Origin of the sequence: Pseudoxanthomonas mexicana (genome assembly GCF_046736355.1) — a bacterium.
Taxonomy (GTDB): domain Bacteria; phylum Pseudomonadota; class Gammaproteobacteria; order Xanthomonadales; family Xanthomonadaceae; genus Pseudoxanthomonas_A; species Pseudoxanthomonas_A mexicana_B.
This window is the reverse complement of the sequence record NZ_CP157201.1, coordinates 57,672-114,548: the sequence shown is the minus strand read 5'-3', so window position 1 is coordinate 114,548 and position 56,877 is coordinate 57,672. Positions and strand designations below refer to the sequence as shown.

At 70.6% G+C, this 56,877-nt stretch carries 48 protein-coding genes and 1 tRNA gene (2 of these 49 running past the window's edge); 25 read left to right on the top strand and 24 right to left on the bottom strand.

The window, feature by feature from the left end; genetic code table 11:
- Window positions 1-1,545: the 5' portion of an ExeM/NucH family extracellular endonuclease gene (locus tag AAG688_RS00495; RefSeq protein ID WP_411833414.1), read on the bottom strand. It extends 228 nt beyond the left edge of the window; the window shows 1,545 of its 1,773 coding nt (coding positions 1-1,545); its start codon is at window positions 1,543-1,545; the stop codon falls past the left edge of the window.
- 289 nt (window positions 1,546-1,834) lie between these two features.
- Here AAG688_RS00495 and AAG688_RS00490 point away from each other — a divergent pair, with 289 nt between their 5' ends.
- A complete protein-coding gene (locus tag AAG688_RS00490) occupies window positions 1,835-2,233 on the top strand; it encodes a hypothetical protein (protein ID WP_411833413.1) in 399 nt (132 codons plus the stop codon).
- A 40-nt stretch (window positions 2,234-2,273) separates the two neighbouring features.
- Window positions 2,274-2,717, top strand: a complete 444-nt coding sequence (locus tag AAG688_RS00485; RefSeq protein ID WP_411833412.1) for a hypothetical protein — start codon at window positions 2,274-2,276, stop codon at window positions 2,715-2,717.
- A gap of 140 nt (window positions 2,718-2,857) precedes the next feature.
- Here AAG688_RS00485 and AAG688_RS00480 read toward each other — a convergent pair whose 3' ends face one another.
- The 7 genes from AAG688_RS00480 to zwf form a co-directional block, all read right to left on the bottom strand.
- Window positions 2,858-3,376: a c-type cytochrome gene (locus AAG688_RS00480; RefSeq protein ID WP_411833411.1), complete on the bottom strand. Its 519-nt coding sequence runs from the start codon at window positions 3,374-3,376 to the stop codon at window positions 2,858-2,860.
- Between the two features lie 145 nt (window positions 3,377-3,521).
- Entirely contained in the window at window positions 3,522-5,225 is a 1,704-nt protein-coding gene (locus AAG688_RS00475; protein WP_411833410.1) for a phosphate ABC transporter substrate-binding/OmpA family protein, read from the bottom strand.
- On the bottom strand, window positions 5,222-6,082 hold the full coding sequence (locus AAG688_RS00470; RefSeq protein WP_411833409.1) for a hypothetical protein: 861 nt from the start codon (window positions 6,080-6,082) through the stop codon (window positions 5,222-5,224). The genes AAG688_RS00475 and AAG688_RS00470 overlap by 4 nt, the downstream gene beginning before the upstream one ends.
- A complete protein-coding gene (locus tag AAG688_RS00465) occupies window positions 6,079-7,734 on the bottom strand; it encodes an AAA family ATPase (protein WP_411833408.1) in 1,656 nt (551 codons plus the stop codon). The genes AAG688_RS00470 and AAG688_RS00465 overlap by 4 nt, the downstream gene beginning before the upstream one ends.
- A gap of 54 nt (window positions 7,735-7,788) precedes the next feature.
- Window positions 7,789-8,553, bottom strand: coding sequence for a PspA/IM30 family protein (locus tag AAG688_RS00460; RefSeq protein ID WP_411833407.1), 765 nt, complete (start codon window positions 8,551-8,553; stop codon window positions 7,789-7,791).
- A 427-nt stretch (window positions 8,554-8,980) separates the two neighbouring features.
- Complete coding sequence (gene pgl / locus AAG688_RS00455) at window positions 8,981-9,694, bottom strand: 6-phosphogluconolactonase (RefSeq protein ID WP_411833406.1); 714 nt, start codon at window positions 9,692-9,694, stop codon at window positions 8,981-8,983.
- Window positions 9,691-11,169: a glucose-6-phosphate dehydrogenase gene (gene zwf, locus AAG688_RS00450; protein ID WP_411833405.1), complete on the bottom strand. Its 1,479-nt coding sequence runs from the start codon at window positions 11,167-11,169 to the stop codon at window positions 9,691-9,693. Before zwf ends, pgl begins: the two co-directional genes overlap by 4 nt.
- A gap of 139 nt (window positions 11,170-11,308) precedes the next feature.
- On the opposite strand from zwf, the gene AAG688_RS00445 reads away from it, so the two are divergent.
- Window positions 11,309-12,058 (top strand): GntR family transcriptional regulator, encoded by a 750-nt coding sequence (locus AAG688_RS00445; RefSeq protein ID WP_411833404.1) that lies wholly within the window; start codon window positions 11,309-11,311, stop codon window positions 12,056-12,058.
- Between the two features lie 61 nt (window positions 12,059-12,119).
- On the opposite strand, the gene AAG688_RS00440 is transcribed toward AAG688_RS00445, so the two are convergent.
- The 7 genes from AAG688_RS00440 to AAG688_RS00410 all read right to left on the bottom strand — a co-directional run bounded on the left by AAG688_RS00440 (window position 12,120) and on the right by AAG688_RS00410 (window position 19,790).
- Window positions 12,120-12,776, bottom strand: a complete 657-nt coding sequence (locus AAG688_RS00440; protein WP_411833403.1) for a DUF2931 family protein — start codon at window positions 12,774-12,776, stop codon at window positions 12,120-12,122.
- 60 nt (window positions 12,777-12,836) lie between these two features.
- On the bottom strand, window positions 12,837-13,490 hold the full coding sequence (locus AAG688_RS00435) for a DUF2931 family protein (RefSeq protein WP_411833402.1): 654 nt from the start codon (window positions 13,488-13,490) through the stop codon (window positions 12,837-12,839).
- 23 nt (window positions 13,491-13,513) lie between these two features.
- Window positions 13,514-15,364, bottom strand: coding sequence for a PAAR domain-containing protein (locus AAG688_RS00430; protein ID WP_411833401.1), 1,851 nt, complete (start codon window positions 15,362-15,364; stop codon window positions 13,514-13,516).
- Between the two features lie 304 nt (window positions 15,365-15,668).
- A complete protein-coding gene (locus AAG688_RS00425; protein ID WP_411833400.1) occupies window positions 15,669-15,863 on the bottom strand; it encodes a hypothetical protein in 195 nt (64 codons plus the stop codon).
- Window positions 15,864-15,927: 64 nt separating this feature from the next.
- Window positions 15,928-17,157, bottom strand: a complete 1,230-nt coding sequence (locus tag AAG688_RS00420) for an acetate/propionate family kinase (protein ID WP_411833399.1) — start codon at window positions 17,155-17,157, stop codon at window positions 15,928-15,930.
- Complete coding sequence (locus tag AAG688_RS00415) at window positions 17,154-18,578, bottom strand: bifunctional enoyl-CoA hydratase/phosphate acetyltransferase (protein ID WP_411833398.1); 1,425 nt, start codon at window positions 18,576-18,578, stop codon at window positions 17,154-17,156. Before AAG688_RS00415 ends, AAG688_RS00420 begins: the two co-directional genes overlap by 4 nt.
- 195 nt (window positions 18,579-18,773) lie before the next feature.
- Window positions 18,774-19,790, bottom strand: a complete 1,017-nt coding sequence (locus tag AAG688_RS00410; RefSeq protein WP_411833397.1) for a sugar kinase — start codon at window positions 19,788-19,790, stop codon at window positions 18,774-18,776.
- Window positions 19,791-20,061: 271 nt separating this feature from the next.
- Between AAG688_RS00410 and AAG688_RS00405 the strand changes: the two genes are divergently transcribed.
- Together AAG688_RS00405 and AAG688_RS00400 are read left to right on the top strand one after the other, a co-directional pair.
- Entirely contained in the window at window positions 20,062-22,842 is a 2,781-nt protein-coding gene (locus AAG688_RS00405; RefSeq protein WP_411833396.1) for a TonB-dependent receptor, read from the top strand.
- A gap of 180 nt (window positions 22,843-23,022) precedes the next feature.
- Window positions 23,023-25,959 carry a TonB-dependent receptor gene (locus AAG688_RS00400; RefSeq protein ID WP_411833395.1) on the top strand — a complete coding sequence of 979 codons (2,937 nt, stop codon included), beginning with the start codon at window positions 23,023-23,025 and terminating at the stop codon, window positions 25,957-25,959.
- A 163-nt stretch (window positions 25,960-26,122) separates the two neighbouring features.
- On the opposite strand, the gene AAG688_RS00395 is transcribed toward AAG688_RS00400, so the two are convergent.
- Together AAG688_RS00395 and AAG688_RS00390 are read right to left on the bottom strand one after the other, a co-directional pair.
- Complete coding sequence (locus tag AAG688_RS00395) at window positions 26,123-27,751, bottom strand: carboxylesterase/lipase family protein (protein ID WP_411833394.1); 1,629 nt, start codon at window positions 27,749-27,751, stop codon at window positions 26,123-26,125.
- Between the two features lie 164 nt (window positions 27,752-27,915).
- Window positions 27,916-29,292 carry a polysaccharide lyase family 1 protein gene (locus AAG688_RS00390; protein WP_411833393.1) on the bottom strand — a complete coding sequence of 459 codons (1,377 nt, stop codon included), beginning with the start codon at window positions 29,290-29,292 and terminating at the stop codon, window positions 27,916-27,918.
- A 178-nt stretch (window positions 29,293-29,470) separates the two neighbouring features.
- Here AAG688_RS00390 and AAG688_RS00385 point away from each other — a divergent pair, with 178 nt between their 5' ends.
- The 9 genes from AAG688_RS00385 to AAG688_RS00345 all read left to right on the top strand — a co-directional run bounded on the left by AAG688_RS00385 (window position 29,471) and on the right by AAG688_RS00345 (window position 38,802).
- Window positions 29,471-30,310: a 2-keto-4-pentenoate hydratase gene (locus tag AAG688_RS00385; RefSeq protein WP_411835046.1), complete on the top strand. Its 840-nt coding sequence runs from the start codon at window positions 29,471-29,473 to the stop codon at window positions 30,308-30,310.
- Entirely contained in the window at window positions 30,307-31,302 is a 996-nt protein-coding gene (locus tag AAG688_RS00380) for a TRAP transporter substrate-binding protein (protein ID WP_411833392.1), read from the top strand. Before AAG688_RS00385 ends, AAG688_RS00380 begins: the two co-directional genes overlap by 4 nt.
- Window positions 31,303-31,320: 18 nt before the next feature.
- On the top strand, window positions 31,321-31,860 hold the full coding sequence (locus AAG688_RS00375; RefSeq protein ID WP_411833391.1) for a TRAP transporter small permease: 540 nt from the start codon (window positions 31,321-31,323) through the stop codon (window positions 31,858-31,860).
- Complete coding sequence (locus AAG688_RS00370) at window positions 31,860-33,143, top strand: TRAP transporter large permease (RefSeq protein WP_411833390.1); 1,284 nt, start codon at window positions 31,860-31,862, stop codon at window positions 33,141-33,143. The genes AAG688_RS00375 and AAG688_RS00370 overlap by 1 nt, the downstream gene beginning before the upstream one ends.
- Entirely contained in the window at window positions 33,140-34,279 is a 1,140-nt protein-coding gene (gene pelA / locus AAG688_RS00365; protein WP_411833389.1) for a pectate lyase, read from the top strand. The genes AAG688_RS00370 and pelA overlap by 4 nt, the downstream gene beginning before the upstream one ends.
- 88 nt (window positions 34,280-34,367) lie before the next feature.
- Window positions 34,368-35,435 (top strand): LacI family DNA-binding transcriptional regulator, encoded by a 1,068-nt coding sequence (locus AAG688_RS00360; RefSeq protein WP_411835045.1) that lies wholly within the window; start codon window positions 34,368-34,370, stop codon window positions 35,433-35,435.
- Between the two features lie 345 nt (window positions 35,436-35,780).
- Window positions 35,781-36,635, top strand: a complete 855-nt coding sequence (gene kduI, locus AAG688_RS00355; RefSeq protein ID WP_411833388.1) for a 5-dehydro-4-deoxy-D-glucuronate isomerase — start codon at window positions 35,781-35,783, stop codon at window positions 36,633-36,635.
- A gap of 116 nt (window positions 36,636-36,751) precedes the next feature.
- Window positions 36,752-37,510, top strand: a complete 759-nt coding sequence (kduD, locus tag AAG688_RS00350; RefSeq protein ID WP_411833387.1) for a 2-dehydro-3-deoxy-D-gluconate 5-dehydrogenase KduD — start codon at window positions 36,752-36,754, stop codon at window positions 37,508-37,510.
- 164 nt (window positions 37,511-37,674) lie between these two features.
- A complete protein-coding gene (locus AAG688_RS00345) occupies window positions 37,675-38,802 on the top strand; it encodes a GDSL-type esterase/lipase family protein (RefSeq protein ID WP_411833386.1) in 1,128 nt (375 codons plus the stop codon).
- Window positions 38,803-38,817: 15 nt separating this feature from the next.
- Here the strand turns inward: AAG688_RS00345 and AAG688_RS00340 are convergent, their stop codons facing one another.
- Window positions 38,818-40,779 (bottom strand): LTA synthase family protein, encoded by a 1,962-nt coding sequence (locus tag AAG688_RS00340; protein ID WP_411833385.1) that lies wholly within the window; start codon window positions 40,777-40,779, stop codon window positions 38,818-38,820.
- 145 nt (window positions 40,780-40,924) lie between these two features.
- On the opposite strand from AAG688_RS00340, the gene AAG688_RS00335 reads away from it, so the two are divergent.
- Window positions 40,925-41,605 carry a response regulator transcription factor gene (locus AAG688_RS00335; protein ID WP_411833384.1) on the top strand — a complete coding sequence of 227 codons (681 nt, stop codon included), beginning with the start codon at window positions 40,925-40,927 and terminating at the stop codon, window positions 41,603-41,605.
- A 4-nt stretch (window positions 41,606-41,609) separates the two neighbouring features.
- A complete protein-coding gene (locus AAG688_RS00330; protein ID WP_411833383.1) occupies window positions 41,610-42,932 on the top strand; it encodes a sensor histidine kinase in 1,323 nt (440 codons plus the stop codon).
- A 118-nt stretch (window positions 42,933-43,050) separates the two neighbouring features.
- Here the strand turns inward: AAG688_RS00330 and AAG688_RS00325 are convergent, their stop codons facing one another.
- The 6 genes from AAG688_RS00325 to AAG688_RS00300 form a co-directional block, all read right to left on the bottom strand.
- The gene (locus AAG688_RS00325) at window positions 43,051-43,317 is read right to left on the bottom strand and encodes a hypothetical protein (RefSeq protein WP_411835050.1); all 267 of its coding nucleotides are present in this window, start codon (window positions 43,315-43,317) and stop codon (window positions 43,051-43,053) included.
- Window positions 43,263-43,442: a transposase gene (locus tag AAG688_RS00320; protein WP_411833382.1), complete on the bottom strand. Its 180-nt coding sequence runs from the start codon at window positions 43,440-43,442 to the stop codon at window positions 43,263-43,265. The genes AAG688_RS00325 and AAG688_RS00320 overlap by 55 nt, the downstream gene beginning before the upstream one ends.
- 171 nt (window positions 43,443-43,613) lie before the next feature.
- On the bottom strand, window positions 43,614-44,771 hold the full coding sequence (locus tag AAG688_RS00315) for a hypothetical protein (protein WP_411833381.1): 1,158 nt from the start codon (window positions 44,769-44,771) through the stop codon (window positions 43,614-43,616).
- A complete protein-coding gene (locus tag AAG688_RS00310) occupies window positions 44,764-45,750 on the bottom strand; it encodes a DNA-methyltransferase (RefSeq protein WP_411833380.1) in 987 nt (328 codons plus the stop codon). Before AAG688_RS00310 ends, AAG688_RS00315 begins: the two co-directional genes overlap by 8 nt.
- Before the next feature lie 350 nt (window positions 45,751-46,100).
- Window positions 46,101-46,177, bottom strand: a tRNA-Arg gene (locus AAG688_RS00305).
- Between the two features lie 140 nt (window positions 46,178-46,317).
- Window positions 46,318-47,073 carry a helix-turn-helix domain-containing protein gene (locus tag AAG688_RS00300; RefSeq protein ID WP_411835044.1) on the bottom strand — a complete coding sequence of 252 codons (756 nt, stop codon included), beginning with the start codon at window positions 47,071-47,073 and terminating at the stop codon, window positions 46,318-46,320.
- A 178-nt stretch (window positions 47,074-47,251) separates the two neighbouring features.
- On the opposite strand from AAG688_RS00300, the gene AAG688_RS00295 reads away from it, so the two are divergent.
- From AAG688_RS00295 to AAG688_RS00255, 9 genes are all read left to right on the top strand, one after another.
- The gene (locus AAG688_RS00295) at window positions 47,252-48,205 is read left to right on the top strand and encodes a proline racemase family protein (protein WP_411833379.1); all 954 of its coding nucleotides are present in this window, start codon (window positions 47,252-47,254) and stop codon (window positions 48,203-48,205) included.
- Window positions 48,202-49,302, top strand: a complete 1,101-nt coding sequence (locus AAG688_RS00290) for an NAD(P)/FAD-dependent oxidoreductase (protein WP_411833378.1) — start codon at window positions 48,202-48,204, stop codon at window positions 49,300-49,302. Before AAG688_RS00295 ends, AAG688_RS00290 begins: the two co-directional genes overlap by 4 nt.
- Window positions 49,299-49,553: a (2Fe-2S)-binding protein gene (locus AAG688_RS00285; RefSeq protein WP_411833377.1), complete on the top strand. Its 255-nt coding sequence runs from the start codon at window positions 49,299-49,301 to the stop codon at window positions 49,551-49,553. Before AAG688_RS00290 ends, AAG688_RS00285 begins: the two co-directional genes overlap by 4 nt.
- The gene (locus tag AAG688_RS00280) at window positions 49,546-50,856 is read left to right on the top strand and encodes an FAD-dependent oxidoreductase (RefSeq protein ID WP_411833376.1); all 1,311 of its coding nucleotides are present in this window, start codon (window positions 49,546-49,548) and stop codon (window positions 50,854-50,856) included. Before AAG688_RS00285 ends, AAG688_RS00280 begins: the two co-directional genes overlap by 8 nt.
- On the top strand, window positions 50,853-51,752 hold the full coding sequence (locus AAG688_RS00275) for a dihydrodipicolinate synthase family protein (RefSeq protein WP_411833375.1): 900 nt from the start codon (window positions 50,853-50,855) through the stop codon (window positions 51,750-51,752). The genes AAG688_RS00280 and AAG688_RS00275 overlap by 4 nt, the downstream gene beginning before the upstream one ends.
- A gap of 2 nt (window positions 51,753-51,754) precedes the next feature.
- On the top strand, window positions 51,755-53,350 hold the full coding sequence (locus tag AAG688_RS00270) for an aldehyde dehydrogenase family protein (protein WP_411833374.1): 1,596 nt from the start codon (window positions 51,755-51,757) through the stop codon (window positions 53,348-53,350).
- Complete coding sequence (locus AAG688_RS00265) at window positions 53,347-54,549, top strand: M24 family metallopeptidase (protein WP_411833373.1); 1,203 nt, start codon at window positions 53,347-53,349, stop codon at window positions 54,547-54,549. The genes AAG688_RS00270 and AAG688_RS00265 overlap by 4 nt, the downstream gene beginning before the upstream one ends.
- A gap of 62 nt (window positions 54,550-54,611) precedes the next feature.
- Window positions 54,612-56,180, top strand: coding sequence for an APC family permease (locus AAG688_RS00260; RefSeq protein WP_411833372.1), 1,569 nt, complete (start codon window positions 54,612-54,614; stop codon window positions 56,178-56,180).
- Window positions 56,181-56,263: 83 nt separating this feature from the next.
- Window positions 56,264-56,877 carry the 5' end (the start) of a prolyl oligopeptidase family serine peptidase gene (locus tag AAG688_RS00255; RefSeq protein WP_411833371.1) on the top strand. 1,705 nt of this gene lie beyond the right edge of the window, so 614 of the gene's 2,319 nt are visible here — the first part of the coding sequence; its start codon is at window positions 56,264-56,266; its stop codon lies beyond the right edge, outside the window.

Here is a 56,877-nt window from a genome sequence, read left to right as displayed (position 1 = left end):
GGCGTCGATCCAGCCGGCCTCGCGCAGGGCCTGCATCGGATCCTCCATCGCGTAGGCGTTGAAGTCGCCGAGCAGCAGCTGCCGGTCGCTGCCGGTGCCGGTGGGATCGGTGCGCAGCCAGGCATCCAGCCGCTGCGCCGAGTCGGTGCGCAGCGCGTTCCAGCAGGCCTGGCCGTCGCGCTGGTCGGCGTCGGCGCCGGCCGCTTCCGAGCAGCCCTTGGACTTGAAGTGATTGGCGACCACGATCACCGGCTTGCCGGCCTTGCCGCCGGCGCGCGCGAACGCCTGCGCCAGCGGCACCCGGCTGCGCTCGCCGAACGGCCCGCCTTCCAGCATCGCCGGCTGGCCGACCGGGGCGACCCGGCCGGCGCGGTAGATCAGCCCGACGCGGATCGCGTCCACGCCCGGGCCGCGGCCGGCATCGACGAAGCGCCAGTCGCCGCCGCCGGCGTTGAGCGCGTCGACGAACTGGGCCAGGCTCGAATGCGGGCCGTAGCCGTCGTTCTCCAGTTCCATCAGTGCGGCGATGTCCGCATCCAGCGCGCGCACGGCGGCGACCAGCTTGGACACCTGCGCCTGCCATTGCGCCTCCGTTCTGGCGCCGCGCGGGGTGGGGAAGCCGCCGCCGCGGCCGTCGCCGTTGAACAGGTTTTCCAGGTTGAACGCGGCCACCTTCAGCGCGCCGACCACCCGCGGCGGCGGCGGCCGCACCCGCGTGGGCAGCGTCAGTGGCTGGGTCAGTTGCAGCCGCCAGCCGCCGTGGCGCTCGTCGACGATGCCCTCGACGTCGCGCAGCACGGTGCCGGTGCGCGGCGCGGCTTGTCCGTCCAGGTAATCCACCTGCGCCGGATCGCGCTCGCCGCTGCCGTCGTCGAGCAGCAGCCGGCGGTGCGCGTTGTCGGCTTCGACCTGGCGGTAGCCGGCGCTGCCCGGGCGCGCGCGTTCGCTGGGCTGCCACAGGCGGCCGCCGAAGGCGACCGACAACTCGCCATAGCGCGCCAGCGATTCGGTGCCGCTGATGGTCAGCGGCGCGGCGATGCGCACGCGCATGCCTTCGAAACGCTCCCAATCGGCGGGCGCGGTGGCCAGCGTCACCGGCGCTGGCAGTGCGGCGGATGCGGGCAGCGCCTCGATGGACGCCGGCGCCAGCGCGGTCAGCCGGCTGCCCTGGCGGCCGTGCTCCAGTTCGACCACGGTGCCCTCGACCCGGTAGGCGCGGCCGACCTGCGGGGTCTGCGCGCCATCGCCCTGGGCGTCGGCGGCCAGTTGCACGAACAGCGCGTCGGAAGTGGCGTCGTCGCCGTCGCCGCCGTCCTGGAGGAAGAAGCCGCCCAGGCCGGCGCGGAAATCGGCGGTGACCACGCCCTGCACGACGACCGTGCGCCCTTCCAGCGGACTGCGCGCGCCGCTGCCCTGGACCTGGCCGATCGGCAGCGCCTGCGACAAAGAGGCCGCGGAACCGTTACCCGCTTGCCCGAGGGCATCGCAGGCACACAGCAGCATGGCAACGGCCAAAAGGTGAATACAGGAACGGAACAAAGGCATGGCGGGCTTTGGGGGGAAGGCGGATACGCACTTTACGCAATCAGTATCCCTTCGCCAGGCCCAAGGCTTGACGCCGGCGGAGCCGAGACCTTAAATCCGCGGATCGAAACGCAGCCAGAGGGAGCGGGCCATGGGAGCGGGCTGTTACCTGTGCGAAAGCGGTTATGGCCACATCCCCGATGCAGCGCCAGGCGATGCCGTAGGCGCGTGCAAGCTGTGCGGAGTGCTGGCCTGCTTGGCCCATGGGGTACGCAACAAGAGCAGGCCCGCCTATGTCTGCGGTTGCTGCGTGCCCAATCTGCTTGCAGCCGCCGCCGCGCTCGCTTTGCCTGCAGACCAGGCTGGGGGTGCGCCGCCCCCCGCCGGACAACCGGATCAGGGTGAACCTCCCGGTGACCAGCCATCGAACTTCGTCCGCTGGTCGCGCGAAGTAAATCAGGTCGATGACGTCATCGGCGACCTGGCCGAGCCTCGCTGGGAACAGCTACGCGGCCATATGGCGTATTTCTCGCAGCAGCTTGCCGGCGCGGAAGTCCCCGTCGCCCTGCGGGGCTACGCATATCCTGATGCGGAGCAGGCGCGAATCCTGATGGCGGCGGCGATCGCCTTCGCCTCGGAACTTGAACTGCCCGGGCATGAATTGCTGCCGGCGCTGCAAGAGGTGCTGCGGCATGTGCAGCATGCATAGGCCGGAGTCTTTGACGGCGCGGGGCGCTGGCGAGAACAACATGGCTTCCTTGCCGGAGTACGGCAGCGGTTCGGAACTGCCGCATGCCGGCTATCTGCGTATCGTGAGGAAGGATGACAAGCAGTCGGTGCTTCTGGCGGTGGACCCGAATCGCCGTCCAGGCGCCGACGGGGAAATTTATCTGCGCCCGGGTCAACTCGGCCTGGGGCACGATGAAGCGGTTGAGGTGTCGGCCGTCCCAGCCTCCGCCTGGGCATACCGGCGCGCCCAGCTGTTCACACGGAATGGCGGCCTGGTGCTTGGCCTGCTTTGCACGACCCTGTCGTCCGTCTGCATCGACGGCAGCCTGGCGCTGGGGGATCGGGGCGTGGCGCTGTTGACGTTCGAGGCAGCGACCCTGGGCGTGTTCGCCGCCGTGTCGATGGCGTGCAAGTCGTTCTCGGCCGTGCTGGCCTTCCTGCTGGCCCTGTGGTTCAGGGACTGAGGGCGGCATAAGCCTCGTTTCGCCGGGCCTGCGCTTGCGGCAGGTGGCGCCATGCCGACCCTTGCAACGAACACGGCAGTGCAGCAAACGAAGACGCCGCCCGTGGGCGGCGTCGGCGCGTCGGCTTCTTGGAGCCGAGCTTACTTCACGTTGGCGAGCATCCAGTCGACGGTGACCTGCACCTGCTCGTCGGTCAGCGCCGGGTTGCCGCCCTTGGGCGGCATGACGCCGCCGTCGGGGCCGGTGAAGCCCTCGATGGCATGCTTGTACAGCGTCTCGGTGCCCTTGGCCGCGCGCGCGCCCATGCCGGCGGCGGTCAGCGTCGGCGCCAGGCCCACGCCGGTGGTGTGGCAGGCGCCGCACAGGCTGTTGTAGATGACCGCGCCATCGGTGGTGCCGCCATAGGCGGCCTGCGAGGAGGCGGCCGCGGCGGCGGCCTGGGCAGCGGCGGCCTGGGCCGCGGCGCCGGTCTCGCCGGCGTAGACCGCCCCGTACGGGGCGATGCGGTCGGCGGTGCGCTTGGTGGCGGCCGGGTCCACTTCCGGCGGAATCGAGCGGTGCAGGTAGGATGCGCCGACGATCAGCCCCAGCGTCACCAGGGTCAGGAAGCCGATCACCATCGAGAAACGCTTGAGGAATTCGAGGTCGTAGTTACGCACTTTCCACCTTTGGCAGCATGGCGCGGGGCCATGCATGGCTACGAGAACAGGGAACCGGAAACCGGCGCGGGCGCCGCGGACAGGCCGCCCATTATAAGCAGGGCCGGGCGCGTGGGCATATTCCACCCCGCCGCGCCGCCGCGGCTCATTCCAGGGTGAACCACTGCACCTCGACGCGGCGGTTGAGGTCGCTGTCGCTGCCGGCCGGCTCCTCCCAGCCGCGCCCGACCAGCTCGATGCGCTCGGCGTCGAGCTTGGGATGGCGCTCCAGCAGGGCGTCGCGGACCGCCTGCGCGCGCTGGCGCGACAGCTCCATCGCCTTCAGCGACATGCTGCGCACCAGTTCCTGCCCGCCCTGGCGCTCGAACTCGCCGCGGCGGGCGTCGTCCACGTGACCGCGCAGCAGCACCACCGAGCCGGGGCTGACCTGGAGGAAGTTCTTGATGGTGTCCAGGTAGCCGGCGTTGGCCGGCGCCGACTTGTCCAGGATGGCCGAGTTGGACTGGAAGAAGAAGCGGATGTCCTTGCTCAGCAGCGCGTCGCCTTCCAGCGACACCGGCCCGCCGCCGCTGCGGATCGGCGCGATGGCGATGGTCTGGCCGGCGTACAGGCCCTGCTGCTTCAGCGCTTGCAGGGCGGCGGTGTCGACGAAGCGGGCCGGGTCGGCCGGGTTCCTGATCAGGTTGCCGTAGACCAGCACCGAGGACTGGAAGATGCCCTGGAACGAACCGGCCGAGTCGATGGTGCCCTCGAAGAAGGCCAGGTTCTCCGGCAGGTTGGACAGGTGCACCTTGGCCAGTTCGGCGCGGGTGTCGGCCTCGCTCCACTTGAACGCCCTGGCGATGACCGGGATCTGCGCGGCCGGCTCGTCGCGGACCAGGCGGTTGCCTTCCAGCAGGCCGTGCACCAGTCCCTTGGCCCATTCCGGGTGCGCCTGGGCGAAGCCTTTGTTGAGCAGCAGCAGGTCGGCGACGATCAGCAGGTTGCGGTTGCTGACCAGCACCTTGGCGCGGCCGTCGGAAGCGGCGGCGACCTCGTCGGTGCGCGGCGACCAGCCGACGCAGCCGTTCAGCCGCGGCGACCTGCGCGACAGCTCGTGCTCGTAGGCGTCGCAGGCGATGAAGGCGTCCTCGTAGAACACCAGCCCCAGCTCGCCGGCGGCCGGGCGGCCGTCCAGGTCGCGCAGCACCTTGATCGGCACGCCGGCCTCGGAGGCCAGGTAGCGGATGAAGAACTCGCTCTCGTTGAACTGCGAGGCGGCCAGCACCTTGCCCTTGAGCTGGTTGACGTTGGCGATGCCGGCGTCCACGACCACCTGGTCGGCGCCGCGCGAGAAGCCGATCTGCGCCGGCACGGTCACCTCGAACTGCCGGCCCAGCACCGCCAGCGTGTCGGCGGTGGTCACCGAGGCGGCGACGCGGCCGTTGTTGAGCTTGGACCAGCCTTCCTCCTCGCTCAGCGTCAGCCGCACCTGGAAGCCGTAGTTGCGGGCGAAGAACGAATCCGGGTTCGGCTCCAGCCCGCCGTTGGCGGCGATCAGGCCCGCGTAGCCGGCGTATTCGCTGATGTCGACGTCGATCACCTCGCCCTTGGGTTGGTAGGCCGCGGCCGCGTCCAGGGTCGGCAGGCCGGTGAGCGGTTCGATCGGATCCGGTGCGCCGCCACCGGCGCTGCTGCGCGCGGACGTGGAAGCCGCGCCGTCGGCAGCCTTGCGGTCGCCGCCCATGTCGCGCAGCACCAGCCAGCCGCCGAACGCCAGCAACGCGATCACCAGCAGCGCGGTGATCAGCTTGCCGCCGGCGCTGCCGGCCTGGCGCCCGCGCGACGGCGGGAAGGGATTGCGGGTCATGACGATTCTCCTTCGGTCATGGCGGAACGGGAAACGGGGGGGCGCAGCACGCCGGCGGGCAGCCGCGGCTGGGCGTCCAGATCGAAGGCGCCGAGCAGGTCGCGCTGGCCGTCGAGCCAGCGATTGGCCTCCTTGAACGAGGCGTCCAGCGCGTCCAGAGAACTGCCGATGCTGCCTTCGTCGGTGGCCAGCAGCGCCTGTTCGCGCAGCAGCGCGACCTGCAGGCCGATGCGCTGCAGTTCGGCGTCGACGTGCTCGAGCCGGCGCGCCGCGTCGGCGTGCGCGGCCTGGCGCTGGTCGATCACAGCCTTCTGCTGCTCCAGGCTGCGGCGCAGTTCGGCGCCGAGATCGTCCTTGCGCAGCCGCGCGTCGATGGCGTCTTCCTGCGCCTGCAGCGGCTTGCTCTCCTCGCGCGCGGTCTGCACCACGCGGGCGATCGCGCTGCGCGCGACCAGCAGGCGCAGGTGCAGCCAGACCAGTTGCTCCAGGCTGTCGGCGTGCGCGGCCATGATCGGCGAGCGGGTCAGCAGCGCCATGATCTCTCGCGCGCGGGCTTCCAGTTCTTGCTGGCGATGGCGCTGCGCGGCCGGCAGCGGCTCCAGCAGTTCGCGGTAGCGGCGGTCGGCCGGATCGTCGGGCCTGGGCGCGGCCGCATCGACGCTGTTGCGGAAACGCGGGTTGTTGGCCAGCCAGTACAGGTAGATCGCCTCGGCGCCGGCGCCGAGCAGGTAGAAGCCCGGGCTCAGGAACGCGCCGGCCAGCGCGAAGGCGGCCAGGCCCAGCCAGTTGGGCGGGATCGGCATGCCCAGCGGGCGCGCGCTGAACGCGGCGGCGAGGTAGGACCAGGGCCTGCTCACGGCGTGGCGGTCCGGGCGGCGATCGGCCGCAGCGACGGCGGCACGAATTCCAGGTCGGTGGCCTCGCCGATGGCGATGCGCATCTGGAACTCCAGTACCTCCAGCGGCACCGGCGGCTGGTAGTCGGCCAGCGTGTCGGCGATGGCGGCCAGCGGCTCGGCCGGGCCGGTGCGCGCGGCGCGGTAGGCCTTGACCGCGAACGCCTCGGCCGCGCCCGGGGTCAGCAGCAGTGGCGGGTTCAACGCCAGCAGCGCCTCGACGCCCACGGCCATGCCGAAGCGCTTGAGCAGCGCGTCCAGCAGCGCCGCGCTCTCGGCGGCGGTGGTGGTCGGCAGCAGCGGGATCTTCACGTCGATGCGGCCCGGGCGCTTCAGGTCGACCTCGATGAGATCCGGGCGCGAGGAGGCCAGCACCCACATCACCTTGCCGCGGTTGCCGGTGTCGGACATCTCCTGCGCGATCATCGAATACAGCCGCCCGGACAGGCCGCTGTCGCCGCTGCCGGCGTCGCGCTTGCCCAGGGTCTGGTCGGCCTCGTCGATGAACACGATGCAGCGGCCGAGCGCGCGGATCAGCCGGAAGATCTTCTCCAGGTTGCCCTCGCTGGAACCGACCCAGCGATCGCGGAAGTTCTTCAGCTTCAGCACCGGCACGCCGGCCTCGCCGGCCAGGCATTCGACCAGGAAGGTCTTGCCGGTGCCGACCGGGCCGCAGAACAGGTAGCCCATCGGCAGCGCGCGCAGGTCCGAGGCGTGCCACAGCGCGATGTCCTGGCGCAGCCAGGCCTTCAGCGCCGGCGGCGAGTGGTAGTCGTCCAGCGTGCGCCGCGAATCGACGAACTCGACCAGGCCGCCGGCGTCGCCCTCGACCAGTTGCTTCTTGACCTTGAGCCAGTCGGCCGGCCCGAGCGGGCGCCGCTGGTGCGCACGGGTCTTGACGAGGCTGTGCAGCGCGCTGATGCCGACGCCGCCGAGCGCGTGCGCGGCCCGTTCGTCGCCGTCGCCGCCGTCGAACGCGGCCGGGTAATCCAGCCGCAGTTGCGCCAGCGCCTGCCGCAGCAGCGCCTCGTCCGGCAACGGCACGCGGATGCGCGCCACGCGCGGGTTGACGGCGATCTGCGGGTGCAGGTCGTTGAGGCTGTCGGCGATCAGGAAGCTGGCGAACGGCTGCTCGGAGAACGGAGGTTCGCTGGCCCAGTCGCGCACCAGGCTGGCCAGGCTGGCGATCTCGAAATCGCCATGCCGCCCGCCCGGCAGGATCTGGTCGGCGCCGCGCACGATCACCGCCACGTGCTCGCCTTGGCCCTGTCCCAGCGCCTGCAGGTTGGCCAGGTAGCGCAGGTAGTGGGAGACGCGCTCGACCGCCGCGCGCGGTTCGCGCGGCCACGGCTCGTTGTCGCGGCCGGCCAGCCACTGACGCAGCCGCTCGCTGCCGCGCAGCACGCCCAGGCCGTTGCCCGGGTCATACAGGAACACCACGTCGAACCCGGTCAGCAGCTGCGCGTCCAGCCAGCGGGTCAGGCCGACCAGGCGGCCGTCCAGCGGCAGCCGATCGTTGACGTTGCCGTGCAGCACGAACTGGCCGTGCGCGCCGCTTTCGTAGGCCAGCGCCAGCTCGTGCGCCCACGCCGGGGCGTTGCTGTCCAGCGGCATCAGTCGCGCCCTGTCCGCATCAGGCCACGCTCCCCGGTGGATGAAGTCCGTCCGTCAGCCCTGTCCGCCTTCCGACAGCGGCTTGGCTTCCTGCCCGCCCATGCTGCGCGGCGCACCCGGCGCGGCGGCGGGCGCGCCCTGCAGGGCGATGCCCTCGGCGGCGGCGAAATCGGCCAGCGCCTGGTCGGCCAGCGCCTTCTGCTCGGCTTCCTTGATCTCGATCTGGCTCATGTCCAGCGAATCGCGGGCCACGCGGGCGCGGCCGGCGGCCTTGTTGCGCTCTTCCTCGACCATCTCGTGCAGGCGGTCCAGGGTGTCGCCGGATCCGCCGATTTTCGTGATCATGCCGGCGGCCATCTCGTTCATCTCGGCCAGCGCGGCCTTCATGCGCATGTCGTTGATGGCGCCCTTCAGGCTCTCGATCTTGGCGCGCGCGGCGGTCACGGCGACGTCGCGCGCCTTGACCAGATCCTTGTAGGTGTCCTCGGCCTGCGCCATCTGCCGGCGGTTCTCCTCCAGCTCGCGGGTCACCGTCTGCAGGCGCAGCGCGTGCTGGCCGGCGGCGTCCTGGTTGCCGGCGCGCAGGTGCGCGGTGGTGCGCGCGCGCAGTTCGCGCTCCTCGGTCTCCAGCTTGCGCACCTGGCCGATCAGGCGCTCGGCCAGGCCGGCGTGGGTGGCCAGGCTCTGGTTGTAGCTGCCGATCTGCTTGCGCAGGTTCTCCTGCTCCAGCTCCAGCAGCGCCTCGGGGTTGCGCTTCTCCACGCCCTTGACGAACTGCGCGAAGAATCCGCGGAACACGTTGAACAGCCGACCGAGCATGGCGTTTTCCCTGCGAAGTGATCCAGTCGGTGAACTTTACGCGGCGGACGGGTCCATTCCAACCGCGCCGGCCGTGCCGTGGATCCCGCCGGTGCCTGTGGTGGCCCCTGTGTAGAGCCGAGCAAGCTCGGCTCTACAGGGACATGATTCGGGCTTGGCGCGGGAATGCCGCGGCTCACGGTGGGTCACCGCCATCGCCGAACCCGCCCAGGGGCAACGGCAGGTCGCCACCGCCGATTCCATCTGCGTCAGCCGCACGGATCGGCAAGGCAGTGCTTGCGTTGCTCCTTTGTAGAGCCGAGCTTGCTCGGCTGCTTTTCACAGGGAGCAAGAGCAGCCGAGCAAGCTCGGCTCTACGGGGACATCGTTCTGGCTTGGCGCGGGAATGCCGTGGGTCACGGCGGGCCATCGCCTTCGTCGAACCTGCTCAGGGGCAGTAGTAGGTCGCCACCGGTTCCGCCTGCGCCAGCACCGCGCGGATCGGCAGGGCGGCCTCCTGGCCTTCGCCACCCAGCGCGCGCCGCAGCACCGCCCGCTTTTCCTCGCCTTCGATATGCAGGTACAGGTGCGGCACGGCCAGCAGCGCGGCCAGCGTCAGGGTGATGCGCGGTTCGCCCGCGCCCGGCGCGCGCATCGGCAGCACGCGCGCGGGCGTGGCCGGATCCAGCGCGTCGTCGAGCCGGTCGCCGCCGGGGAAGAACGAGGCGGTGTGGCCGTCGGTGCCCATGCCCAGCACGGCGACGTCGATCGTCGCCGGCAGGTCGCGCTCGACCTCGGCCAGCGCCGCTTCCGGCGCGGGCAGCGGCCGGTACAGCGGGATCAGGCGCGCGGCGGCGGCCGGTCCGTGCAGCAGCAACTGGCTCACCAGCCGCGCGTTGGAGCGATCGTGATCGGCCGGCACCCAGCGCTCGTCGACCAGGGTGACGGCGACGCGCGCCCAGTCCAGCGCCTGGGCCGAAAGCCGTTGCAGGAAGCGCCTTGGCGTATTGCCGCCGGACAGCGCCAATGCCGCCTCGCCGCGGGCGGACACGGCCGCGCGCAGCCGCGCGGCCACCTCGCCCGCCAGCGCCTCGGCGAGCGCCTCGGCATCGGGGAAGGTGTGCAGTCGCAGGCGGTCGGAGAGATCGGCCGCCGCGCTCACACCGTGTCCTCGTGCCAGGTGCGCCCGTCGCGCTCGACCAGCGCCACCGCCGCGCTCGGCCCCCACGAACCGGCCGTGTACGGCTTGAGCGGATCGCGCAGGTTCTCCCACGCGGCCAGGATCGGGTCGATCCAGTGCCACGCCGCCTCGACCTCGTCGCGGCGCATGAACAGGGTCTGGTTGCCGCGCACCACGTCCATCAGCAGGCGCTCGTAGGCTTCCGGCTGGTGCACGCCGAAGGCCTCGGCGAAGCTCATGTCCAGCGGCACGTGCTGCAGGCGCAGTCCGCCGGGCCCCGGATCCTTGATCATCAGCCACAGCTTGACGCCCTCGTCCGGTTGCAGGCGCAGCACCAGCTTGTTGCCGTGCACCGGGCCGGAGGACGGTTCGAAGATCGAATGCGGGATGCGCTTGAACGCGATGACGATTTCGGACACGCGCTCGGGCAGGCGCTTGCCGGTGCGCAGGTAGAACGGCACGCCGGCCCAGCGCCAGTTGTCCACCTCGGCCTTCAGCGCGACGAAGGTCTCGGTGCGCGAGTCGGCGCGGCCCAGTTCGTCCAGGTAGCCCGGCACCGCGCCGCCGCCGCTGGCGCCGGCGCGGTACTGGCCGCGCACGGTCAGCTGCGCGGCGTCGGCGGCGGTGATCGGGCGCAGCGAGCGCAGCACCTTGAGCTTCTCGTCGCGCACCGCGTCGGCCTGCAGCGCCGCCGGCGGTTCCATCGCCACCATGCACAGCAGTTGCAGCAGGTGGTTCTGCACCATGTCGCGCAGCGCGCCGGAGGTGTCGTAGTAGGCCGCGCGCTTCTCCAGGCCGACGGTCTCGGCCACGGTGATCTGCACGTGGTCGACGTGGCTGGCGTTCCACAGCGGCTCGAACAGGATGTTGGCGAAGCGCAGCGCCAGCAGGTTCTGCACCGTCTCCTTGCCCAGGTAGTGATCGATGCGGAAGATCTGGCTTTCGGCGAACGCGCTGCCGACCGCGTCGTTGATCGCCGCGGCGCTGGCCAGGTCGTGGCCGATCGGCTTTTCGATCACCACGCGCGAGGGCTCGGCATTGAGCCCGTGCGCGCGCAGGCGGTCGCACAGGGCGACGAACAGGCTCGGGCTTGTGGACAGGTAGAACACGCGGATGCGGTCGCCGCCGGCCCGGATGCGCTCGGCGAATTCCTCCCAGCCGGCGTCGCGGGTGGCGTCGAGCGGGTGGTAGCCGAGCTTGCGCAGGAATCCCGGCAGCCTGGCCGCCAGCGTCTCGTCGTCGCCGATCACGCGCGCCAGCGCCTCGCCGACCTTGCCGCGATAGTCGTCGTCGGACTGGCTGTCGCGGGCCACGCCGATGATGCGGCTGTCCTCGGGGATCTGGCCGTCGGCATAGCGGCGCAGCAGGCCCGGCAGCAGCTTGCGCAGCGCCAGGTCGCCGGTGCCGCCGAAGATGACGAGATCGAAGGGATCCACGGGCAGGGTCTGGGCGGTCACGTCGCGGTCTCTCGGGTGCAGGGAACGGAGGTCGACACCATACCACCGCCCTACCATGAAGTGACAAAACAAAGGCCAATTTTGCGGGTTTGGCCCCTGATGTTGCACCATTGGTACTTCACTGGTACTTTCATCCGCCATGCAAACCCAACTCCTCGACGAATACCAGCGGCTGCAGACGGGCGAGTCCACCCGCGCGGTGGCCTACCTGCGCCTGCGCCGCGCGCTGCAGAACCTGATGGACGCCGGCATCCTGCGCCCCGGCCAGGCGCTGCCCAGCGAGCGCGACCTGGCCGCGCTGCTGTCGCTGTCGCGGGTGACCATCCGCAAGGCGCTGGCCGGACTGATCGACAGCGGCCTGCTGGTGCAGCGGCAGGGCGCCGGCACCTTCGTCGCCGAGCGCATCCTGCGCCAGTTCTCGCGCCTGACCAGCTTCACCGACGACCTGCGCGAGCGCGGGCTCAACCCGCAGGTGAAGTTCCTCGAGCGCAGCGTCGGCGAGGTCACGCCGGAGGAGTCGATGGCGCTGAACCTGTCGCCCGGCAGCGGGGTGGTGCGGATGTACCGGCTGCGCCACGTCGACGGCTCGCCGATCGCGATCGAGCGCACGCTGGTGCCGTATTCGCTGCTGCCGGATCCGGACAGCGTCGCCACCTCGCTGTACGAGGCGCTGGACGCCTACGGCAACCGCCCGCGGCGCGCGCTGCAGCGGCTGCGTGCGGTGGCGCTGGACGAGGAGGCGGCGCGCCATCTGGAACTGCCGGTCGGCAGCCCCGGCCTGCTGGTCGAGCGCCGCGCCTTCCTCGAGGACGGCCGCGTGGTCGAATCGACGCGCTCGTACTACCGCGGCGACGCCTACGACTTCGTCGCGGAGTTGCAGAGCGATTAGCCCGAAGCACGCCCGGATCCGGGGGCATTGGAAACCGTTGCCCGGGTCCGGCGCGATCACTTCAGGGCGTGCCGGGGCACTTCCAGGCGTCGTAGGGAATGGGGTGCGTCTTCAGGTATTGCTGCGTTTCCGGCTCAAGCTTTTCCAATGAGTACGCGTAACGCCCGCCCGTCAATCCTTGCGACGGTCCTTTCGGCTCCACCTCGGCCTGCTGGCACAGTATCTGGACGGGAAGGCCGCCTGGACTTCTCACCACCAATCTGGCAACGCCGCCCGGGGCCAGGCCAATGGCAATGGCATCCTGGTAATCCCATTTGCCCGGCACGGCCCTGGATTCGGCCCGGGTCAGCATCAGTTCGCGTGCGCGCGCTGGAATTTCCAGCGTCACCGTGTAGGTCTGTGGTTCGACCAGCGACTGCCAGCGGACGTGGATGCGCCGGGGCAAATCGGCTCCGGTTACCTTCTTGCCGGCTCCTGTCGTGCGCGGTCCTTGCCAGTCCGCCGGATTGCCGGCATGGGCGATGGACACCGTTCCCGACCCGGCACGGTGGAAGACCCGCCCGCGCACGTCTTCCACGTCGGCCGTTTCCACCCAGGCCTCCATGTAGGGAGGAGCGGAGAATCCCAGGTACCAGGCGTCATAGGGCAGCGCGTCATGGCGCAGCCTGGCCGGGGTGGAGGCGCACCCGACCAGCAGCCACGCCATCAGCAGCCACATCGTCCCGTGCTTCATCGTCGTCCTCACTGGTTCGGCCTGATGCCGCGCCGGCCGCAGGGGTCAGGGTATGCCGGGGCACTTCCAGGCGTCGTAGGGAATGGGGTGCATCTTCAGGTATTGCTGCGTTTCCGGCTCAAGCTTTTCCAATGAGTACGCGTAACGCCCGCCCGTCAATCCTTGCGATGGTCCTTTCGGCTCCACCTTGGCCTGCTGGCACAGCACTTCGACAGGCTGGCCCACGGGTCCGGTAACCCATACCTTGACCATGCCGCCCGGTGCCAGGCCGATGGCTATTGCCTTGCGCCAGTTCCTATACGCTGGATCGACGGACGACGACACCCGGGTCAGCATCAGTTCGCGTGCGTGCGCTGGAATTTCCAGCGTCACCGTGTAGGTCTGTGGTTCGACCAGCGACTGCCAGCGGACGTGGATGCGTCGGGGCAAATCGGCGCCTGTCACGTGCCGACCCAATCCTCCGGGCATGCCGTTCCAGTCTTCCGCGTCGCCGGCGTGGCCCAAAGACGCGGTGCCGGCTCCCGCTCTCTGGAAGACCCGCCCGCGCACGTCTTCCACGTCGGCCGTTTCCACCCAGGCTTCCATGTAGGGAGGGGCGGAGAATCCCAGGTACCAGGCGTCATAGGGCAGCGCGTCATGGCGCAGCCTGGCCGGGGTGGAGGCGCACCCGGCCAGCAGCCACGCCATCAGCAGCAACATCGTCCCGTGCTTCATCGTCGTCCTCACTGGTTCGGCCTGATGCCGCGCCGGCCGCCGGGATCAGGGCGGTTCACGTACACGATGTCCCACGACACCGGACCGCCGCCCAGGCGCTCGCCCAGCGCGAAGTTCCAGTGCGATGACTGGTGGAGGTATTTGCGGCGCAGCAATGCTTCCTCTCCTTCGTCCAGCGACTGTCCGGCCAGCAGCTTGGCGGCGATGGGTTCCAGTTCCGATGGCAGTGCGAAATCAGGTTCATCTGGGATGGATTTGAAAGGCGCCCCAGCCTCCCGCGCCAGCTCGTGCATCACCCGCAACGGCACCAGCTGGTAGCGCCAGTCCAGTGGCCGCTCCAGCACTGCCGCCGCATACACCCGCAGCACGGTATCCGGCAACGCGCTGTCGCTGCCGGCACGGCGCCGGTGCTGCCAGCGGTGCCAGACTTCCACCTTCACCGCCTCCGGCCCCAGTCCCAGGAACTCGCGCCAGCGGTCACAGGCGGCCTGTGCCTCCCCATGCGCCCGGCTGCGTTGCAGCCAGGCCGGATCCGGCTGCTGGCCGGGCGCGAGTCCGGCGTGTGGTTCGATGAAGCCCGCCGGCTTTTCCAGCAGCAGTGGTCCTTCGCGATCGCGGTGGTAGCCGCCGCCCACGTCCGAGTGCGCTCCCGGCAGAACCATCTCCCGGTGCGGCGGCGCCACCGTCGTCAGCAGGAAGTTCGCCCGGCGTTCGTCGCGCGCGGCCAACTGCACGACCTGCCGGGCGCAACCGGTCGGCAGCGCCACGTCCACCCCGCCGTCGCGGCCGTCCCGCACATCCAGGCCGTCGGCCAGGCTGCCGATGGCCACCACCGTGTCGAACAGGCCGACGAAGCCCACCCGGACGTCGTCGGCGAACCCGAAGCCAGGGGCGTAGCGTACCCCGCTGTGCAGCAGCGCCTTTCCCAGCGGGCCGATGCCCTTGAGGTTGACCTGGCGAACGAAGTGCCGCGCCGCCGCCGCGCCGCGCGAAAAGCCGAACACGTCGAATTCGACGCCCGAGACTTGCGTGTCGGCAGCATTGACTACGAAGGCTTCGAGCTGGCGGGGAATCAGTTGTTGGAACACTTGTTCCAGCTTGGCGAGCACGCCCATCCTGCCACCACCCAACCCTTGCGACAGCAGGTTGTCCGGTGCGCCTGCCGTGGTACCGATGCCCTCCACATAGACCCGGAGCGTGAAATCCTCGGCATCCTGTTCTGGAGAAATTTCCAGGTTGTCACGATAAAGCCCGTACAACCGCGCCACATTGGACACGCCGTTGTCGTAGCTGCCGCCTGCGCGCAGCATGTAGGGCCGGCAGTGCTCGACGATGGCTGCCCGCTCTTCGGCGTCCTGTCCCTGCGCCTGTGCCGTGGAAGCCCGGCACTGGCCGCCCAGCGCCACGTTGGCCGCGTTGTTGTTGGTGCCGTCGAAGAACACGCCGATGCGCAAGGTCACCGTCGTCGGTGGTTGCCCGCTGGAAGGAAGCGCTTCCGCCGCCTGCAGGGCCGGCGTGCCGGCATTGGCCGGCGGCGTTGCCGGCACGGGCCGCGCATGCGTTGCCGGCGCCGGATTCCGGGCCAGATCCTCGGCTTCGGTGAAGACACTCCGTTGCCGCACCGACATCAGCGCGCAGCCGCATGCCAGCAGATCGCCCTCCCGCGCCACCGGCTGGCCATCGATGATGAGGGTGGCATCGCCCGTGATGATGGGGAAGGTGCCACGGTGGCGCGGACAGGTGGCCTGATCGCCGACGCGCGCGATCGGTTGGCCGTCGATGTGGGTGAACGGAGTCCCGCCGATGACCTGCCCGCCGCCGCTGGTGGCGTCGCCCACGACGATCAAATTCCTTTCCATGCCCATCCTCCTTGATGGCATCCCGCTACGGATTCGGGCCAGTCTAGTCCGCTGGTCGGGAAGGCTGCAATTTGGCCGGTTGGGGTGAGGCCACCGGCGGCGGAATCAGCACATGCAGCTGGCCTGCCAGTGGGACAGGGCCATCACCAGGCGTCGCTGCAACTGCATGACACCCTTCGGGAATCTCCGGCAAGTCCACTCATGCTCGTCATTTCGCGCAGGCCGGACACGGTGTCTTTGCCTGCGCCGGCCTGGAGTCGCTGGATCCCGCCTGCATGGGATGACGACCCGTCCAAGGGGTTCCCTAGAACCGCACCTTGTCGAAGATCAGCAGCCAGCCGACGACGGTGGCGGCGACGACGAACAGCACGCCGCCCCAGCCCACGCCGATGCCGCCGCGCTTGCGGAAGATCAGGTTCAGCACGGCGATGATGACCGTCGGCGCGACGATCAGCAGCACCAGCAGCCACCAGATTTCGATTTCCAGTCCCAGCAGCATGTTCCGTCCCCTTGTCGTCGGGTGAAGTGGAGCGGAGGCGGTTCGCCGCCGTCCGCACGTATTTTCAGTCCTCGCCCGGCACCAGCGACAGCGCCTGCCGCGCGGCGATCCATTCCTCGTTGGTCGGTTCGACCGCGACGGCGATCGCGCTGTCGGGTGCGGAGATGATCGCCGCGTTGCGCGCGTTGGCGTCGGCGTCCAGCCGCAATCCCAACCATTCCAGGTCGCGGCAGACGCGCTCGCGGATGGCGGCGCTGTGCTCGCCGATGCCGGCGGTGAACACCAGCGCGTCCAGGCCGCCGAGCACCGCCGCCATCGCGCCGATCTCGCGGACGATGCGGCGCACGTACAGCGCCAGCGCGGCGCGCACGCGCTCGCCGGTCTCGTCGTCGCGATCCTCCAGCGCCAGCAGCACCGGCGGATCGGCCGATACGCCGGACACGCCGAGCAGGCCGGACTGGTGGTAGAGCACGCGGCCGACCTGCTCCAGCGTCAGTTTCTCGATCTCCATCAGGTACAGCACCGCGCCCGGATCCAGCGCGCCGCAGCGGGTGCCCATCATCAGCCCGTCCAGCGCCGAGAAACCCATCGTGGTGGCGACGCTCTTCAGATCGCGCAGCGCGCACAGGCTGGCGCCGCTGCCCAGGTGCGCGGCGACCACGCGCCCGCGCGCAGTCTGGCCCAGCCGCTCGGGCAGCGCCAGCGACAGGTACTCGTAGGACAGGCCGTGGAAGCCGTAGCGGCGCAGGCCGCGCTGCCATGCATCCCACGGCAGCGCCAGCATCCGCTCGACCTGCGGCAGGGTGTGGTGGAAGGCGGTGTCGAAGCAGGCCACCTGCGGCAGGTCGGGGCGCTCGCGCAGCAGGATCTCGATGGCCTCCAGCGCGAACGGCTGGTGCAGCGGCGCCAGCGGGATGTAGCCCTCCAGGTCGCGCAGCACCGCCGCGTCCACCCGCACCGGCGCGGCGTAGCGATCGCCGCCGTGCACGACCCGATGCGCGATCGCGCGCAGGCGGCGGCCGCCGAGGCGGGCGATCACCCGCTCGCGGATGTGCGACAGCGCCGAGCGGTAGGGATGGCGCGGATCCAGCTCGATCGGCGCCGGCGCCACGCCAGTCTCGCCGAAGGTGGTCGGCGTGCGGCCGATGCCCTGCACCTTGCCGTTCCACGCCGGCGTGCGCGGCAGCGGATCGGCGCCGGCGTCGAACAGCGCGAACTTGATGCTCGACGATCCGCAGTTGAGCACCAGCACGAGATCCCCGTGCGTGACATGGCGATCGGACGGCGCGCTCACGGCGGGCTGGTCCGGTAGCGGTGCGCCAGCAGCAGTGCGATCGCGCAGGAGGCGATGCGCGACTCGCGCGGGTCGGCGCGGCTGGTCAGCACGATCGGCACCTTGGCGCCGAGCACGATGCCGGCGCTGGCGGCGTCGCCCATGTATTCGAGCTGCTTGGCCAGCATGTTGCCGCTCTCCAGGTCCGGCACCACCAGCACGTCGGCCTGGCCGGCCACGTCCGAGGCGATGCCCTTGACCCGCGCCGCCGCGGCCGACACCGCGTTGTCGAACGCCAGCGGGCCGTCCAGCACGCCGCCGGCGATCTGGCCGCGATCGGCCATCTTGCACAGCGCGGCGGCGTCCAGCGTGGCCGGCATCGACGCGCTGACCGTTTCCACCGCCGCCAGGATCGCCACCCGCGGCTGCGCCACGCCGATCACGTGCGCCAGGTCGATGGCGTTGCGCACGATGTCGGCCTTGTCCTCCAGGCTGGGGGCGATGTTGATCGCCGCGTCGGTGATGATGAAGGGGCGCGGGTAGGCCGGCGTCTGCATCAGGAAGCAGTGGCTGACCCGGCGCTTGGTGCGCAGGCCGGCCGCCGACGGCAGCAGCGCGCCCATCAGCTCGTCGGTGTGCAGGCTGCCCTTCACCACCACCTCGACCTGCCCGCTGGCGGCCAGTTGCGCGGCGCGCGCGGCGGCGGCGTGGCTGTGCGGGACGTCCTCGATCTCGGCGCCGGCCAGGTCCACGCCGGCCTCGGCGGCGGCGGCCTCGATGCGCGCGCGCGGGCCGATCAGCACCGGCAGGATCAACCCGGCCGCGCGGGCGTCCATCGCCCCGGCCAGGCTCAGCGCGTCGGTGGGGTGCACGACCGCCGCGCGCACCGGCTCCAGCGCGGCCACCGCGCGCAGCAGCCGCTGCAGGCCGTCGCCGTTGCTGCTCAGGCGCACTTCCGGCAGGGTCGCGCGCGGATGCTCGATCGGCTGGTCCGGCGCCAGCACCCGCGCCTCGCCCTCGATGGCGGTGTTGCCGTGCTGGTCGATGCAGGCGCAGGCCAGGGTGGCCTCGCGCAGCGCCGGATCCAGCGCGGTCACGGTGACGCGGATGTCGAGGGTGTCGCCGACCCGCACCGGGCGCAGGAAGCGCAGCGTCTGGCTGCGGTAGACCGTGCCCGAGCCGGGCAGGCGGGTGCCCAGCACCGCCGAGATCAGCGCGCCGCCCCACATGCCGTGGGCGATCACGCCCTGGTAGACGGTGCCCGAGGCGAACTCCGGGTCGATGTGCTGCGGATTGACGTCGCCGGACATGATCGCGAACAGCTCGATGTCCTGGGTGGTGAGCGTGCGTTGCAGCGAGGCGGTGTCGCCGATGGCCAGCTCGTCGAAGGTGCGGTTGCGCACCATCTGCAGGCTCTCCAGGGGATCGGATAATGGCGTCATGCGGTGTCTTGGCAGTCAGGGAAGGACGACAGTAACCCGTACGACGCGCCGGGATGTTCACGGCGCGCGCACCGGCCACGGCCGATGCGCGCAGCATCGCCGATCGCGGCCGATGGCGGCCTTGATTGCAATCAAAGCGCGCGGCGCCATCCGGCTGAGCCTGCCTGCGGCGCGGACAGCCTCGCCGGCGCGCCTTCAGCGCCTGACGTCGAAGCGCCCCTCGTCCACCAGCGACTGCACCTCGGCCAGCGAGACCAGGTTGAAGTCGCCGGGAATCGAATGCTTCAGGCAGGCGGCGGCCAGGCCGAAGCGGATGACCGGTTCGGCCGGCATGGCGGTGATCAGGCCGTGCAGGACGCCGGCGGCGAAGGCGTCGCCGCCGCCGATGCGATCGACGATGCCGGCCAGTTCCATCGGCGGTGCGAAGACGCTGGCGGCATCGCGCCGGCACAGCTGCGCCGACAGCGTGTGGTGATCGACGCTGTGCGCGTGGCGATGGGTGCAGGCCAGCGTATGCAGCGACGGGAACGCGGCGAACGCCGCCTCGGCCGCCGCCTGCACGCGCTCGCGCGGATCGGCCTGGGCGAAGTCCCGGCCCAGCACCACGGCGATGTCGCGGTGATCGGCGAACAGCACGTGCGCATGGCGCAGGATCCGGCGCAGGATGCCCGGCGCGTCGCCGTGCCAGCGTTGCCACAGCCTGGGCCGGAAGTTGCCGTCGAAGGACACCTGCAAACCCAGCCCATGCGCGGCGGCGGCGGCGGCGACCGCCGCCTCGGCGGCCTCCGGCCCGAGCGCGGGGCTGACCCCGGACAGGTGCAGCCACTGCGCGCCTTCCAGCAGCGCGGGCCAGTCGTAGCCGGCGGGATCGGCCAGGGCGAAGGCCGAGCCGGCGCGGTCGTAGATGACCTCGCTGGGGCGGTGGATGGCGCCGGGCACGAGGAAGTACAGGCCCATGCGCCCGTCGGCCGCGCGCACCCGGCGGGTGTCCACGCCGCGGCGGCGCAGCTCGGCCACCGCCGCCGCGCCCAGCGGGTTGTCGGCCACCACGCTGGCCACCGCCGCGTCGTGGCCGAAGGCCGCCAGCGACACCGCGACGTTGGCCTCGGCGCCGCCGACGTGGACTTCCAGCGCGGGGGTCTGCAGCAGCCGTTGCCGGCCCGGCGCGGCCAGCCGCAGCAGCAGCTCGCCGAAACACACCACTCTCGTCATTGTCGATCTCCCGGCAGACGGCCGCATGGCCGGCCGGCATCATAGTGCACGCCGCGGACGTGATGACTAGCGGTGTCATGCACTTCCGGCTGTCCGCGGCCTGTCCCGCGCTGTCCCGGGACCATGAAATACCATGCTGCGCTGCAAGGTGTGGCGGACTTTCGACCCTGCTAGCGTAATGACCAGCGGTGTCATTTTGGCCCGCGGGAGCGGCCACGACCTGGGCTCCCAGCCAGTTTCCGAACTGATTGCACCCTGGGAGGGGAAATCCATGTCGTACCGTCGCCAATACCGGAAGACACCGGTTACCTTGCTCGCTCTCTCCATCGGCCTCGCGCTGCAATCCGCAGGCGCACACGCGCAGGACGTCTCCGCGCAGCCAGTCGCCACGCAGGACGCCACTGAACTGGACGTCATCTCGGTGACCGGCTACCGCGCCAGCCTGGAGAAGGCGCTGGACATCAAGCGCGGCGAAGCCGGCGTGGTCGATGCGATCGTTGCCGAGGACATCGCCGACTTCCCCGACATGAACCTGGCCGAGTCGTTGCAGCGCATCCCCGGCGTGTCGATCACCCGCGACGGCGGCGAAGGCCGCAACATCTCGGTGCGCGGCCTCGGCCCGCAGTTCACCCGCGTGCGCATCAACGGCATCGAGGCGCTGGCCACCGGCGGCGGCACCGACACCTCCGGCGGCGTCAACCGCGGCCGCTCGTTCGACTTCAACACCTTCGCCTCCGAACTGTTCAGCCAGCTGATCGTGCGCAAGACCTCGGCGGCGGAGATCGAGGAAGGCTCGCTCGGCGCCACCGTCGACCTGCGCACCGCGCGCCCGTTCGACTACGACGGCTTCACCCTCGCCGTCGGCGGCCAGGCCAGCTACAACGACCTGCTGGAGGAGACCAACCCGCGTGGCACCTTCCTGGTCAGCAACACCTTCGCCGACAACCGCGTGGGCGCGCTGCTGTCGGTGGCCTATACCGACCGCAAGGTGATCGAGGAAGGCTCGGACTCGGTGCGCTGGTGGACCGCGCAGGCCGGCACCAACCATTTCAACGGCTGCGCGCCGGGCCAGCCGGTCACCTCGCCGGTCCCGGCGGTGTGCAGTCCCAACGTGTTCCATCCGCGCATCCCGCGCTACAACGTCTACGTGCACGACCAGGAGCGCCTGGGCGTCACCGGGTCGCTGCAGTTCAAGCCCGGCGACAACACCGAGATCGCGTTCGACGCGCTGTACGCGCGCTTCGACGCCAACCGCTACCAGGACAACATCAACGCGGTGTCCTTCAGCCGCACCAACGCCGCCGGCAAGCAGGCCACCATCGTCCGCCAGGCCGAGATCGACAGCCGCGGCAACCTGGTCCACGGCGTGTTCGACAACGTCGACATCCGCTCGGAAGGGCGCTACGACGAGCAGAGCACCGACTTCAAGCAGTGGAGCCTGGCGCTGGACCACCGCTTCAGCGACGCCTTCTCCACCAGCGCGCTGGTCGGCAACGTCCGCTCCACCTACGACAACCCGATCCAGACCACCGTCATCATGGACAAGTTCGACGTCGACGGGTACTCGTGGGACTACCGCGGCAACAGCCGCCTGCCGATCTTCGGCTACGGCGACATGGATCCGCTGGACCCCAACGGCTGGACGCTGGCCGAGATCCGCCTGCGCCCGCAGTGGACGCGCAACGAGTACGACGCCGCGCAGGCCGACTTCAACTGGATCGCCTCTTCGTACTTCACCCTCAAGGGCGGCGTGCACCACAAGGACTACACCTTCGAGACCAAGGAGTGGCGGCGCTCCAACGAGCTGACCGTGCCGGCGATGAGCAGCGCCACGCTGTCCGGGCTGCTGCGCCAGTTCGGCACCTACGGCATAAGCGCCGGCGGGGTGAACCGCTGGCTGGTGCCCGACGTGGGCGCGTTCCAGGACGCGCTGGACATCCACGGCGGCGGCGGCATCTACACGGTCCACGACAACCTCGCCGCGCTGGCCGCCAACAACCGCACGGTCAACGAGAAGAGCCTGGGTTTCTACGTCCAGGGCGACTTCAACTTCGACCTCGGCAGCATCCCGGTGCGCGGCAACGTCGGCGTGCGCCGTGTCAACACCGAGCTGACCAGCGACGGCTGGTCCTTCGTCGGCGGCGTGCCGACGCCGACGCGAGTGGTGCACGAATACGACGACACGCTGCCGTCGCTGAACCTGGCGGCGGAAGTCAGCGAGAACTTCGTGGTCCGGCTGGCGGCCGCCGAGGTGATGACGCGCCCGAACCTGGGCTTCCTCAACCCGGGCGCGACGGTCAGCGCCTCCGGCGGCGCGTTCACGGTGACCAGCGGCAACCCGAAGCTGGAGCCGTTCCGCGCCAAGACGCTGGACCTGAACCTGGAGTGGTACTTCGACAACGAGGCGCTGCTGTCGCTGGGCGTGTTCCACAAGGACATCGACAGCTACGTGCAGACCTCGCGCGAGAGCCGCCCGTATAACACCTCCGGCCTGCCGGACTCGCTGCTGGCCGGCACCATCGCCACGCCGAGCGACATCTTCACCTTCAACCAGCCGCTCAACACGCCCGGCGGCGACCTGAAGGGCTACGAGGTCAGCTACCAGCAGCCTTTCACCTTCCTGCCCGGTTTCTGGAAGGACTTCGGCGTGCAGCTGAACTACACCTGGGTCGATTCGGAGATCCAGTACCTGAGCTCGAGCGGCGCGCCGAGCGCGAAGGGCCCGATGGTCGGCCTGTCGAAGAACGCCTGGAACGCGACCGTCTACTACGACAACAGCCGCTTCTCCGCGCGGGTGTCGGCGGCCTACCGCGACGAGTTCATCAATACGATCCCCGGCCGCGAAGGCAGCGACGTCGAGGCGACCTCGGAATCGACCACCGTCGATGCGTCGATCTCCTGGCGCGTCACCGACAAGCTGACGCTCTCGCTGGAAGGGCTCAACCTGACCGACGAGTGGACCGACCTGTGGATGGACACGGCCGGCGATCGCTCGATTGCCTACACCCATACCGGCCGCCAGTTCATGCTCGGCTTCCGCTACAAGTTCTGAGCCGCGGCAGCGGCCGGATGCAGCCGCCGGGCCACGGCCCGGCGCTGCTGCGTTGCATGATGTCCAGGCCGCAGCGGCCTGTCATACAGACCGGCGGCGCCATCGCCCGCCGGTGATGCCGGCGGGCCCGTTCGTGGCCGCCATGCCCGAGAAGACGAGAGCCACCTGGGGAGGGGCGCCATGAACATGAAAACGATGAAGGGGTCACCGGTTTCTTCGCTCGCCGCCGCGATCGCGCTGGCGCTGTCCGCACCGGGCGCCTTCGCCCAGGACGCGCCGCCGGCGCAGGACGCGGTCGACCTGGATCGCGTCGAGGTGGTGGCGACGTTCCGCGCCAGCCTGGAGCAGGCGCTGGAGCAGAAGCGCTACAGCACCGAGCAGGTCGACGCGATCATGGCCGAGGACATCGGCAAGTTCCCGGACCTGAACCTGGCCGAGGCGCTGCAGCGCGTGCCCGGCGTGTCGATCGACCGCGACGCCGGCGAGGGCCGCTCGATCAGCGTGCGCGGCTTGGGCGGCGACTTCTCGCGCGTGCGCATCAACGGCCTGGAGGCGCTGGCCACCACCGGCGCGACCGACAGCTCCGGCGGCGCCAACCGCAGCCGCGGCTTCGACTTCAACGTGTTCGCTTCCGAGCTGTTCAGCAACGTGCGCGTGCGCAAGACGCAATCGGCGCAGGTCGACGAGGGTTCGCTCGGCGCCACCGTGGACCTGCGCGTGGCGCGGCCGTTCGACTACAAGGGCTTCACCGCCTCGGTCGCTGCGCAGGCCGGCTACAACGACCTGTCCGGCAACTACAACCCGCGCGGCTCGGCGCTGATCGCCAACACCTGGGCCGACGGCCGGGTCGGCGCGCTGCTGTCGGCCTCGTACAGCGAGCGCAACATCTTCGAGGAAGGCTTCAGCAGCGTGCGCTGGGCGTCCGGCGACGCCTCGCCGAGCAGCACCACCACCTTCTGCAGCCCGCTCGGCTACACGCCGCAGCAGCCGGCCAACAACAGCGGGCGCGGTTCGTCGGCGGCCAACTGCCACAACTCCGGCGGCGTGCTGATCCCGCGTCCAGCCAATACCCCGGGCAACGTCGCCGCCTACGAGACCGCGCGCGACGCCTTCCATCCGCGCCTGCCGCGCTACGGCCGGCTGACCCACGAGCAGGAACGCACCGGCGTCACCGGCTCGCTGCAGTTCAAGCTGGGCGACGCCACCACGCTGAGCCTGGACGGCCTGTACTCGAAGCTGGACGCGGCCCGGCGGGAGGACTTCCTGCAATCGATCTCGTTCAGCCGCAACTCGTCGCAGGGCGGTAAGGCGCAGACCATCGTGCGCGCGGCGGAGGTGGACGATCGCAACAACCTGGTCTACGGCGTGTTCGACAACGTCGACGTGCGCGCCGAGTCGCGCTTCGACCAGCTCACCACCGAGTTCACCCAGTACAGCGCGCTGCTGGAGCACCGCTTCAGCGACCGGCTGCAACTGGAGGCGCTGGTCGGCACGTCGAAGTCGGAGTTCCGCAACCCGTACCAGACCACGGTGACCTTCGACATCCAGAACATCCAGGGCTACAGCTGGGATTTCCGCAACAACCGCAACCTGCCGGACATCGACTACGGGTTCGACACCGGCGACACCAGCGCGTGGAACTGGATCAGCAGCCCGCCGGTCAACAGCACCGGCTCGGAGATCCGCATCCGCCCGCAGGGCACCAACAACCGCTTCGACAACGCCAAGGCCGACCTGCAATTCGTCGTCAACGAGACCTTCACCCTGCGCGGCGGCCTGGCGTGGAAGGAGTACGACATGGAGTCGTACGAATCGCGGCGCGCATCGGAGACGGTGGTGCCGGGCCTGCCGGCCGGGGTGACGCTGGCCGACATCGCCACCCGCGTCACCGGCTTCGGCAAGGGGCTGGGCTCCAGCTCGCCGTCGTCGTGGGTGATCCCGGACCTGGGCAAGCTGGTCGATCTGTTCGACATCTACTGCAACTGCAACACCGGCGTGCCCGGCGGCGACTTCACCCTGACCGGCGTCACCAACGGCAACGCGCGCACCAACAACTTCGCCATCGGCGAGAAGAACACCGGCGGCTACGTGCAGCTGGACTTCAACACCGACCTGGCCGGCCGCGCGCTGCGCGGCAACCTCGGCGTGCGCCATGCCCGCACCGAGATCACCGCGGTCGGCTACACCTCGGTCGGCGGCGGCACGCAGGTGGTCCACCACCACGACTACGACGACTGGCTGCCGTCGCTGAACCTGGCTTGGGACGCCGGCGACGACGTGGTGCTGCGCTTCGGTGCGGCCAAGGTGATGGCGCGGCCGCAGCTGGCCTCGCTCAACCCCGGCTCCGGCATCAGCTTCAACGCCACCGGCGGCACCAGCACCGCCAACGTCGGCAATCCCTACCTGGAGCCGTTCCGCGCCACCACCTACGACCTCAGCGTGGAGTGGTACTTCGCCGACCAGTCGCTGCTGTCGGCGGCGGTCTTCTACAAGGACATCGACACCTACATCCAGCAGTACCGCCAGAGCATGCCGTACGCCGAGACCGGCCTGCCGCTGGACTGGCTGCCGACCGGCTTCGACCCGCAGAACGAGGTCGACTTCCGCATGTGGATCAACACCCCGGGCGGTCCGCTGAAGGGCTTCGAGCTGAACTACCAGCAGCCGTTCACCTTCCTGCCCGGCTTCTGGAAGGACTTCGGCGTGATCCTCAACTACACCCACGTCGAGTCCGAGATCACCTACGGCAACCCGGACGTGCTGGGCTCGGACGCGACCTTCGTCAACGACCTGGTCAACCTGTCGCCCGACGCGTACAACGCCACGCTGTACTACGACAACGGCAGGTTCAGCGCGCGCGCGGCCTATTCCTACCGCGACGCCTACCTGCAGCGCGTGCCCGGGCAGAACGGCAACGACGTGGAAGGCAAGCGCGCCACCCGCAGCATCGATGCGATGCTGTCGTACAAGGTCGGCAAGAACCTCAGCCTGACGCTGGAAGGCATCAACCTCAACGACAGCTTCAACGAGCAGTACGTGGATTCGTACCGGGACAGCACTTCGGTGTATCACCACACCGGGCGGCAGTTCTTCGCCGGGTTGCGGTATCGGTTCTGAGGGATTGCGAGCTGGCACGGGCCCCCACCCCAACCCTCCCCCGTGAACGGGGGAGGGAGCCGTCCCTGCTTCTTCCCAGCATCATGATCTGCTCCTTCCCCCGCTTGCGGGGGAAGGTTGGGATGGGGGCAAACCGTCAGCAGAAGCCCACCTCATCCACTTGTCAGAACGTGCCGCGCTGGACGAAAGGCGCCTGCCGATAGATCTCACGCTCGCCCCCACGCGGGTCGTGCTCCAGCGCCGGCACCGCATCGAACACCATCGTCTCCCGCCGTTCCAGCGAATAGGCCGGCCACGCCGGCAAACCCGCGTGGTTCGGATCGCCCTGCCGCGCCAACGCCAGCAGCGCGCCGCTCATGCGGTCGGCCACGGCCTGCGCGTCGGCCCCGTCGCCGGTGCGCGAACCCGGCCGGCGCACGTTGTCGAACACCAGCGCGATGTCCAGCGTATGGAAGGCGCGCAGCCGCTCGCCCTCGCCGCCGCGCGGATACCAGTCGAGCTGGTAGGCCCAGGTCGGTGCGCCTTGGCGCGCACGCGCCTCCAGTTCCTCGATCGCGCCGCGCCAGGAGCGGCCGGCGGTGGTGGCGGCGAAGAACACCTCCGATGGCGTGTAGTGCGGATACAGCCGCCGGTATTCGGCGACAAGATGCGCGGGATCCAGATCGACGAACTGCTGCGCGCGCAGCTTCTCCGGCAGTTCCGTCCAGTCCAGCGAGAAGTGGGCGGGATCGTGGCCGAGGAAGGCGCGCGTCTCGTCGCGCGTGTTGCCGATGACCAGCGGGATGCCGGCCGACTGCGCCGGCGCATCGGGCCAGAACGGATGCCGCATCAGCGACACCTGATCGACGACCGGGCCGAAGTACAGCGCGGCGTCCTCGACCGGCGACGGATCGCGGGTGGACAGCGCCTCCAGCAGGCGTTGCATCGGCAGCGCGCGCAGCGCATCGGCCTCGTCATGCCGCAATCCCAGCGCGGCCAGGAACAGATCGGCGCGGCGGGCGGCGGCGCGCGGCCCGGCGGCGGTGACCTGCTGGCCGCTCATCGTCATCGCGCGGTGGAACAGGCCGCGCGCGGCCGGCATCGCCATCAGCGTGGCGATCTTGGCGCCGCCGCCGGACTGGCCGAACACGGTGACGTTGCCGGGGTCGCCGCCGAACTCGCGCGCGTGCTCGCGCACCCATTGCAGCGCCTGCACCAGATCCAGCTGGCCGACGTTGCCGGAATGGCGCAGCTCCGCGCCGCCGCGATCGCGCAGGTACAGGTAGCCGAACGCGTTGAGGCGGTGGTTGACCGTCACCACCACCACGTCGCCGCGCCGGCACAGGTTGCTGCCGTCGTACAGCGGATCGCTGCCGGAGCCGGTGTTGTAGGCGCCGCCGTGGATGTAGAACAGGATCGGCCGCCGTCCGCCGTCGCGCAGTCCCGGCGTCCACAGGTTGAGGAACAGGCAGTCCTCGCTGCCCGGGCCGTCGCGGCCGGATTGCGGCGCCGGGCCGCCGTATTCGAGCGCATCGCGCACGCCGCGCCAGGATTGCTCCGGCAGCGCCGGCCGGAAGCGCCGCGGCGCGGTGTCGGCGCCGTAGCGCACGCCGCGGAAGACGTGCACGCCGTCCTCGATGGCGCCGCCGATGCGTCCGCTGCGGGTGTGCGCCACGCTGGTTTTCGTCGGGGTGGCGGCGATGCTCGTTGTGATGGATGTGGAGAATGCACCACCAGCCAACAGCATGCCTTGGCGCAACAGGTTTCGACGAGTGGTGTCATTGGGATCGGCATTGGCGTGCGATCGGCTCATCGGTGTGTCCTGCGATCTCTGTTCCAATGAAGCGAGCGGCAGCGGCGCGATGCACCACTCCGGTCATTCACCACAAATGCCGTGTCCCGGAGATTTCCAAGTCGTCATCCCCGCGCAGGCGGGGATGACGAGCGGGAGGTCCAGCGGTTCCCCAAAGCGAAGGCTCAGCGCAACGGTTCCCCACGCTGGTAGCCGGCCAGCGGCTCCATCGTGTCGAGGTTCCATTCCGCCTCGACGAAGGGCTTGCGGGTCGGCGCGTACTGCGGATAGCCGCCGACTTCCTCCTGGCTGTCGATGATCTCGCCGCGCCCCTCGATCACGTCGGCGACGATGCGGCGATCGATCGGGTCGCGGTTCCACGGCGTCGCCCCGGCCGCGGCGATGATCGCATCCTGCACCTGCGCCGACGGCAGCAGCTTCACCCCGAACGGCAGCGCCGGCGGCGTGCGCAACCGGTTCACCTTGACCGGCGCGGTGGTGTAGCGGCCGATCTCGGGAATGCTCGTCTGACCGATGACGTCGACCGTCAGGTTGTCGTCAAGGTAAAGATCGACGTCGCCGGATCCGCCGATCATGAAGAACGCCAGCTTCTTCGTGTCCTGGCCGGCGCGCAGCACGTTGCCGCGCAGGATCATGCGGCCGGTCTCGTAGGCATGGCCGATCCATTCCTCGGCGATCAGGTTGTAGTGCGCCGCGCGCGCGCCGGGGTTGTAGATCAGGTTGTTGAGGACCTGGCCCGACACGCCGCCCTTGAACAGCGGGTTGCGCTCGTAGTTGTGCGCGTAGAGGTTGCCGACGATCAGGATGTCCTGCACGTGGTCGTGCACCAGCGTGCCCTTGGAATGCTCGCCCTTGCCGTGGCTGGCGTAGGCCAGGCCTTCGGCGATGAGGTTGTTGCTGAAGGTGATGCGGCGCGAGGTGCCCGCGCGGAAGTCCTCGACCGTGCGGCCGCCCACGGCGAAGCGCGTGCCGGACGCGGACAGGCCCTCGTCGGTGCCCCAGGTCAGCGAGCAGTGATCGACGATGACGTCGTGCGCGCGCACCGTCGAGATGGCGTCGAAATCCACGCCGGAGCGCTTCGGCTGGCCGGCGTCGCCCGGGCGTATGCGGATGTGGCGCACGATCACGTCGTGGGTGGCGATGTCGAAGCCGCCGCGGATGAAGGTCACGCCCGGCGCCGGCGCGGTCTGGCCGGCGATGGTCAGGAACGGCTCGGTGATGCGCACCGTCTTCAGGTCCAGGTCGATGACGCCGCCGACCTCGAACACGATGGTGCGCGGCCCCGGCGTGCGCACCGCCTCCAGGAAGGAGCCCGGCCCCTCGGCGTCCAGCGTGGTCACCCGCAGGATCGCGCCGCCGCGGCCGCCCGGCGTGTGCGCGGCCCAGCCCTGCGCGCCCGGGAAGGCCAGCGCGGGGCCGGCTTCCGCGGCGCGGACGGCCTGGGTGGACGCGCCGGCCGACAGGCCCAGGGCCAGCGCGAAGGCCGCCAGAGGCAGGAAACGGCGGATGAAGCCGCGCGAATGCGTCGGAGTGGACTGCATGGAAAGCCTCCCTGAGTGATTGCCGCGGTGCGCCGGACCCGGCGTCCGGGACGTTTTGCGCACTGCACATTGCCTATGACACCGGTTTACCATATACAGCTTCCCAGGCACTGTCGAACGGCAGTGCAACAAAATCCCAATGGGCATCCTCGGAGGCGCCTTGAGCACCGACAACGGCATTCTGGACGAAACGCCGACACCGCCCGGGCTGGCCGCCATCGCCGCCGGCTTCGTGCAGGCGCGCGCGCGCGGACAGGCCCTGGCCGCGTTCCCCGGCGAGATCCCGGCCGATCTGGTCAGCGGCTACCGCGTGCAGGACGCGGCGATCGCGCGCTGGCCCGATCGCGTGGTCGGCTGGAAGGTCGGCTACATCGCCGCCGAGCGCCGCGACGCCTCCGGCGACGACCGCCTGCTCGGGCCGATCTTCGCCGGCAAGCTGCAACCGGCCGACCCGGACGGCGAGGTCGAGTTCGAGATCTTCGCGGGCGGATTCGGCGCGGTGGAGGCCGAATACGTGCTGCGGCTGGAGGCCGACGCGCCGGCCGGCAAGCTGGACTGGACGCCCGAGGAGGCCGCGGCCTTGCCGGCCACGCTGCTGATCGGCGTGGAAGTGGCCAGCAGCCCGCTGGCCACCATCAACGAACTGGGGCCGAGGGTGGTCGTGTCCGATTTCGGCAACAACAACGGCCTGGTGCTGGGGCCGGAAATCGCCGGCTGGACGGCGCTGGACGAGGCCGACCTGATCGCCGAGACCTTCATCGACGGCGTATCGGTCGGCCACGGCGGCGCGCAGCGCCTGCCCGGCGGGCTGCGCGCGGCTTTCGCGTTCGCGCTGGGCCGCTCGGCGCGGCGGGGACGGCCGCTGAAGCGCGGCGAGCTGGTCGCGACCGGGAATGCTACCGGTATCCATGACATCGCCGTCGGCCAGTCGGCGCGGGTGGATTTTGCCGACCATGCCGGAATCCGGCTGCGCGCCCGCGCCGCGCGGCCGCTGCCCGGCGCGGAGGATGGCGCATGAACGGGCGCCGCCGCTTCCTCGCCTGCGCCGTGGCCGCCTGCGCCGCGCCGCTGCTGCCGGCGCGCGCCGGCGACGCCCCGGGCGCGGCGCGGCTGCTGACCGCCACCGACGTGCACGTATCCAACTATCCCACCGTCGAGGCGGTGCGCTGGATCGGCCAGACCCTGGAGCGCGAGACCGGCGGCCGGCTGCGCCTGCGCCAGTACCACTCCGGCCAGCTCGGCCGCGAGTCCGAGGCGATCGACATGGCGCGCTTCGGCGCCATCGACATCACCCGCGTCTATTCCGGCGCGCTCAACAACGCCTTTCCGCTGACCCAGGCGCTGTGCCTGCCATACGTGTTCGATTCGGTCGCGCACATGCGCCATGCGCTGGACAGCGGCGTGGCCGACGAAGTGCTGCGCGGCTTCGAGACGCGCGACCTGGTCGGCCTGGCCATCTACGACAGCGGCGCGCGCTGCTTCTACAACACCAAGCACCCGATCCGCACGCCGGCCGACATGCGCGGGCTGAAGCTGCGCGTGGCCTCGTCGGACATCTTCATCCGGCTGGTGCGCGCGCTCGGCGCCAACCCGACGCCGATGTCGCTGGGCGATACCTTCTCCGGCATGGAAACGCACATGATCGACGGCGCCGAGAACAACATGCGCAGCTTCCATTCCAGCCGCCATTTCGAGGCGGCGAAGTACTGGTCGCAGAGCGAGCACTCGTACGCGCCGGACGTGCTGCTGATCTCGCGCCGCACGTTCGAGTCGCTGTCGCCGGCCGATCGCCGGCTGCTGCTGGACACCGCGCGCGCCTCGGTGCCGGTGATGCGCCGGCTGTGGGACGCCTCCGAAGGCGCCGCGCGCCAGGCGGTGCTGGACTACGGCATCCAGGCCAACGCAGTGGACATGCCCGCGTTCCGCGCCGCCGCGCAGCCGCTGAAGGATCAGTACCTGCGCCAGCCCGCCATCGAAGCCCTGCACCGTCGCATCCGCGACCTGGCCTGAAGCAAGGGAAGCCCCGCGATGTCAGAAGCAGAAACCCTTTCCGTTCCTCCCGCCGGCGCCGCGCAGCGCGCGCTGGACGCGTGCGCCCGCCTCGCCATCGGCATCGCCGCCGCCGCCCTGCTCGGGCTGGTGGTGGTGCAGGGCTGGCAGGTGTTCGCCCGCTACGTGGTCAACGATTCGCCGAGCTGGACCGAGCCGGTCACGCTGCTGCTGCTGAGCACGGCGATGAGCCTGGGCGCGGCGGCCGGCGTGCACACCGGCCGGCATTTCGGCTTCTTCCTGCTGCACGACCACCTCAACCCGCTGGCGCGGCGCGTGGTGGACGTGATCGTGCCGCTGGTCGTCATCGGCATCGGCGCGGTCATCGCCTGGTGGAGCGCGATCCTGCTGGCCGACGGCCTGTCGATCCGCGCGGCCGGCGCGCCGCTGCCGCAGTCGATCAACTACCTGCCGCTGTGCGTCGGCGGGACGCTGATGGCGCTGTTCGCGCTCAACCGGCTGGCGGGCGCGCTGGCGCCGCGTCCGGCGCCGTCCCTCGCCGCGGAAGGAGATCGCTGATGGCCATCGCCATCCTGTTCACCGTGTTCGCGGTGCTGCTGCTGATCGGCGTGCCGGTGGCGTTCGCGCTGGCGGCCGCGGCGCTGGCCACGCTGCTGTACCTGGACCTGCCGAGCATCGTGATGGTGCAGCAGATCTCGGCCGGCACCGGCACCGCCTCGCTGATCGCCATCCCGTTGTTCATCTTCGCCGGCGAGATCATGATGCGCGGCGGCATCTCCGAACGGCTGATCGCGCTGGCCTCGTCGCTGGTCGGGCGCATGCGCGGCGGGCTGGGGCAGGTGTCGATCCTGTCGTCGCTGTTCTTCGGCGGCGTGTCCGGCTCGGCCATCGCCGACGTGTCGGCGGTCGGCGGCACGATGATCCCGCAGATGGTCAAGCGCGGCTACGACCGCGACTTCGCCGTCAACGTCAGCATCACCGCGGCGCTCGTGGCACTTCTCGTGCCGCCGTCGCACAACCTGATCCTGTTCTCGGCCGCGGCCGGCGGCGGGCTGTCGATCGCCGATCTGTTCGCCGCCGGCATCGTGCCGGCGCTGCTGATGACGCTGGCGTTGATGATCACCGGCTACGCGGTGGCGCGCCGGCGCGGCTACGGCGTGGAAGCGTTCCCCGGCATGCGCGCGGTGCTGGTGCGGCTGCTGGCGGCGCTGCCGGGGCTGGGGCTGGTGGCGCTGATCTTCGTCGGCATCCGCGCCGGCATCTTCACCGCGGTGGAGAGCGCGGCCATCGCCGTGGTCTATGCGCTGCTGGTCACCATCGTGCTGTACCGGCAGCTCAAGCTGCGCGAGTTCCTGGAGACGGTGACCCACGCCGCGCGCACCACCGGCGTGATCCTGTTCGTGATCGCCGCGGCGGCGGTGTTCGGCTGGCTGCTGGCCTACCTGCAGGTGCCGGTGGCGGCGGTGGAGTTCCTGCAGTCGTTCGCGCACAGCAAGTACATGGTGCTGCTGATGATCGTGATCATGCTGCTGCTGCTGGGCACGTTCATGGACCTGGCGCCGATGATCCTGATCTGCACGCCGATCTTCCTGCCGGTGGCGCGCGCCTACGGCATCGATCCGATCCACTTCGGGCTGGTGCTGGTGCTGACCGGCGGCCTGGGGCTGGTGACGCCGCCGGTGGGCTCGGTGCTGTTCATCGGCACCGCCATCGGCAAGATCACCGTCGGCCAGAGCATGCGCACGATCTGGCCGTTCTGGCTGGCCGGGCTGGGCGTGCTGCTGATCGTGACCTTCTTCCCCGAGCTGTCGCTGTGGCTGCCCCGGCTGATGCGCGCATGAAGGCGGCGCTGCTGTTGCTGGCCGCCGTGTTCGCGGCGCCGGCCGTGGCGCAATCGGCGGCCGATGCGGAAACCGCATTGGACGGCTTCGGCGACGCCATCCACCACTGGCGCAACGTCCACGGCCGCGACTATCCGCGTCATGCGCCGTCGCAGGTGCGCGAGATCGCCGACAACCTGCTGCTCTACCAGCGCCGCGACGGCGGCTGGATCGAGAACCAGGATCCGGCGCGCGTGCTGTCGGCGGCGGACCGCGAACGTCTGGCCGCCGAGGCGCTGCAGGAGGGCGGCAGCTTCGACAACCGCAACGTCCATACCCAGATCGACTACCTGCTGGCGGCGCACTCGCTGACCGGCGATGCGCGCTACCTGCAGGCTGCGGTGCGTGGACTGGCATTCACCCTCGCTCATCAGATCCCCGGTTGCGGCGGCTGGCCGCACACGGTGCCGGCCACGCAGCGCTATCACCCGCTGATCACCTTCGCCGACGACGTCACCGCCGGCGTGCTGGGCATGCTGCGCGGGGTCGCGCAGGGCGAGGGCCGCTACGCCGCGCTCGATGCCGCGCTGCGCGAGCGCGCTGCGCAGGCGGTGGCGCGCGGCGACGACTGCGTGCTGCGGCTGCAGATCCGCCAGGACGGTGGCGGGCCCGCCGGCTGGGCCGGCCAGTACGACCCGCAGACGCTGCTGCCGGCGCAGGGGCGCAGCTTCGAACTGCCGTCGATCGCCGTGCAGGAAACCGTCGGCGTGGTCCGCTACCTGATGTCGATCCCGGATCCGTCGCCGCAGGCGATCGCCGCCGTCGACGGCGCGGTGGCCTGGCTGCGCCGCGTCGCGCTGGACGGCTGGCGGCTGGAGACCTTCGCCGCAGAACCCGAGCAGTACCGCCATCACCGCAGCGACGAGGATCGCCGGCTGGTCCGCGACCCGTCCGCGCCGCCGTTATGGGCGCGCTTCCACGACGTCGCCGACGACAGCGTGGTGCTGGCCACGCGCGAGGGCGTCCGCGTCGCCGACTACGCGCAGATCCCGCGCGAGCGGCGCACCGGCTATGCGTGGTACGGGCAGTGGCCGCAGGCACTGCTGGAAAAGGAATACCCGGCGTGGCGGGCCGCGCATGCGGCGGCGGGTCGTTGAAGCATGGCTGCCGCCGCATGCGCGGACCGGCGCGCCCGGACAGCGCATGACTACCGCTAGAATCGCCGTATCCGACCGGCCCGACGCCATGCCCGCACGCAAGAAACCCGAAGCCCCCGCCGCCGCGGCCGAAAGCCTGAAAGGCAGGACCGCCACCATCAACGACATCGCCCGCCTGTCGGGGGTGTCGAAGAAGACCGTCTCGCGCATCATCAACAACTCGCCGCTGGTGCGGCAGGACACCCGCGAGAAGGTCGAGGCGCTGATGCGCGAGGTCGGCTACTCGCCGGATCCGATGGCGCGCGGGCTGGCGTTCCGGCGCTCGTTCCTGATCGGCATGGTCTACGACAACCCGACCGCGCAGTACATCGTCGACATGCAGTACGGCGCGCTCGACGCGTTGCGCGATTCCAGCTTCGAACTGGTGGTGCATCCCTGCGACTCGCGCAGCCCCGGCTACATCGAGGGCGTGCGCCGGTTCGTGCAGCAGCAGAAGCTGCACGGCGTGATCCTGGTGCCGCGCGCCTCGGAGGACCAGGCGCTGGCCGACATGCTGGCCGAGATCGGCTGCCGCTACACCCGCGTGGCCTCGGTGGCGCTGGACGAAAGCTCGCAGATGGTGGTCACCCACGACCGCGAGGGCGCGGCCGAGGCCGCCGACTACCTGCTCTCGCTCGGCCATCGCGACATCGCGCTGATCACCGGTCCCTCGGCCTACCGCTCCACCCTGGAGCGCACCGCCGGCTTCGTCGAGGGCCTGAAGAAGCGTGGCCTGGAACTGCCGCAGGAGCGCATCGTCGAGGCCGGCTACACCTTCGAGTCCGGCGTGGCCGCGGCCGAGAAGCTGCTGGTCGGCAGCCGCCAGCGCCCCACCGCCATCTTCACCGGCAACGACGAAATGGCCGCCGGCGTCTACCGCGTGGCGATGCGCAACGGCATCCAGATCCCGCGCCAGCTGTCGGTGATCGGCTACGACGACAGCCCGCTGGCCTCGCGCCTGTGGCCGCCACTGACCTCGGTGCGCCGGCATACCCGCGACACCGGGCGCACCGCCGCGGCGATGCTGATCCAGCCCGAGCACGCGCAGGTGCTGTCGGTGGCCAGCGTGCGCCCGCACCTGATCGTCCGCGATTCCTGCCAGCCGCCGGAAAGCTGAGCGCGGGGCGGCGTCATGGCCGGCTCGTTCCCACGCATGTGGGAAGGCCCTGCCTGATCCTTCCGGTGCCTTGATCCGCCCCTTCCCCCGCTTGCGGGGGAAGGCTGGGATGGGGGCTGCCGGTGAACTGACAGCAGCCCCCACCCCAACCCTCCCCCGTGAACGGGGGAGGGAGCTCTTGCTGCCTAGACATCCATTCTCCTTCGTACATCGGCAACAGTTTTCGCCGATTTACGTTTCCCGTCATTTGATTCGTGCAGCGCAAAATGACACCGGTTACCTGAGCCGTTAGAATCGTCCCACCAGCCGCGGACGCCGTCCGCCCGCCCCCCGTTCGGAGCCGCCATGTCCCTCTACTGCAAGACCCACTACGCCACCCATCCGGCCGCCCTCCAGGGCGCGAGCAACGACGAGCTGCGCGAGCTGTACCTGCTCGACGGCCTGTTCGCCGAGGGCCGGATCGTCCTCAAGTACACCCACTACGAGCGCTTCGTGCTCGGCGGCGCGTCGCCGACCACGGCGCCGCTGGCGCTGCCGAGGCAGACCGAGCCGGCCTCGGCCGCCGGCCATCCGTTCCTGGAGCGCCGCGAGCTGGGCGTGATCAACGTCGGCGCCGGCGCCGGCACCGTCACCGTGGACGGCACCGCGTACACACTCGGGCCGAAGGACGGGCTGTACGTGGCGATGGGCAGCGAGGAGGTCGTGTTCGCGTCGGACGATGCCGCCAACCCGGCGAAGTTCTACCTGGCCTCGACGCCGGCGCACGCGCGCTTCGAGACCAGGCAGCTCTCGATCAAGGACGCCGTCGCGCTGGATCGCGGCGCGCTGGAGACCAGCAACGAGCGCACCATCTACCAGTACATCGTGCCGGCCACCTGCGCCTCCTCGCAGCTGCTGCTGGGCCTGACCGTGCTCAAGCCGGGCAGCGTCTGGAACACGATGCCGCCGCACCTGCACGATCGCCGCAGCGAGGTCTATTTCTACTTCGACCTCGGCGAGAACGATCGCGTCTACCACTTCATGGGCGAGCCGGACGCGCAGCGCCACATCGTGATCCGGAACGACGAGGCGGTGGTGTCGCCGCCGTGGTCGATCCACATGGGCGCCGGCACCAGCAACTACGCCTTCATCTGGGCGATGGGCGGCGAGAACCTGGACTACACCGACATGCACGTGCTGGACATCTGCCAGCTCAAGTAAACGACGGTCGTAGAGCCGAGCTCGCTCGGCTCGCTCTCATTCACCCGCCATCGCGCAGCGGAGCAAGCTCCGCTCCACGCCGGCACTACCGCAACGCATCCAATCGAGGACCGCTCATGGCAAACAACCCGTTCAGCCTGGAAGGCAAGGTCGCGCTGGTCACCGGCGCCAACACCGGCCTGGGCCAGGGCATCGCGCTGGCGCTGGCCGAGGCCGGCGCGGACGTCGCCGGCGCCGGGATAGTGGAAGCGACCGAAACCGCCGAGAAGGTGCGCGCGCTCGGTCGTCGCTTCCTCAACCTGCAGGCCAACCTGAGCACCATCGAACCGGTCGCACGGTTGGTCGAGGAAACCGTCGCCGGGCTCGGCGGCCTCGACATCCTGGTCAACAACGCCGGGCTGATCCGCCGCGCCGACGCGGTGGACTTCAGCGAGCAGGACTGGGACGACGTGATGAACGTCAACATCAAGTCGGCCTTCTTCATGTCGCAGGCCGCGGGCCGGCATTTCATCGCGCAGGGTCGCGGCAAGATCATCAACATCGCCTCGATGCTGTCGTTCCAGGGCGGCATCCGGGTGCCGTCGTACACCGCCAGCAAGTCCGGCATCGCCGGCATCACCCGTCTGCTGGCCAACGAGTGGGCCGGCCACGGCATCAGCGTCAACGCGATCGCACCGGGCTACATGGCCACCGACAACACCGCGCAGCTGCGCGCCGACGAGGATCGCAGCAAGGCCATCCTCGACCGCATCCCGGCCGGCCGCTGGGGCACGCCGGCGGACCTGGGCGGCGCGGCGGTGTTCCTGGCCAGCGCCGCGTCGGACTACGTCAATGGCGCGATCATCCCGGTCGATGGCGGCTGGCTGGCGCGCTGAGCAATCCGTTCCGCGTCCGGTCCGCGCCGTCCCGAATCTCTCCGCGGGGCGGCACGGTCCGGACGAATCGACACCGACTGGCGTCGCCGACGTCCACGCTTCATGACGGCGCAGGCGAAGGCCATGCCCGGCGCATCCGGTCCCGCCGCGACAGGAGGCCAAGCATGAAGATCCTGCAAGCCGGCGCCATCGCGTCGCTGCTGGCGCTCGCGACCCTCGCGGCGCAGGCCGAACCACGCCGCGTGCTGATCGCCGGCGACTCCACCGCCGCCGAGTACGGCCCCGAGCGCGCGCCGCAGGCCGGCTGGGGCCAGGCGTTGCAAAGCTACCTGGATCCGCGGGTCTGGGAAGTGCGCAACCACGCCAGGGGTGGGCGCAGTTCGCGCAGTTTCATCGAGCAGGGCTGGCTGGACGGCATCGCCGCCGAACTGCGCCGCGGCGACGTGCTGCTGATCCAGTTCGGCCACAACGACGCCAAGTTCGAGGATCCGGCGCGCTACACCGATCCGGAAACCGCCTTCCCGCAGTGGCTGATGCGCTACGTGGCGCTGGCGCGCGAGCGCGGCGCCACGCCGGTGCTGGTGACGCCGGTGGCGCGGCTGCGCTACGACTTCGGCTCGCTGCTGGACACGCACGGCGCGTACGCGCACGCGGTCCGCGAACTGGCGCGGCGCGAGCGGGTGGCGCTGATCGATCTCGGCGCCGGCAGCATGGACTGGATCCGCGCGCTGGGCGAAAAGGCTGCGCAGCCTTACTTCATGTTCGTGCCGGAACAGGGCAAGGCCGACGGCACCCATTTCAGCCATGCCGGCGCGGCGGCGGTGGCCTGCCTGGTGGTGCGCGACTGGCGGCGGCTGGAGCCCGCGCTCGACGCCGCCGTCGTGCGCGACACCGATTGCGGCGCGCCGCCCGATGCGCTGGCCACGCGCGCCGCGCAGGCCAATCCGTCGCTGATCGCGCACGAACGCGATATCGCCCTCGTGCAGCCCGGCCCGCACGGCGGCGCCGGCCCGACCACCGCGCATTCGTTCTTCGCCGAGGCGCCCGGCCTGTCGTTCGTGCTGCGCAAGCGCGTGCTGCACAAGGGTGCCGGCATCGGCCTGCACCAGCACCGCAAGGACGAGATCTACTACATCGTCAGCGGCCGCGGCTTGTACGCGCTGGACGGCGCGCAGCACGAGGTCGGCCCGGGCCATGCGCTGCTGACCCGCGCCGGCAGCACCCACGCGATCCAGCAGATCGGCGAGGAGGACCTGGTGATCCTGCTGGCCTATCCGAAGGACGTTCGCTGACGAAGCTCCGCCGGCCTACTCCGGCGGCAGCCGGTACCAGCCGTTGTCGTAGGCCATCGAACCCCACAAGGCCTGCGCGTGCGCCTCGCGGGCCAGATCGGGCGACAGCGCCGCCGGCAGCAGGCGCTTGGCATCGCGTTCGTGCCGGTACTGCCCGGCCGGCTTGCCCGGTTGCAGGATCACCACGTCGTCGCCCTGCATGTAGGCGAAGTTGCGGTCGTACTGCATGATCGCGCGGCCCGGCAGGGACATTGCCGGATCGGCGAGATCGCGGCCGGTCATCGGCGTGGCGTCGCCGATGCCGATCAGCGACAGCAGCGTCGGCCCCAGGTCGATCTGGCTGGCGAGGCGATCGTCCTGGCGCGGGGCGATGCCGGGGCCCAGGATCAGGCCGGGGATGTGGAAATTGTCCACCGGCACCAGGTCGCGGCCGAATACGCGCGAGTCGTGGTCGGCCACCACCAGGAAGATCGTGTCGCGCCAGTACGGCGCCGCCATCGCGCGATCGAAGAACCCGCCCAGCGCATGGTCGGCGTACTTGGCCGCGTTGTTGCGGGTCTGCCTGGGCTGCTCGTATAGGTCGATGCGGCCATCGGGAAACTCGAACGGATCGTGGTTGCTGGAAGTGAACACGAAACCGAAGAAAGGCCGGTCCTGCGCGTGCAGGCGGCGGAACTCCTCGTCGGCGCGCGCGAACAGGTCCTCGTCCGACACGCCCCAGGATCCTTCGAACGCCGGCGCGCGGTGGTCGCGCTGCTCGATCACGCGGGTGAAGCCGTTGCCGAGGAAGAAGCCGCGCATGTTGTCGAAATGGCTTTCGCCGCCGTAGTGGAAGGTGGTGTCGTAGCCGTGCCGGCGCAGCAGCGCGGCCAGGGTGAAGAAGCCCTGCTGGCTGCGCGAACGCTTGACCACCGCCTGCGCCGGCGTAGGCGCGAACCCGGCCACCACCGCCTCGATCCCGCGCACCGAGCGCGTCCCGGTGGCGTAAAGCCGCCGGAAAGCCCAGCCCTGCCGGCTCAGGCGATCGTAGTGGGGCGAAAGCGGCCGCCCGCCGAGGCTGCCGATGAACTGGGCGCCGAGGCTTTCCTCCAGCACGATGACCAGGTTGCGCGGCTTGCCGCGCCACACCGGTGGGCGGCGCGCCAGGGTCGGAATGTCGTCATGGGCGAAGGCCGAAGCCGGCAGGCCGGTGCCGGCGCGCACCGCCGCGACGACCTGCCCGCGCGGCAGCTCGCCGTACAGCTCCATCGCGCTCTCGTCGTGGCGCAGCCAGTCGCGCATCGCGTGGGCGAGCGAATAGAACGAATTGAGCGGCAGCACGTTCACCGTCGGGTTGCTGCTGAAGGCGACCATCGCCGGGCTCATCGGGCGGTGCCCCAGCGTCGAGCGCACGCCCAGCGCGCCGGCGAGCAGGACCACGATCGCCAGCAGCGTGCGCGCCAGCCCGCCGGCCGACGAGGCGGCGGTGGAGGCCAGCCACCGCCACGCCAGCCGCCAGCAGGCCCAGGCCGTGGCCGCGGCGATGGCCAGCAGCAGCGCCGATTGCAGCGGACGGCCCTTGAACAGGGTGGAGAACACTTCCTGCGGGTAGGCCAGGTACTCGACGAAGGTGCGGTTCGGGCGCAGCCCGTATTCCTGCATGAAACCCGGCGTCACCAGTTCCAGCACCACCAGCAGGGTCGCCGCGGCGGCGAGCCAGAGCGCGAGGAACCGCCGCACCGGCGTGGCGGCCAGGGTCCCGGCCGGCAGCAGCACCAGCAGCAGCGCGGGCGGGACGAACAGCAGGCACAGGCTGGCGATGTCCACCCGCGCGCCCTGCAACAGCACCTGCGACCATCCATCGACCTCGCCGATCTCGGCGCGGCGCCAGAGCGACAGTCCCAGCCGCGAAAGGCCCAGCACGATGAAGCCGCCCAGGAAGAACCCCGCGACCGGCCGCAGGCGTCCGGCAGCGCCGACACAAGCTCGCAGACCCACTTGGCCCCCCACTGTCCCGACAAAGCGCGGCGAGGGTAGGCGCGGCCACGTCGGAAACAGATGGGAGAGTTGTCGGAAACATGTCGGAGCGCGGCCGCCGCCGGCCCTTATCATTCCCGCGCCGGGCAAGGCTTGGAGCGAGGCGATGCGCCTGCTGGTGGTCGAGGACAACCGCAATCTGGTCAGCAACCTGTTCGAGTTCTTCGAACCGCGCGGCCATCAGCTGGACGCCGCGCCCGACGGCATCGTGGGGCTGCACCTGGCCTCGACCCACGACTACGACGCCATCATCCTCGACTGGATGCTGCCGCGGCTGGACGGCTGCGAACTGCTGCGCCGGCTGCGCGCCGGCGGCATCGACACCCCCGTGATCATGCTCACCGCGCGCGACGAGCTGCCCGACAAGATCGCGGGATTCCGGGCCGGCGCGGACGACTACCTGACCAAGCCCTTCGCCCTGCCGGAACTGGAAGTCCGCCTGGAAGCACTGCAGGCGCGGATCCACGGCCGGCACAAGCGCAGGATTCTCCAGGTTCACGATCTGCGGCTCGACCTGGACACGCTGGAAGCCACCCGCGGCGGAGTGCTCCTGCACCTGTACCCGGCGTGCAGGAAGCTGCTGGCGACGCTGATGCAGGCCAGCCCCGCGGCGGTCACGCGCGGGCAACTGGAGTACGCGCTGTGGGGCGAGGATCCGCCCGACCACGACATGCTGCGCTCGCACGTCTACGAACTGCGGCGCAGCGTCGATGGCCCGTTCGCGGACAAGCTCATCCACACGCTGCCGCGGGTGGGTTACCGCATCGCCGCGCCGCGGCAGGAATGAACCGATGAAGCACAGAACCAGCCTGCGCTCGCGCATCCTGTACTGGCTGGCCGGCTATGCGCTGCTGCTGGCGGCCGGCATCTCCCTGCACGGCTTCCTGGTCAACGAGTACGCCGAGCGGCTGCTGTGGGACTCGCTGGTGCAGACCGAATTCGACCGCCACCTGGAAAGGAAGGCCCGCGATCCCGGCTACCGCTGGATCGACTCGGAAAGCCTGCACCTGTACGTCGAGGGCAGCGGTGCGCCGGTGCCCAAGGCGTTCGACGGCCTGCCCGAAGGCATCCACGACGAACTGATGATGGCCGACGGCACCGAGATGCTGGTGCTGGTCCGGCACGTGGAAGGCGTGCGCCACGTGCTGAGCCTGGACATCACCGAGATGGAGCGCGAGGAGGACCGGCTGACCTTCTTCATCCTCGGCTCGGCGCTGGCGCTGGTCCTGCTGATGGGCGCGCTCACCGCCTACGGCCTGGGCCGCGCGCTGCGCCCGCTGGCGGACATGGCCGGCGCCATCTCCGCGCTCTCGCCGGACCGCAGCGGCCAGCGCATCGCCATCGACGATCGCGCCAGTTCCGAACTGGAGGTGATCTCCAGCGCATTGAACGACTACCTGCAGCGCAACGAGCGCTTCGTCGAGCGCGAGCGGACCTTCATCGGCACCGCCAGCCACGAATTGCGCACGCCGCTGGCGGTGATCGACGGCGCCGCCGAACTCGGCCTGCAGGCGATCGACAACCCATCGGCCATGCGGTTCCAGCTGCGGCGCATCCAGCGCACCGCGCGCGACATGAAGCAGCTGATCACCCTGCTGCTGGCCCTGGCCAAGGATCCCTCGCGGTTGGCGCAGGCCGGCGGGCCGGTCGAACTCGACGCGTTGCTGGCGCAGATCGTGGAGGACCACCTGCACCTGTGCGAGGGCAAGTCGCTGCGCATCCGTTTGTCCGCGGACGCGCCGTGCCGCATCGTCGCGCCGGCGGGCATCGTCCGCGCCGCGGTCGGCAACCTGCTGCGCAACGCCATCGAGAACAGCGACAACGGCGTCATCGAGGTCGAACTGCGGCCGCCGGCCACCGTCGCCATCCGCGATCCCGGCCACGGCATGAGCCCCGAGCAGGTCAGCGCGATCTATGGCCGCCTCGCGCGCGGCGGCGCGCCCGCAGGCGGCGGGATCGGCCTGGATCTGATCGCGCGCCTGTGCGAGCACCTGGGCTGGCGGCTGGACATCCAGTCCGATCCCCCCAGCGGCACCACCGCCACGCTCGCGCTGGCCGGGCAGGGCGCGGCGGCGGATTCCAGCGCCAATTGTCGCGCGTCGTCTCCCTGGTAGGCACAGTCCATGATGAGGTGGCAGTGCCCCTTGGCGCGCCAGCGTGCGCATCAAGGCTCGACCGGCGAGGCCGTCTCCGGCTTGCCCCGGAGTCAGGGAGAAGGCAAGGACGCAGAGCTCATCCGCGGCAGCCAAATGAATTTTGGTGCTCCAGCCACCTCGAGAGCGCCCGATGGATTGGCCACCGTTTTTTTCGTGCGCCTGTGCCACCGGGATGCACCTTGACGATAGTGCTGTCCAGACTGACCGATTCGAGCCGAGTCCTGATCAGTTGCTCGGCCTGCATCCGCGCAAACACGCGGTCGAGTACACCGGCTTTGGCCCAGCGATTCAAGCGCGTGTAGATCGTCTGCCAGTTGCCGAAGCGCTGGGCGGTGCGCGCCACTGGCAACCGTTCTCTGCCACATACAGCATGGCATTGAGCACTTGCAGGTTGTCGAGCGAGACCCGGTCGCGCTGCCGAGGCAGGCAGTCCCTGACGCGGGCGAATTGCGCAGGAGTCAGTTTCATGCGCCAAGTAGAACCATTAGTGTTAACAGGCACTAGGGCTGGCGTCCTGGACCCGGAAGCACTCATCCAACAGTGTGCGGTTTATGCGCTCGACGAAGCCGCAGTTATGGCCTGTGTCGGGAGTTCATCGCCCCGCACCAACGTCCCATTCCGGAAAAGCGAGGAATTACCTTACAAATTGGCCACGCGCTCAAGAAACGCAATCGCCGCTGCTTCGTCGATCCGAGTGTCGTCACTTTCGATGAGATCGTTGATAGCCGTGCCCTCGAACTGCGCCACGCCGCGTGAATTCCGCCCGGCCCAGTGGCGCAGCAGGAGCGTGGCACGCAGCAGGTCCTGCTGGAACATGGAGACGAGCGTGGTGGCGACAATGCGGCCGGGGTCGATGCCGACGAAGTAGAACCCGAACACGCTGCGGTCGCGCGCGAGGAATTCCAGCACCTTGTCCAGGTTGTAAGCCTTCGGGTTGGAGTTGAGGATCAGCACCTTGGTTTTCACGTCGGTTTCGGTGTCGAAGGCCTCGAAGCGGCGCGAGTAGTCGCCCAGTGCGTTGCCTGTCTTGAATGCGGGCGGCCCGCTCCGCCCGTTCCGCAATGCGGAAACCAGGTTTTGCCGCAACGCCTCGTCTTCGCCCGCGATCAGGTATTCGATCACGCGGCCACGCACGTTAACGTTCTCGATCAATGCTGCCACGAGGATCTCGGCGCGGTACTTTTCCACCTGTGCATCGAGTTCCGCCTTCAGTGTGGCGGCGTGGGCTGACGCCGCGAAACGGATGGCGCGTGCGGGCGCGGCAAGAATGTTGGTCCACGAGGACGCGTCGATGGCGAACTTCACGCCCGTGGGCGAGATGCCGTTGGTGGCCTCCACCAGCCGGGGCAGGTTGCCCTCGAAGCCGACGCCGGCATGGATGGCAAACAGGCGCTGGATGTTGGCCGCGCAGTTTTCGATGCCCTCCAACTCGCGGACGATGTCGGAGCCGTTGAAGCTGCCGCGGATGTTGTTCTCGCGCAGCGCCTGTGAGCTGTGGCTGACTTTCTTGAGGAAGGTTGTGTTCGCCAGCAGGCAGTGGTTGCGTTGTGGCGTGACGACGCAGGCGATGAAGGGACGGTCGTCGTATTTCTGCAGGCGTGATAGCGAGGCCACGGTATTGCCGAAGTTGACTGTTTCGGATGCGCTGAATCGCACGGCATAGTCGGCGCAGCAGTAGACCGCGCGATCCTTGATCAGCTTGAATTCGTCGGCGGCAAGCCGTGCCAGCTGCATCTTGTCGCCGATGCCATCGTGCCGGCCGATGAAGTCGAGCAATGCTTGCAGGGCGTCAGGCATCGAACAGGCTCGGTACGGTGTCCTGGGCGCTGTTGGAGCGAGCTGCCTTTTGCCCGTTGAGGCTGTTGCGCTCCCAGAACACACCTTCCGCATAGCCTTGGATGGTCGGGTCGGTCTTCGCAAGCCCAAGCCGCTTCAATGCCCAGCAGCAATATTCGTGATCGATCTCCACGCCGCAGTAACGGCGCCCCAACTTGCTTGCCGCCACTGCACTTGTGCCGCTGCCCAGGAACGGATCGAACACCACGTCGCCGGGACGGGAGCTGGCCAGGATCAGCTTGGCGATCAGTTTCTCGGGCTTCTGCGTGGGGTGGTCGGTGTTCTCCGGCATTGACCAGAATGGCACGGTGATGTCCGACCAAAAATTGGAAGGATGGGTCAGCCGGTAGTTGCCCGAATCGGATTCTTCCCAGTCTTTCGGCGCACCGTCACCGTTGCGATAAGGCGCAATCACGCGGCGCTTCAGCTTCACCGCCTCCACGTCGAAGTGGTAGTTCTCGCTCATGGTGCAGAACCAGATGTCTTCGGTGTTGTTCTTCCAGTTTGCCTTCGCGCCGCGCCCCTTCTCGCGCTCCCAGGTAATGCGGTTGCGCACATGGAAATGCGCCTCCAGCACGGGATGAACCAGTGCAGAGGTGCGCCAGTCGCTGCACACGTAAACGCTGGCCGTAGGCTTCAGCAGTGGAACCAGCGACGAGACGATGTCGTCGAACCAGGCACGGTAGGCATCGGCATCCTTGGCATGGAAGAGCCTTCCGTTGTAGTTCTTGGTCAGGTTGTAGGGCGGATCGAGGATGACCAGATCCGCAAGGACATGCGGCAGGAAGTGGCGCGCTTCGAGAAAATCCTGATGGATGATGCCGTTGACGATCTCGTCAACAGTTGCGGCACGCTCCAGACGCAACAATCCCTTGCTCAGAGCCGCCATCTCCTTGGCTTCGCAGCTCAAGGTCCGGTTGCGTGGTGCACGTTCCTTCATGGTTCGGTTCGGCGAAGAGGAATGCTGTCGATCATAGTGGCACGGTCTGCATTGTCTTGCAGTTGCCCCGGCGCTGTCACCGCCCAGCCGCCAACGCCTGCAACCCCTGCCACGCCCCATCACCATCGACAGCATATCCAGCACGCACGACAGAGGTAGGAAGCTGATGCTGCAGATGTCATCTGCTGGGTGGAAAGAAGAGATCAACCCTGCGCAAGAATGCACATGACGCCAAAAAGAGGTTGAGGGTTGCTGTTCCTGAGCTTGCTAGGCAGGCCGGCCAGCGGGCGTAGTGGCGTCGGTTCCAGTACCAGCGGTTTCCAGCGGCACGGATTCGTCACCAAGGTGGATGGCGCGCCCGGAGGGATTCGAACCCCCGACCAATGGCTTCGGAAGCCACTACTCTATCCGGCTGAGCTACGGGCGCGTTGCAGTGGCGGGCGCCCTGGCGGGGAGCCGGCCGGCCGCGGCAGGCGATCCTGCGCGGGTCGCATAGCTTAGCCGAAGTGGCGGCGATGCCCAAATGACCGCGTCCAGCGCGCCACCGCGGCCACTGGCCGCGCCGCGCTACCCGGCGCGGCCGGACCGGGCCTGCGGCGGCCGTGGGCGCTGCGCGTGCGAGCCGCGCACCAGCGCCCGGTAGTCGCGTGGCGGGATGCCTACGGTGGCCTTGAACTGGCGCGCGAACGCGCTCTGGTCGGAGAAGCCGCAGGCCTGACCGATGCCGGCGATGTTGACGTCGGTGTGGAGCAGGCGCATGGCCTCCTCGATGCGCAGCTTGGTCAGCAGCTGCTGCGGGGTCAGCTGGAATACGCGCTTGAACAGGCGTTCGAGCTGCGCCACCGAGACGCCGGCGATGTCGGCCAGGGTCTGCACCCGCAGCGGCGCGCCGTAGTTGGACTGCATGTGCTCCAAGGCGCGCTGCAGGCGGGTGAACGAGGAGTGGCGGCTGTCGGGCATGCCCAGGTCGCGCGAGATGCCGATCAGGCCGGCGACCGCCTGCCCGCCCATCAGCGGGCGCTTGAAGGTCAGGCACCAGCCGGCGGCGCGGTTGGCGTAGAGGTGCAGCTCGAGCTGGTTCTCGATCACCTCGCCGTCGAGCACGCGCTGGTCCTGCATCAGGTAGGTGCCGCCCAGGCGCTCGGGGAACACCTGCGCCGCGGTCCTGCCGATCAGCTCCTCGCGGTTCCGCAGGCCGAGCCGGCGCAGCAGGGTCAGGTTGACGTGGGTGTAGCGGCAGCCGGTGTCCTTGATGAAGAACACCACGTCGGGCAGCGCGTCGAAGATGTTCTGCAGGTCTTCGGGGGGAAGCGAGACGTCGATGGCAGTGCTCCCGGGTTGTGCTGCATTGCGTCACGCAATGGCGGACGCGATGCAATGCGTGGCCTTGGAATCAACGGCGATGGGGATCCGCGCGCTGTTCCCGATTATGCACATTTCCGCATCCACTTTGGGGAGGTCGTGCTAGCGGGCGACAGTAGCGCGCGCCGAAGATGGCGGCATGCAGACCCTCCACGTCATCGACTCGCACACCGCCGGGGAACCGACCCGGGTGGTGCTCTCCGGTTTTCCCGATCTGGGTGGCGGAAGCCTCGCCGAGCGCCGCGAGCGCTTCCGCGAGCGCCACGACCACTGGCGCAGCGCGATCGCCTGCGAGCCGCGCGGCTCGGACACCATGGTCGGCGCGCTGCTGCTGCCGCCGGCCGATCCGCGCTGCTGCGCCGGGGTGATCTTCTTCAACAACGTCGGCTACCTGGGCATGTGCGGCCACGGCACCATCGGGCTGACCCGCACCCTGGCCCACCTGGGCCGGATCGGGCCGGGCGAGCACCTGGTCGAGACGCCGGTCGGCGTGGTCGGGGTGCGCCTGCACGCCGACGGCCGGGTGTCGATCGACAACGTCGAGAGCTACCGCGCCGCCACCGGCGTGGCGGTGGAGGTGCCCGGCCACGGCACCGTGGTCGGCGACGTGGCCTGGGGCGGCAACTGGTTCTTCATCACCGGGCAGTCGCCGGTGCCGCTGGACTTCGCCCACGTGCCGGCGCTGACCGCCTACACCCTGGCGGTGCAGCGCGCCATCGACGCGGCCGGCATCCGCGGCGACGGCGACGGCGTGATCGATCACGTCGAGGTCAACGGCCAGGCGCCGGACGGTTCCGGGCAGGCGCGCAACTTCGTCATGTGCCCGGGCGGGGCCTACGACCGCTCGCCCTGCGGCACCGGCACCAGCGCCAAGCTCGCCTGCCTGGCCGCCGACGGCAAGCTGGCCGAGGGCGCGGTCTGGGTGCAGCAGGGCATCCTCGGCAGCGCCTTCGAAGGGGTGTACCGCAGGAGCGGGCGCGGGGTGCTGCCGCGGATCACCGGGCAGGCCTGGATCACCGGCCGCGCCGAGCTGCTGATCGAGGCCGACGATCCTTTCGCCTGGGGCATCCGCGCCGACGCCGTGCGGGCATGAGCGGCTACGACCTCATCGTCGTCGGCGCCGGCATCATCGGCGCCAGCTGCGCGGAGCGGGCCGCCGCCAGCGGGCGCAGGGTGGCCATCGTCGAGGCCGAGGTCGTCGGCGGCGGCGCCACGGCGGCGTCGATGGGGCACCTGGTGGTGATGGACGACGACCCGGCCGAGCTGGCGCTCAGCCATTACTCGATCACCCTGTGGCAGGACTTGGCCGGCCTGGCAGAGGCCGAGTTCAGCCGCTGCGGCACCCTGTGGGTGGCCGCCAGCGATGCCGAGCTGCGCATGGTGCCGGACAAGATCGCGCGCCTGGCCGCGGCCGGGATCCGCGCCGAGGCGGTGGACGCGGCGGGCCTGCGCGCGCTGGAACCGCACCTGGCCGCGGACCTGGCCGGCGGCATGCGGGTGGCGGACGAGGCGGTGGTCTACCCGCCGCGGGTGGCCGCGTGGCTGGCCGGGCGCGCCACCGCCGCCGGCGCGTGCCTGTTCCGCGGGCAGCGCGCGCTGCGGCTGCGCGACGGCGGGGTGGAGCTGGACGACGGCCGCGTCCTGCGCGGGCCGGTGCTGGTGGCCGCGGGCAACGCCAGCGGCGAGCTGCTGCCCGAGCTGCCGATGCATGCGCGGCGCGGGCACCTGGTCATCACCGACCGCCACCCCGGCCTGCTCCGCCACCAGGTGCTGGAGCTGGGCTACGCCGACAGCGCGCACGGCGACGCCGAGGTCAGCGTGGCCTTCAACGTGCAGTCGCGGCCGACCGGGCAGCTGTTGATCGGCTCCTCGCGCGAGCGCGGCCGCAGCGGGCCCGAGCTGCATCCGCCGGTGCTGGCGCGCATGCTCGAGCGCGCGTTCCGCTACCTGCCGGCGTTGCGCGGGCTGCAGGCGATCCGCGCCTGGACCGGGCTGCGGCCCTGCACCGCCGACGGCCGCCCCTACATCGGCGCGGTGCCCGGCCGCCGCGGCTGCTGGGTGGCGACCGGGCACGAGGGGCTGGGGGTGACCACCGCCCTGGGCACTGCGCGGCTGCTGGTGGACCTGATCGATGGGCGCGAGCCGGCGATCGACCCGGCGCCCTACGACCCGGCGCGGGTGGCGGCATGAGCCGGGCGCCGGCCACGATGCGCCTGCGCGTGGACGGCCAGCCGGTCGAGGTGGTCGCCGGCAGCAGCGTGGCCGCGGCCATCGCCCACGCCGGCGGCACCACCCGCGACGCCTGCGGCGGCGGCCGGCGCGCGCCACTGTGCGGCATGGGCGCGTGCTTCGAATGCCGGGCCACGGTCGACGGCCGCGCGCAGCAGCGCACCTGCCTGCTGCCAGCCACCGAGGGCATGGAGGTCTCCACCCGTGGCTGAGCACCGCCACCGCTGCGAAGTCGCCATCGTCGGCGCCGGCCCGGCCGGGCTGTCGGCCGCGCGCGCCGCCGCCGCGCACGGCGCGCGGGTGCTGCTGATCGACCCGCAGCCGGCGCCCGGCGGGCAGATCTGGCGCCACGACGTGCGCCACGGCGCGCCGGCGCTGGCGCGCGCGCTGCGCGCCGGGCTGGAGGCGGCCGGGGTGCCGATGCTGCTGCAGTCGGAGGTCGTCGGCTGCGCCGGGCGGCGGCTGTTCGTGCGCAGCGGCGCGCAGGCGGCGCAGGTGGACTACGACCGCCTGGTGCTGGCCACCGGCGCGCGCGAGCTGCTGCTGCCGTTCCCCGGCTGGACCCTGCCCGGGGTGACCGGCGCCGGCGGCGCGCAGGCGCTGGCCAAGCAGGGCTGGCCGGTGCGCGGGCGGCGGGTAGTGGTGGCCGGCAGCGGCCCGCTGCTGCTGGCCGCCGCCGCCACCCTGCGCCGCCACGGCGCGCGCGTGCTCGGCATCCACGAGCAGGCGCCGGCGCGCGCGCTGGCCGCGTTCGCGGCGGGGCTGTGGCGCTGGCCGGGCAAGGCGCTGCAGGCGCTGCGGCTGCGCGCGGCGCTGGCCGGCGTGCCCTACCGCGCCGGCAGCCACGTGCTGCGCGCGCTCGGCGACGGGCGCCTGCGCGCGGTCGAGCTGCGCGTCGGCGCGCGCACGCTGACGCTGGACTGCGACCAGCTCGCCTGCGGCTTCGGGCTGGTGCCCAACATCGAGCTGGCCCACGCGCTGGGCTGCGCGCTCGACCACGCCGGCGGCCGCCACGCCCAGGTGGCGGTGGACGACTGGCAGCGCACCAGCGTCGAGGAGGTCTACGCCGCCGGCGAGGCCTGCGGCATCGGCGGGGTGGACTGCGCGACGGTGGAAGGTGCGATCGCCGGCCACGCCGCCGCCGGCCGCCGCCAGGCCGCGCGCGCGCTGCTGCCGGCGCGCGCGCGCGCGCGCCGCTTCGCCGCCGGGCTTCGCCGCCACTTCGCCCTGCACGACGGCCTGCGCACGCTGGCCGACGCCGACACCCTCATCTGCCGCTGCGAGGACGTGCCGCTGTCCGCGCTGGCCGGCCTGGCCCCCGGGCGCGAGGCCCGGCTGATGACCCGCTGCGGCATGGGCGCCTGCCAGGGGCGCGTGTGCGGCAGCGCGCTGGCCGAGCTGGGCGGCGCCGCCCGCGGCGGTCTGCGTCCCCCGATCTTTCCCGTTCCGCTGGAGGTGCTGGCCGGCTTCGGCCATGACCTTCCGGCGGACCCACCCCAGGAGTCGTTGAAATGAGCAAGAGCATGTGGCAGGGCGTGATCCCCGCACTCACCACCCCCTTCACCGAGCACGGGCAGGTCGATCACGACTTCCTCGCCCGGCATGCGCAGTGGCAGGTCGAGTCCGGCTGCATCGGCGTCGTGCCGCTGGGATCGCTGGGCGAGAGCGCCACCCTGTCCTTCGACGAGAAGGTCGCCGTCGTGCGCACCCTGGTCAGGGCGCTGGGCCAGGTGCCGGTGATCCCGGGCATCGGCGCGCTGTCCACCGGCGAGGCGGTCCGGCTGGCGCAGGCGGTCGAGGCCGAGGGCGCGCGCGGCCTGATGATCCTGCCGCCGTACGCCTATTCGACCGACTGGAAGGAGATGTCGGCGCACTTCCGCGCCATCGCCGGCGCCACCGGCCTGCCGATCCTGCTCTACAACAACCCGATCGCGTACAGGACCGACTTCAGCGCCGCGCAGATCGCCGAGCTGGCCGGCGAGTTCCCGCAGATCGAGGCGGTCAAGGAGTCCTCCGGCGACATCCGCCGGCTGGCCGCGATCCAGGAGCTGTCGGGCGACCGCCTGGTGCTGATGACCGGGATCGACGACGCCATCGTCGAAGGGCTGGCGATGGGCGTGACCGGCTGGATCGCCGGCCAGGTCAACGCCTACCCGCGCGAATCGGTGGCGCTGTTCGAGCGCGCGCGCGCGGGCGGCTACGCGGCGGTCAAGGAGCTCTACGACTGGTTCCTGCCGCTGCTGCGGCTGGACACCATCCCCAAGTTCGTGCAGGCGATCAAGCTGACCCAGCAGTGCGTGGGCTGGGGCAGCGAGCGCGTGCGCGCGCCCCGGCTGGCGCTGGAGGGCGCCGAGCGCGAGGCCGCGCTGAAGGTGATCGAGCACGCCATCAAGACCCACCCGGGGCTGTGATCATGGCCGGACTGCAGCAGGTGCTGGTGGCCGGCGCGTGGCGCGATCCGGTCGAGCCGGCCGGTCGGTTCCAGGCCCACGATCCGGCCACCGGGCAGGCCATCGGCCCGGCCTTCCCGATCAGCGGCCGCGGCGAGGTGGAGGAGGCGGTGGCCGCGGCGGTGGCGGTGGCCGAGGCGCTGGCCGCCGCCGAGCCCGAGCGCATCGCCGCCTTCCTCGACGGCTACGCCGACGGCATCGAGGCCGAGGCCGACGCGCTGGCCGCGCTGGCGCACGCCGAGACCGGGCTGCCGGTGGCGCCGCGCCTGCGCCAGGTCGAGCTGCCGCGCACCACCGGCCAGCTGCGCCAGGCCGCGCATGCGGTGCGCCAGTGGAGCTGGGCGCACCCGGTGATCGACACCGCCGCCGGCCTGCGCGCCATGTACGGGCCGCTGGGCAAGCCGGTGGTGGTGTTCGGGCCCAACAACTTCCCGTTCGCGTTCAACGCCGTGGCCGGCAGCGACTTCGCCTCGGCCATCGCCGCGCGCAACCCGGTGATCGCCAAGGTGCACCCGCTGCACCCGGCCACCAGCCAGAGGCTGGGCCGGATCGCGCATGCGGCGCTGCGCGCGGCCGGGCTGCCGGCGGCGGCGGTCCAGCTGCTCTACCGCATCGAGCACGAGGCGGCCGGGCCACTGGTCGGGCAGCGGGCGATCGGCGCGGTCGGCTTCACCGGCGGGCGCGCCGGCGGGCTGGCGCTGAAGGCGCAGGCCGACGCGGCCGGCGTGCCGTTCTACGGCGAGATGTCCAGCATCAACCCGGTGTTCCTGCTCGACGGCGCGCTGGAGGACCGCGGCCAGGCGCTGGCGCAGGAGTTCTTCGCCTCCTGCACGCTGGGCAGCGGCCAGTTCTGCACCAACCCGGGGCTGCTGGTGGTGCCGCGCACGCCGGCCGGCGAGGCCTTCCTGGCCGCCGCCGCGCAGCACTTCGACGCCGCGCCGGCGCAGGTGCTGTTCTCCGCCGACGGCAAGCGCCACCTGGCCGCCGCGGTCCAGGCGCTGCTGGCCGCAGGCGCGCGCCAACTGGCCGGCGGCGACGCCCCGGAGCAGCCCGGCTACTGGGTGCGGCCGAAGCTGCTGGCGGTCGATGCCGCCGCCTTCCTGGCCGATCCGGACCGGCTGCAGACCGAGGCGTTCGGCCCGGTCAGCCTGGTGGTGCGCAGCGCCGGCGCGGCGCAGGTGCAGGCGCTGGCGCGCGCGCTGGAGGGCAACCTGACCGCAACCCTGTACCGCGCCGCCGACGGCCGCGACGATGCCGCCGCCGCCGCGCTGATCCCGCTGCTGCGCCCGCGCGTGGGCCGCCTGATCGTGGACCGGATGCCGACCGGCGTGGCGGTCAGCCCGGCGATGAACCACGGCGGCCCGTACCCGGCCACCAGCCACCCCGGCTTCACCTCGGTCGGGATGCCCGGCGCGATCCGCCGCTTCGCCGGGCTGCACAGCTACGACCACGTGCCCGACGCGCTGCTGCCGCCGCTGCTGCGCGACGCCAACCCCACCGGCGCGCGGCGCCTGGTCGATGGCCGGTGGAGCACCGCCGGCGTCGGGGCGGCGGCGTGAGCGCGCAGATCGGCCAGCTGGATCCGGCCACCGCGCAGGCCCGGCTGCGGCCGTGGCCGCGCCGCGCCGCGCCGATCCCGGCGCACGAGTACGGCCAGCGCATCGAGCGCGCCCGCGCGCTGATGCGCGCGCATGGCGTCGATGCGCTGCTGATCGGCGCCGGCGCCTCGTTGCGCTATTTCACCGGCGTGCCGTGGCGGGCCAGCGAGCGGCTGGTGGCGATGCTGCTGACCGCTGCCGGCGAGCCGCTGCTGATCTGCCCCGCGTTCGAGGAGGGCTCGCTGGACGCGGTGCTGGCGCTGGACGCCGGCAAGCGCCTGTGGGAGGAGCACGAGGATCCGTACGCGCGGGTGGCGCAGGCGATGGCCGAGCGCGGGGCGCGCACGCTGGCGCTGGACCCGGGCGCGGCCTTCGCCGTCCACGGCGGCCTGCGCGCGCACCTGGACGCGGCCGCCATCGTCGACGCCGGGGCGATCGTCGACGGCTGCCGGATGTGCAAGTCGGCGGCGGAGCTGGCGCTGATCCAGCAGGCCTGCGACATGACCCTGGAGGTGCAGCGGCTGGCCGCGGGCATCGCCCGCGAGGGCATCGGCAGCGACGAGCTGGCGCGCTTCATCGACCAGGCGCACCGCGCGCTGGGCGCCGACGACGGCTCGACCTTCTGCATCGTCCAGTTCGGCCACGCCACCGCCTACCCGCACGGCCTGCCTGGCGTGCAGCACCTGCGCGAGGGCGACCTGGTGCTGATCGACACCGGCTGCACCGTGCACGGCTACCACTCCGACATCACCCGCACCTGGATCTACGGTCGCCCCGGCGACGAGCAGCGGCGCATCTGGGCGCTGGAACGGGCCGCGCAGGCGGCCGCGTTCGACGCGGTGCGCCCCGGCGTGGCCTGCGAGGACGTGGACGCGGCGGCGCGGCGCGTGCTGGAGGCGGCCGGGCTCGGTCCCGGCTACCGCCTGCCGGGGCTGCCGCACCGCACCGGCCACGGCTGCGGGCTGGCCATCCACGAGGCGCCGTACCTGGTGCGCGGCAACCGCACCGCGCTGCAGCCGGGCATGTGCGCCAGCGACGAGCCGATGATCGTGGTGCCCGGCCGCTTCGGCGTGCGCCTGGAGGACCACTTCCACGTCACCGCGGACGGCGCGCAGTGGTTCACGCCCCCCGCCGAGGCCATCGATCGCCCGTTCGCCTGACGCCCGCCGGCAAGGACGCCCCTTCCCCGCCGACCCCGTTCCCCTCCCGAAGCAGGTGACTCATGGCTCCACAAGGCAAGTTCCACAAGACCCTCAGCCTGACCGACCTGACCTTCATCGGGCTCGGCTCGATCTTCGGCTCCGGCTGGCTGTTCGCCGCCAGCCACGTTTCGTCCATGGCCGGCCCGGCCGGTATCCTGTCGTGGGTGTTCGGCGGGCTCGCGGTGTTCCTGCTGGGCCTGGTGTATTGCGAGCTGGGTGCGGCGCTGCCGCGCGCCGGCGGGGTGGTGCGCTACCCGGAGTACTCGCACGGGCCGCTGCTGGGCTCGCTGATGGGCTTCATCACCCTGATCGCCTTCTCCAGCCTGATCGCGATCGAGGCGGTGGCCAGCCGCCAGTACGCGGCGGCCTGGTTCCCGGGGCTGACCCAGCCCGGCGGCGGCAGCCCGACGCCGCTGGGCTGGCTGGTGCAGTTCGGCCTGCTGGTGCTGTTCTTCCTGCTCAACTACTTCAGCGTCAAGAGCTTCGCCATCTCCAACAACATCGTCAGCGTGTTCAAGTTCATGGTGCCGGTGCTGGTGATCGTGCTGCTGCTGGCCCACTTCAACGGCGAGAACATGCAGGTGCACGGCTTCGCGCCCCACGGCGCGGCCGGCGTGCAGGCGGCCATCTCCACCGGCGGCATCATCTTCGCCTACCTGGGGCTGACCCCGATCGTGTCGGTGGCCAGCGAGGTGCGCGAACCGCAGCGCACCATCCCGATCGCGCTGCTGCTGTCGATCCTGCTGTCCACGGTGATCTACGTGCTGCTGCAGCTCTCGTTCCTGGGCGGCATCCCGACCGAGCAGCTCGCCGCCGGCTGGGCCGGCATCGACAAGCTGTATTCGCTGCCGTACCGCGACATCGCGCTGGTGCTGGGCCTGGGCTGGCTGGCGACCCTGGTGGTGGCCGACGCGGTGGTCTCGCCCAGCGGCACCGGCAACATCTACATGAGCGCCACGCCGAGGGTGGTGTACGGCTGGGCGCGCAGCATCGGCATCGGCTGGCTGACCCGGGTGGACGCCAGGTCCGGCATCCCGCGCCCGGCGCTGTGGCTGAGCTTCGCCCTGTCGGTGTTCTGGACGCTGCCGTTCCCGTCCTGGGAGAAGCTGATCGGCGTGGTCTCGGCGGCGCTGATGCTCAGCTACGCGGTGGCGCCGGTCACGGTCGCCTCGCTGCGGCGCAGTGCGCCGGGCCTGGCGCGGCCGTTCCGGGTGCGCCTGCTGGCGCTGATCGGGCCGCTGTCGTTCATCGTCGCCGCGCTGATCGTGTACTGGTCGCGCTGGGAGACACTGTCCTGGCTGCTCGGCCTGCAGGTGGCCATGTTCGCCGCCTACGTGCTCTACCGCCTGCCCTCGCCGCACGGGCGCGCGAAGCTGGTGCGCCAGGTGCAGTGCTCGCTGTGGCTGATCGTGTTCTACCTGCTGGTCATGGCGGTGTCGTACCTGGGCACGTTCGGCGGCATCGGCGCAATCGGCCACCCGTGGGACACCTTGGCAGTGGCGGCGATCGCGCTGGGCGTGTACGAATGGGCGGCGCGGTCGGGCCTGCGCGCGCAGGAGCTGGCGCTGGAGGAGGACGACGGCGCGTGAGATCGCGCGCCGGCGGGGCGGCGGGGCGGTGGAACAACGGTGGCGGCGGCGGACCCGCCGAGGCGGAACGCGAGGGGGCGCGCATGGGCAGGATCGTGATGGGGCTGCTGCTGGCCTGGGCCGGGCTGGCGCAGGCGGCGCCGACGGCGGCGGACTACGCGCGCTCGCTGGCGCTGCGCGAGGACTGGAGCGGCCTGACCCGCGACGTGGCCTGGCCGGCGAGCTGGAGCGACGGCGGCCGCTTCCACTACCGCAAGACGGTGGCCGGCGGATTCGCTTTCGTGCGCTACGACGTGGCCACCGCGGGCAAGGCGCCGGCGTTCGACCACGCCGCCATCGCCGCCGCGCTGGAGCAGGCCGGCGGCGGCCGCCACGATCCGCTGCGGCTGCCGTTCGAGAATTTCAGCTACGACGGCGACGACGCCATCCGGTTCGGCGCCGGCGACGCGCGCTGGCGCTGCACGCTGGCGCCGGCCCGCTGCGAGCGCGCCGCGCCGCGCCCCGGCCGCCCGCATGCGTTCGGCGTGGTGCGCGACCTGTCGGTGCCCGCCGACAACCATCCCAGGCGCTCCCCCGACGGCCGCCATGAGGCGCAGGTGGAGTCCGGCTTCGTCACCGTGCGGCGGGTCGGCGACGGCGGCACGGTGCTGCGGCAGCAGGTGCCCGGCCTGGCCGGCTTCGACGATCCGGAGACGCT

What these genes read in the sequence shown, in the direction of transcription:
- AAG688_RS00345 (WP_411833386.1), top strand. Translation starts at nt 37,675, where the DNA reads ATGAAGATCCTGCAAGCCGGCGCCATCGCGTCGCTGCTGGCGCTCGCG.
- AAG688_RS00380 (WP_411833392.1), top strand. Translation starts at nt 30,307, where the DNA reads ATGAACGGGCGCCGCCGCTTCCTCGCCTGCGCCGTGGCCGCCTGCGCC.
- AAG688_RS00475 (WP_411833410.1), bottom strand. Translation starts at nt 5,225, where the DNA reads ATGACCCGCAATCCCTTCCCGCCGTCGCGCGGGCGCCAGGCCGGCAGC.
- pelA (WP_411833389.1), top strand. Translation starts at nt 33,140, where the DNA reads ATGAAGGCGGCGCTGCTGTTGCTGGCCGCCGTGTTCGCGGCGCCGGCC.
- AAG688_RS00375 (WP_411833391.1), top strand. Translation starts at nt 31,321, where the DNA reads ATGTCAGAAGCAGAAACCCTTTCCGTTCCTCCCGCCGGCGCCGCGCAG.
- kduD (WP_411833387.1), top strand. Translation starts at nt 36,752, where the DNA reads ATGGCAAACAACCCGTTCAGCCTGGAAGGCAAGGTCGCGCTGGTCACC.
- kduI (WP_411833388.1), top strand. Translation starts at nt 35,781, where the DNA reads ATGTCCCTCTACTGCAAGACCCACTACGCCACCCATCCGGCCGCCCTC.
- AAG688_RS00435 (WP_411833402.1), bottom strand. Translation starts at nt 13,490, where the DNA reads ATGTTGCTGCTGATGGCGTGGCTGCTGGCCGGGTGCGCCTCCACCCCG.
- AAG688_RS00260 (WP_411833372.1), top strand. Translation starts at nt 54,612, where the DNA reads ATGGCTCCACAAGGCAAGTTCCACAAGACCCTCAGCCTGACCGACCTG.
- AAG688_RS00465 (WP_411833408.1), bottom strand. Translation starts at nt 7,734, where the DNA reads ATGCCGCTGGACAGCAACGCCCCGGCGTGGGCGCACGAGCTGGCGCTG.
- AAG688_RS00290 (WP_411833378.1), top strand. Translation starts at nt 48,202, where the DNA reads ATGAGCGGCTACGACCTCATCGTCGTCGGCGCCGGCATCATCGGCGCC.
- AAG688_RS00335 (WP_411833384.1), top strand. Translation starts at nt 40,925, where the DNA reads ATGCGCCTGCTGGTGGTCGAGGACAACCGCAATCTGGTCAGCAACCTG.
- AAG688_RS00310 (WP_411833380.1), bottom strand. Translation starts at nt 45,750, where the DNA reads ATGAAGGAACGTGCACCACGCAACCGGACCTTGAGCTGCGAAGCCAAG.
- AAG688_RS00425 (WP_411833400.1), bottom strand. Translation starts at nt 15,863, where the DNA reads ATGCTGCTGGGACTGGAAATCGAAATCTGGTGGCTGCTGGTGCTGCTG.
- AAG688_RS00285 (WP_411833377.1), top strand. Translation starts at nt 49,299, where the DNA reads ATGAGCCGGGCGCCGGCCACGATGCGCCTGCGCGTGGACGGCCAGCCG.
- AAG688_RS00395 (WP_411833394.1), bottom strand. Translation starts at nt 27,751, where the DNA reads ATGAGCCGATCGCACGCCAATGCCGATCCCAATGACACCACTCGTCGA.
- AAG688_RS00445 (WP_411833404.1), top strand. Translation starts at nt 11,309, where the DNA reads ATGCAAACCCAACTCCTCGACGAATACCAGCGGCTGCAGACGGGCGAG.
- AAG688_RS00370 (WP_411833390.1), top strand. Translation starts at nt 31,860, where the DNA reads ATGGCCATCGCCATCCTGTTCACCGTGTTCGCGGTGCTGCTGCTGATC.
- AAG688_RS00330 (WP_411833383.1), top strand. Translation starts at nt 41,610, where the DNA reads ATGAAGCACAGAACCAGCCTGCGCTCGCGCATCCTGTACTGGCTGGCC.
- AAG688_RS00440 (WP_411833403.1), bottom strand. Translation starts at nt 12,776, where the DNA reads ATGTGGCTGCTGATGGCGTGGCTGCTGGTCGGGTGCGCCTCCACCCCG.
- AAG688_RS00315 (WP_411833381.1), bottom strand. Translation starts at nt 44,771, where the DNA reads ATGCCTGACGCCCTGCAAGCATTGCTCGACTTCATCGGCCGGCACGAT.
- AAG688_RS00415 (WP_411833398.1), bottom strand. Translation starts at nt 18,578, where the DNA reads ATGACGCCATTATCCGATCCCCTGGAGAGCCTGCAGATGGTGCGCAAC.
- AAG688_RS00460 (WP_411833407.1), bottom strand. Translation starts at nt 8,553, where the DNA reads ATGCTCGGTCGGCTGTTCAACGTGTTCCGCGGATTCTTCGCGCAGTTC.
- AAG688_RS00295 (WP_411833379.1), top strand. Translation starts at nt 47,252, where the DNA reads ATGCAGACCCTCCACGTCATCGACTCGCACACCGCCGGGGAACCGACC.
- AAG688_RS00270 (WP_411833374.1), top strand. Translation starts at nt 51,755, where the DNA reads ATGGCCGGACTGCAGCAGGTGCTGGTGGCCGGCGCGTGGCGCGATCCG.
- AAG688_RS00410 (WP_411833397.1), bottom strand. Translation starts at nt 19,790, where the DNA reads ATGACGAGAGTGGTGTGTTTCGGCGAGCTGCTGCTGCGGCTGGCCGCG.
- AAG688_RS00360 (WP_411835045.1), top strand. Translation starts at nt 34,368, where the DNA reads ATGCCCGCACGCAAGAAACCCGAAGCCCCCGCCGCCGCGGCCGAAAGC.
- AAG688_RS00430 (WP_411833401.1), bottom strand. Translation starts at nt 15,364, where the DNA reads ATGGAAAGGAATTTGATCGTCGTGGGCGACGCCACCAGCGGCGGCGGG.
- AAG688_RS00400 (WP_411833395.1), top strand. Translation starts at nt 23,023, where the DNA reads ATGAACATGAAAACGATGAAGGGGTCACCGGTTTCTTCGCTCGCCGCC.
- AAG688_RS00485 (WP_411833412.1), top strand. Translation starts at nt 2,274, where the DNA reads ATGGCTTCCTTGCCGGAGTACGGCAGCGGTTCGGAACTGCCGCATGCC.
- AAG688_RS00405 (WP_411833396.1), top strand. Translation starts at nt 20,062, where the DNA reads ATGTCGTACCGTCGCCAATACCGGAAGACACCGGTTACCTTGCTCGCT.
- AAG688_RS00275 (WP_411833375.1), top strand. Translation starts at nt 50,853, where the DNA reads ATGAGCAAGAGCATGTGGCAGGGCGTGATCCCCGCACTCACCACCCCC.
- AAG688_RS00320 (WP_411833382.1), bottom strand. Translation starts at nt 43,442, where the DNA reads ATGAAACTGACTCCTGCGCAATTCGCCCGCGTCAGGGACTGCCTGCCT.
- AAG688_RS00390 (WP_411833393.1), bottom strand. Translation starts at nt 29,292, where the DNA reads ATGCAGTCCACTCCGACGCATTCGCGCGGCTTCATCCGCCGTTTCCTG.